The organism is Prevotella sp. P4-98, assembly GCF_002251405.1.
In the GTDB taxonomy this organism is placed as follows: domain Bacteria; phylum Bacteroidota; class Bacteroidia; order Bacteroidales; family Bacteroidaceae; genus Prevotella.
Genome location: NZ_NPJC01000020.1, coordinates 1 through 57,671, shown reverse-complemented (window position 1 = coordinate 57,671; position 57,671 = coordinate 1). Strand labels below are relative to the sequence as shown.

The following is a 57,671-nucleotide window of genomic DNA, read 5'->3' as shown; positions in this document are numbered from 1 at the left end:
AGTGCCCCATCTGTAAGGCTCCTGCATCTAAGTTTACCGAACTGAAAGACGATGCAGAAATGACTTATGCCACAGTTCATAAGATTGGAGATGGAAAACCCGAAGGTGTGAGCGAAGAGATGATTCAAGACCTGCGCAACCATTTCAATGGTGAGTGTGGAGAAGTGGGAATGTATCTTGCCATGTCTCGTCAGGCAGACCGTGAAGGCTATCCCGAAATTGCTGAGGCTTTCAAGCGTTATGCTTTCGAAGAGGCTGAGCATGCTGCTAAGTTTGCAGAGCTCCTTGGAGAGTGTGTTTGGGATACCAAGACCAATCTGGAGAAGCGTGCAGCTGCAGAGGCTGGAGCTTGTGAGGACAAGTTCCGTATTGCCAAGAATGCTAAGGTAGCTGGTTTTGACGCTATCCACGATACCGTACACGAAATGGCTAAAGATGAGGCTCGCCATGGTGCAGGCTTCGCAGGACTGCTGAAGAGATATTTTGGCAAATAAGATTTCCATCTGACTTGCCAAAAGTTCGGAAGATTCCATGGCAACAAATTATTTTTAGCTGTGGATAACAATAAACATAATGAATATCCGTTTTGTCTAATGATGAAACGGATATTTATTTTCTGTATAACCCTTGCTATGATGGTTGCTGCTTGCTCCGATGAAGAGAAGTATTCGACTACCAATACTGATGTGTTGACATTTTCCGTTGACACTCTGAAGATGGACACGGTGTTCAGTACTATTCCTTCATCTACCTATTCTTTTTGGGTCTATAACCGTTGTGACGCCTCTCTTCTTATAAATCGTGTCGCCCTTGAAAAGGGCACACAGGGATTTCGCGTCAATGTTGATGGCGAATATCTTGACGGGGAGCTAAATGGGGTAGAAGTCCGCAAGGGTGACTCCCTTTGTGTATTTGTAGAACTTACCGCACCCAAGTGTGGACAAACAGATGTGCAACCCATTGGCGACTGTCTGGTGTTCAACCTTTCCCATGGAAAGCAACAGAAGGTTCCTTTGCGGGCTCATCAGTGGGATGCTGACATTCACGACCAGTGGGATGTTAACGGAAATGTTACGCTGGATAGTCCGTGTCCTATCATTATACGGAAAGGATTGCATATTGCAACGGGAGCCAAGCTGACGCTTCGGTCTGCGCAACTTTTCTTTCATGATGGTGCTGGCATTGATGTGGAAGGCAGTCTTCAAGCTTCAGAATGCCTGTTTCGTGGTGACCGCCTCGATGCCATGTTTGATGATTTGCCCTACGACCGTGTTAGCGGACAATGGAAAGGTATTGTCTTGGCACCCAATGCCAAAGGTGAATGGACCGACTGTGTGATTCGCAATGCCACCGATGCGCTCCAGTTAGGTTCGAATGCGGAAGCCACACTCTTGCGCACATCTGTTCACAACAGCAGTGCATCAGGTATCTTTTCAGAAGGAGCACATCTCGCCTTGACTCATTGCCGGCTGACCAATGCTGGCGGATGCTGTTTAGAGGCAAAGGGTGGGAGTGTGACAGCTGACCATTGTACTTTTGCACAGTTCTATCCCTTCTCGGCTGATCGTGGTGAGGCCTTCCGAACCATCAAAGCTTCTGTAGCCTGCACCCATTCGCTGATGACAGGATACGATGATTTAGTATTTAGTGCAGAAGGTTCCGATCTTCATTTCTCCCATTGCATGATTCGTAGTGATCAACCTTTGATGGGCGATACCTTTACTGATATAGTATGGGAGGCGACGGATGACGAAAAAGGCGGAAAGTCACATTTCCGCCTTGTGGATGAAACTATTCAAAGTTATGATTTCTCGTTGTTGCCCACTTCGCCAGCCTATCAACTCGGCATTGGTGACATTCGTGAGAAAACAACAAGTTCAGAACCTTAATACCATTTTTCTCGTGTCGTGCGGCATCATGGTGTTTAGTATTCAGTAAATGATAACGGCATTAATGCTTTGATGCTGTCAAACACATAGATGTGTTTTTTACCATAAAGCAAAATTCTGACTGGGCGTTTGAAGCGAGTCTCTGTCTCGATGATGGCTTGCCGGCAAGTGCCACATGGACTGATTGGTTCTTCCAATAGTTCGTGGTTTTCTTTTCTTGCAGCAATGGCAAGTGTGGTGACGGCTTGATCGGGGAAGGCTGCCCCCGCAGCAAACAGCGCCGATCGTTCTGCACAGATGGTGACAGAGAAGGCGGCATTTTCTTGATTGCATCCTCTCACCGTCATGCCGTTCTCCAACCGTAGCGCAGCACCAACTGAGAAATGCGAATATGGTGAGTATGAATGCTCTGTCTGTTCTATCGCCATCTTGACGAGTTGCTGGTCCTCTTCAGGCAATTCGTCAATTTGAGCGAGTTGAATGTCAATATTCAAGGTTATCTTTTTCATAATGTATAGGATTTTGTTGCAAATATAATATTTTTTCTTTATTTTTGCAACAGAATTAGGAAAAATAACACACATGAGACGAATAAGCATTGGAGTGGCTCTCTTGTTGCTGTTGCCGTTTACGTCTGTGGCACAGATCAAGTGGAACACACGCTATCAGGAATATTTCGACCGCTACAAGGATCTCGCCATCGAACAGATGAAGAAACATCGCATTCCCGCCAGTATCACGCTGGCACAAGGAGTGTTGGAGTCGGGTGCAGGTTATAGTGAATTGGCTCGTAAGGGTAATAACCATTTTGGCATTAAGTGTCACGGTTGGACTGGTCGTACCACTTATCACGATGATGATGAGCGCAATGAATGTTTCCGTGCTTATGACAATGTTTATGACAGTTATGAGGACCATTCTGTCTTTTTGGTGAGTAGTCGCCGTTACAGTTCCTTGTTCCGACTCAACCTGAAAGACTACAAGGGTTGGGCCCATGGCTTAAAGTCGTGTGGCTATGCCACCAATCCGCGTTACGCCGCTCAGCTGATAGATATCATCCAGTTATACAAACTCTATCAGTACGACGAAGCACGCAAATACAACCGTTATAATGAGTATCAAACCCATCAGCCTACTTCATTGATGCATACTATTCATTCCTTTAATAAAAACTATTATGTTGTTGCTAAAAAAGGAGATACGTTTGCGTTGATTGGTAAGGAAGTTGGTGTTTCTGCGCGTAAGTTAGCATCTTTCAACGAACTTTATGTTGGTGCAGAATTAGAGGAAGGCACTTATGTGTGGTTGCAAAAGAAGCGTCGTAACGCACCGAAAGAATATAAAAACCGGGCGCACTATGTACGTCCGGGTGAGTCGATGTATTCCATTTCCCAGAAGTATGGAATCCGTCTGAAGTATCTCTATAAACTCAACCACCTTCCTGCCGATTACCAGTTGGAAGTGGGCGACCGCCTTTACCTGCGTTAGGCAGGTGGATGCGGCTTACGCCAGTAGTTGGTTGAGAAAGTCGTTTAGGTCTTTGTCCAGCCCTTCCATGAGTTCCTTGTCGATAATGACGGTGTCGTCATCTACCACGTAGAGTTCTGCAATATTCTCTCGTTCTTCGTCTTCCAGTACGAAAGAGTAGGGCTTGAGTATAGACATTTGGTTGACCATTTCTCGTTTGCTGGCAATGGTCTTGCGCAATGCTGCAGTCACCTCATCGTAGAAATTATCATCCTTGTTATCTATCCATTGTTCCACTACACAACGAGTGATTTCATTGTCGTCATCATCAAATGCCAACAGCTCGCCCGTCTCTTGATTGACGCGTAAGTGGATGTCTGTCAGTACGGTGGGTTCTTCAACTGGTGGAAATTTATCCGCCACTTTTCTGATTGCCCTTTCAATCTGTTGTAGGGTTTGCTCGTTTGCTTTCATAGTCATATTTATGTTATATGGTACAAAAGTAAGAAAAAGTACCGATAATTGCAAACGATTACGAAGAAAAATAAAAATATTTCTTCTGACGTGTTATATATTTCGCATTTTTATAGTATCTTTGCATTGTAAAGTCGAGATTGCAATTCAATGGAAAAAAGAATCCGTCACGAAGGTGTTGTGGAAAGTGTTGGTCCACACGCTGTAAAGGTGCGTATCATGCAGACTTCTGCGTGTGCAGCTTGTCAGGCAGCCTCTTTCTGCCATGCCTCTGAATCTAAGGAGAAAATGATAGAAGTGTTCACCTCTTCTGCTTCGTCCTTTGAAAAGGGTGATAGTGTAGTGGTGTGGGCCACTGCTGCTGTAGCATCGCGTGCGTTGTTATGGGCTTTTGCCATACCGTTTGTATTGATGGTGACTGTGCTGATTGTGTTGATGGAGACTGTTGGTCATGAGGGTATTGCAGCTGTAGCATCTTTGCTGTCGCTGTTGCCTTATTATGGTGTACTCTATCTGTTGCGCCATCGTATGCGCCGGCAGTTGACTTTCGGAATAGAAAAGCATTAAACTAAAACAAATATAAAAGCTATTATGAATTTTATGATGATTGCAGTGGCAGTATTGGGCGCTATCGGTTTGGTGGCGGCCTTGGTATTGTATGTCTGCTCGAAGAAATTCGCTGTCTATGAGGATCCTCGTATCTCGCAGGTTGCAGCATTGTTGCCCGGTGCTAACTGTGGTGGTTGCGGCTTTGCCGGATGTAGTGCCTTGGCCGATGCTCTGGTCAAAGGTGCTGATGCAGGAAGTCTCGACGGCATCAGCTGTCCCGTTGGTGGACAGGAAGTGATGGGCAAGGTGGCAGACCTTTTGGGAATGGCCATTGCCAATGGCGACCCTATGGTGGCAGTAGTTCGCTGTGGCGGTACTTGCGAGTTACGCCAGAAGGTTGTGTCCTATGACGGCCTTCGCAGTTGCGCGGCAATGAATGCCTGTGGAGCCGGTGAGACCGGTTGCGGCTTCGGCTGTCTCGGTTGTGGCGACTGTGTGTCTGCTTGCCAGTTTGACGCGATCCACATGAATCCCGAAACAGGTCTTCCAGAAGTGGATGAAGACCGCTGTACAGCTTGTGGAGCCTGTGCCAAGGCTTGTCCGCGCCACGTCATTGAGTTGCGCAAGAAAGGTGTCAAGGGCCGTCGCGTCTATGTGGAGTGTGTCAACAAAGACAAGGGTGCCGTTGCCATGAAGGCCTGTAAGGCTGCCTGCATAGGCTGTGGCAAGTGTGCCAAGGAGTGTCCGTTTGGCGCCATTACTGTAGAGAACAACGTATCGTATATTGATTATACCAAGTGTCGTCTGTGCCGCAAGTGCGTGGCAGTGTGTCCTACACACGCCATCAAGGCTGTTAATTTCCCTGCCCCCAAACCTAAGGCAGAGGTGCAGACTGAAGCTACTCTTTCGGCAGTGAAACCTGTCGCACAGCCAAAGGCCAGTACGACAACCAAACAAGAGGAGGAACAAGCATGAAAATCAGAACATTCAGTATAGGAGGAATACATCCAGAGGAAAACAAACTCAGCAACGATGCGACAACTCAGGTAGCAGCATTACCGGTTCAAGCTATTTTCCCACTCTCGCAACATATTGGTGCTCCTGCCAAACCTGTTGTTGCCAAAGGCGACAAGGTGAAGGTCGGCACGATGATTGCTGAAGCAGGCGGTTTCGTCTCAGCACCTATTTATTCATCGGTAAGCGGTACCGTGTTGAAAATTGACACTGCCGTAGATGCTACTGGTTACCGTAAACCTGCCATCATTATCAATGTAGATGGTGACGAGTGGGAGGAGAGTATCGACCGCTCTAACAAACTCGAAACCGTAGAGGAACATCCCGAACTCACCCCAGAAGAGATTGTCAATCGCATCAAGGTGGCTGGCGTCACTGGAATGGGTGGTGCAGGATTCCCTACCTTTATTAAGCTTTGTCCGCCTCCCACAGCCAAGGCTGAGTGTGTCATTATCAACGCAGTGGAGTGTGAACCATACATCACCGCAGACTATCGTCTTATGCTTGAGAAATCAGACGAGATTCTCGTTGGTCTCGAACTGCTCATGAAGGCTGCCAAGGTTACCCGTGGTTATATTGGTATTGAGACCAACAAGCCTCAGGCCATTGAACTCCTTGCTGATAAGTGTGCCAAGAAGTTTGGCGGTTCTGCCTATGAGGTAGAAGTAGTACCCTTGAAGCAGCGCTACCCACAGGGTGGTGAGAAACAGCTCGTTGATGCTGTTATCAACCGTCAGGTGCCCGCACCTCCTGCCATACCCGTCAATGTTGGCGCCATTGTGCAGAATGTAGGAACAGCCTTTGCTGTCTATGAGGCAGTGATGAAACACAAACCTCTGTTTGAACGCTACACAACCGTGACTGGTAAGAAGTTGCGTCAGCCAGGCAACTATCTGGTGCGTATGGGAACGCCTATGAAAGACCTCATTGCCGTGTGCGGTGGAATGCCAGAAGAAGATTCTAAGGTGCTCGCAGGCGGTCCTATGATGGGTAAAGCTCTGACCTCCACAGATGTTCCTGTGTGCAAGGGTACTAACTCGGTGACCATCCTCTCTGGTGAGGATGCTGTACGTAAAGAACCACAGCCCTGTATCCGATGCGCCAAGTGTGTGAGTGCTTGTCCGATGGGCCTCGAACCCTATCTGCTTGCCAAACTTTCTGCTGTGAGCAATTGGGAACGTTGCGAGTCCGAAGTCATTGTCAGCTGCATTGAATGTGGATCGTGCCAGTTTACCTGTCCCGCCCATCGTCCGCTGCTTGATAACATCCGCTTGGGTAAGCAGACCGTCATGGGAATCATCCGCAGCCGTCAGGCCAAGAAATAATCAAAAGACACATTATTTAAAATATAAATATCGAAAATACAATGGGAAAACTCATCGTTTCATTATCGCCCCATGCTCATGGAACTGATACCGTCGAGCGCAACATGTATGGCGTCATCATCGCCCTGTTGCCTGCTTTGGTGGCTTCGTTTTGGTTCTTCGGCATAGGATCGGTCATCGTGACTGCAACAAGTGTTGCAGCATGTGTACTCTTCGAGTGGGCCATAAACAAATACATGCTCCGTAATGAGCGCACCACCGTATGTGACGGTTCTGCCGTGCTCACCGGATTGCTCCTTGCCTTTAACCTTCCGTCCAACCTTCCGTTGTGGATCATCATTATCGGTGCCCTTTTCGCCATCGGTTTTGCCAAAATGCCATTCGGAGGACTGGGTAACAATCTGTTCAATCCTGCACTCGTAGGACGTGCAGCCCTGTTGGTAGCTTTCCCTGCGCAGATGACCACATGGCCTAAGGTAGGACAGACCTTTGCCTATCTCGATGCAGAGACCGGCGCCACACCGCTGTCTATCATGAAACAGGCTATCAAGAGTGGTGATGCTTCTGTGCTCGACCGTCTGCCAGACTCCTTGTCGCTCTTCCTCGGCAATCATCCTGACGGAGCAGGTGCCATGGGTGAAATCTGTGCCCTTGCCTTGCTGCTCGGACTGGCTTATATGCTGTGGAAGAAAATTATCACTTGGCACATTCCCGTGAGCATTATCGTCACGGTATTTGTTCTTGCCGGATTGATGCACGTGGTTAATCCTGTCTATGCCGATCCCGTTTCAGTAGTACTCAGTGGCGGTCTGATGCTTGGTGCCATCTTCATGGCTACCGACTATGTGACTTCGCCGATGACTCATCGCGGACAACTCATCTACGGTGTGGCAATCGGTGCACTAACCGTCATCATCCGTAACTGGGGCGCCTATCCTGAAGGTATGTCGTTTGCCATTCTTATCATGAATGCCTTCACACCCCTCATCAACAATTATGTTAAACCTAAACGTTTCGGGGAGGTAGCCAAATGAAGAAATTAGAATCATCATTGCTCAATATGACCCTCGTGCTCACAGCCGTTACGGTCATCATGGGAGGCATTCTCGCTGCTGTCAACGACATCACGAGTAAACCCATAGCACAACAGAAAGAGAAAGCCCTCGCTGACGGTATCAAGGCGGTCATGGGAATAGACAATTTTGTCGTTGCTGAAACCGATACCTTGTCTCAGACTGATAGCAAGGGAAAGGAACAGCTCTTTGTCATTTACACTATTGAAAACAACGGTCAACCCTATGGCGCTGCCATAGAGAGTACTACAGGTGGCTTCGGTGGCGACCTCAAGATACTGGTAGGCTTTGACGAGGCTGGCACTATCTTGGGCTATACACTCTTGGAACACGCTGAAACCCCAGGACTGGGCGCCAAGGCCGATAAGTGGTTCCAGAAGGGCGAAAAGGGTAACATCATTGGTAAGAACCCTATCACCCCGCTCACCGTATCGAAGGATGGTGGTGATGTGGATGCGATTACAGCTTCTACCATCACAAGTCGTGCCTTCCTCAAGGCTGTCAACAATGCCTATTCCGCTTATATGCAGAACAGTAAGAACATCCAGAATGGAGCCTCTGCCGATGCGCAGACCGGAGCCACTCAACAAACCAATGAAAAGTAATACGTTATGAGTTATCTGAGTATAATAAAAAATGGAATCGTGAAGGAAAACCCAACCTTCGTCTTGATGTTGGGTATGTGTCCTACACTCGCCACGACCACTTCCGCTATCAACGGTATGTCAATGGGACTGGCAACCATGGCGGTGCTCATCTGCACCAATTTTGTGATCAGTTGCATCAAGAAAGTCACCCCCGACATGGTGCGCATCCCTGTTTTCATTGTAGTGATTGCAGCGTTTGTTACCATTCTCCAAATGATTATCAAGGCCTATCTGCCTGAAATCGACGCCTCTCTCGGACTCTTCATTCCCTTGATTGTCGTCAACTGTATCATCCTCGGTAGAGCGGAAGCCTTTGCTGCAAAGAACTCGCCCGTAGCGTCGCTTTTTGATGGTATCGGCATCGGACTGGGCTTCACCATCGGTCTGACACTGCTTGGCGTTTGCCGTGAACTGTTAGGCTCTGGTTCCGTATTTGGTCTGCAACTCTTGCCCGAGACATACAATATCCTACTTTTCGTATTGCCTCCAGGAGCCTTCATCACTCTCGGTTTCCTTGTGGCTATTGTAAACAAACTAAAGAAGGCATAATGTTATGGAATATATATTGATATTTATCTCAGCCATTTTTGTGAACAACATCGTGTTGTCACAGTTTCTCGGCATCTGTCCGTTTCTTGGCGTTTCAAAGAAAGTAGATACCTCGCTCGGCATGTCTGCCGCAGTAGCCTTTGTGCTGACTCTCGCCACCATCGTTACTTGGCTTGTACAGCATTATGTGCTCGACGTCTTCGGTTTGGCTTATCTTCAGACCATAGCCTTCATCCTCGTCATTGCCGCTCTGGTGCAGATGGTGGAGATTATTCTCAAGAAGGTGTCGCCAGCGCTCTATCAGGCATTAGGTATTTTCCTGCCTCTTATCACCACCAACTGTGCAGTACTTGGTGTGGCAATCCTCGTCATTCAGAAAGACTTCTCCTTGCTCCAGTCGGTAGTCTATGCGTTCTCTACAGCCCTCGGTTTTGGCTTGGCATTGACCGTGTTTGCCGGAATGCGCGAGCAGATGGAACTCTCATCCATCCCCAAGGGTATGCGTGGCATGGCTATCGTCATGTTGTCAGCAGGTCTGTTGAGTCTTGCCTTCATGGGCTTCTCTGGAGTTGACGGTGGCTTGCGACTGTTGTTCGGTCTCGACTGATTTATCAGATTTTCATTATACTGGGAGGTGTGTCAAAGTCATTGTCACGCCTCCATTTTTTTCGCACCTTTTCATTCCTACATCGTTGGCCTTTCTCCTTTTCAGTTCCCATGTTCCTCCCATTTTGTCCCATCGTCGCCCGCCTGATTCTGGGATTTAATGCGGATTCACTGGTGACTTACTGAGGAGTTGCCCACGTCTGTGTGCGGACGGAATGTTCAGTGCGATGAGTGATTCTCTCTTGAATCGCAGTGCAAAGATAGTGCAAACCGAGTGGAATGTAAAAGAGAAACTCGTTTTTCTTTTCATTTCCGAGGTGCCGCCTATCTTGGACGCCAGTGCAAAGGTACAAAGAAAAGCAATAGGTTCACCCATTTGTCGCCAACTTGTGATAGAAATGTCCTACAGTATTACAGTTTTTGAAAAGCTAATTTTATTGTTCTAATTAGGCAAACCTTCCCAAAGATATTCATGGTTTTGTTCTTATAAAACTAAGGTAAGGGAATTCTACGAAATGTAATGTAATGAAAAGAGAAAGGTAAATATATTATACATGCAAAAGTATATTTGTGAGGCGTATGTGATTAAAAAAACGAAGGACGAAATCCATATCAATTTCATCCTTCGTTTCTCACCATGCCCCAAACTCTAACGAGTTTAACTTCGTTCCTTACGTTCGGAAGTTTCGGGTTTTAGTTTGGTTGTGTAATCATTTCATGAATACGAGATAGACTGCGGCTATGAGACAGAGGAAAGCCAGACAATGGTTCCAGTGGAGCTCTTGTCCTTGAAACATCACATTGGCAATCACAGCGAAGACAATCAGCGAGATACACTCTTGGATGACCTTCAACTGTACCAGCGAGAATGGCCCACCGTTACCCTCGAAACCAATGCGGTTGGCAGGTACCTGACAGCAATACTCGAAGAAGGCTATGACCCAAGAAAAAGCAATGACCCCGATGAGAGGCCAATTGCTACTTGTTCCAGTCTGCTGTAATCGCAGATGTCCATACCATGCGAAGGTCATGAAGATGTTGCTTAACAGCAACAGACATACGGTATATATTCCGTTCATTCGATTACTGCTTTTTCAGATATTCGTCCATGTGGGCTGCTGCACGACGTCCGTCACCCATGGCGAGGATGACTGTTGCGCCACCGCGCACGATGTCACCACCTGCGAAGATTTCCTCACGGGCAGACTGCATACCTTCATTGACAACGATCGTGTTCTTACGACCGAGTTCCAGTCCGGCAATGGATTTGGGAACCAATGGATTGGGAGATACACCTACTGCTACAATGACCTGATCGACATCAAGGGTGACAGTCTTTCCTTCTACAGCAACAGGAGAGCGGCGTCCTGAAGCATCTGGTTCGCCCAACTCCATCACTTGAAGAACGGCAGCCTTGACGGCTCCCTTGTCATCGGTCAGATACTCAATAGGATTGTGGAGGGTCAGGAAGTTGATACCTTCCTCCTTGGCGTGCTTCACCTCTTCCAGACGGGCAGGCATTTCCTGTTCGCTGCGGCGATAGACGAGGGTTACGTTTCCTCCCAGTCGTTTAGCGGTTCGGCAAGAGTCCATGGCGGTGTTTCCTCCACCTACCACCAATACATTCTTACCGAAGTTGATGGGAGTGTCGGTATTGGGGTTTGCAGCATCCATGAGGTTGACACGAGTCAGGTATTCGTTGCTCGACATGATGTTGATAGCGTTTTCTCCAGGAATGCCCATGAAGTTAGGCAGTCCAGCGCCCGATCCCACGAAGATTCCCTTGAAGCCCTCTGCTTCAAGTTGTTCTACGCTGATTGTCTTTCCCACGATGACGTCGGTCTGGAAATTGACGCCCATCTTCGAGAGGTTTTCTATCTCTACATCAACGATGCGGTTGGGGAGTCGGAATTCGGGAATACCATATTTGAGTACACCGCCAATCTCGTGTAGCGCCTCAAAGACATGGACCTCATAGCCTTTCTTAACCATATCGCCAGCAAAGGAGAGTCCGGCAGGACCTGATCCTACTACGGCAATCTTTATGCCGTTGGCGGGAGCAATTTCAGGAAGACTGCTATTGCCGCTCTCGCGCTCATAATCGGCCGCGAAGCGCTCCAGATAGCCGATGGCTACTGCAGGTTCGTTCATCTTCAGGTGGATACATTTGCTCTCACACTGTTTCTCCTGTGGACATACACGTCCGCAGACAGCAGGTAGGGCAGAGGTGTTTTTCAGCACCTTTGCAGCTGCAAGGAACTGTCCGCGCTCTATATTTTTAATGAACGAAGGGATGTTGATGTTTACAGGACAGCCTTCCACACAGGTGGGTTTTGCGCAGTCCAGACAGCGTTTGGCCTCGGTCATCGCCATGGTCTTGGTGAGGCCGATGTTGACCTCTTCGGTACGTGTTGTTGCACGATAGACAGGGTCGAGTTCTGGCATCTTCACGCGCTCAATCTGAGTACGCTCTTTGGGTTTCATGCTCTTGCGGAGTTCATCTCGCCATGGTGCATTGCGGTCGATAAGCACTTCCATGGGTTCGTCGGTAGGCTCTACGTCCATCTCCACGTCGGTGTTTTTCTTCTGCTTGTCGCATTTCTTGCATGCGTTGAGGTGTTCTTCAAAGTGTTGCAGCTCTTCCTGCTCAGCCTCTTTGAAAGTACCCATGCGCTTGAACATCTCATCCCAATCAACGAGTGCACCGTCAAATTCAGGTCCGTCGATGCAGACAAACTTGGTTTTACCACCGATGCTCAGGCGACAGGCACCACACATACCTGTACCATCCACCATGATGGTATTGAGTGACACCTCGCAAGGAATATTGTGCTTCTGTGCGGTGAGGTTTGAGAATTTCATCATGATAGGAGGTCCGATGGCAAACACCTTATCGATGTGTTCCTGTTCTACGAATTTCTCAATACCAATGGTCACCACGCCTTTCTCGCCATAGCTGCCATCGTCGGTCATGATGATCACTTCGTCGCTGCTTTCACGCACTTTGTCTTCCAGAATGATGAGGTCTTTAGAGCGGCCTGCCATGACTGACAATACGCGGTTTCCGGCAGCTTTGAGTGCCTGGATGATGGGCAGCATAGGAGCCACACCGAGTCCACCTCCAGCACAGACGACGGTGCCGTAGTTTTCGATGCGTGTGGGGTTGCCCAGTGGTCCTACCACGTCGGTAATATAGTCACCCTCATTGAGCATGCAAAGCTTTTTTGATGATAGACCTACTTGCTGTACGACGAGTGTGATGGTGCCTTTGGCAATGTCGGCACCGGCAATGGTCAACGGCATGCGCTCACCATTCTCACCGATACGCACGATGACAAAGTTGCCAGCCTTACGGCTTTTGGCAATCAGGGGAGCTTCTATCTCGAAGAGAAATACCTTCTCAGAGAATTGCTCTTTCCTTACGATTTTGTTCATGATGTTGGCTTGTATTGTTTTTGTTTAGTATGAGGCTTCTGTTTAGTCGATGATGTCGAAGCCAGTGTATGGTACGAGTGCCTTTGGAATGACAATGCCCTTCTCAGTCTGATTGTTTTCGAGAATGGCAGCCACGATACGTGGGAGTGCGAGAGCCGAACCGTTGAGAGTGTGGCAGAGCTCGATCTTCTTGTTGTCGGCACGACGATAGCGGCATTTCAGACGGTTGGCCTGATAGGTATCGAAATTGGAAACTGACGATACTTCGAGCCAGCGCCCCTGTGCTTCAGAATAAACCTCGAAATCATAGCAGATGGAAGAGGTGAATGACTGGTCGCCTCCGCAGAGCAAGAGGATGCGGTAGGGGAGTTCGAGTTTTTTGAGCAGTCCCTCTACGTGATCGAGCATTTCCTTATGACTCTGTTTTGAGTGTTCGGGCTTGTCGATGCGTACGAGTTCAATTTTTGAGAACTCATGCAGTCTGTTCAGTCCACGCACGTCTTTACCATATGATCCAGCCTCGCGACGGAAGCACTCAGTGTAGGCACAGTTTTTGATAGGAAGTTGCGACTCGTCGAGAATGACATCACGGTAGATATTGGTCACGGGCACTTCGGCAGTAGGGATGAGATAGAAATCATCTACCTCGCAGTGGTACATCTGTCCCTCTTTGTCGGGCAGCTGTCCAGTTCCGTATCCAGAAGCAGCGTTGACCACGGTAGGTGGCATGACTTCGGTGTATCCGCTCTTGCGTGCCTCGTCAAGGAAGAAGTTGATGAGGGCGCGCTGCAGGCGTGCACCTTTACCAATATAAACGGGAAATCCGGCACCGGTAATCTTCACACCGAGGTCAAAGTCGATGAGGTTGTATTTTTTGGCAAGTTCCCAGTGGGGCACTTTTGCTTCATCGTTTTTGGGGTTGGCAGTCCATGTTCCCACGGTATCTGTTCCGTCGCATTCCTTCTGATTGCTCTTTACCACATGGTTGTCTTCTGCGCCTTTTCCTTCGGGCACTTCATCGTAAGGGATGTTTGGTATCTGACAGAGCAGTTTTACCAGGGTTTCCTGTGCTTCACCCATCTGCTGTTCCAGTTGTTTAGAGGACTCTTTCATGGCAGCCACTTCTTTCTTGATAGCTTCCGCCTCTTCGCGTTTTCCTTCCTTCATCAGTTTGCCAATCTGTCCAGCCTGCTGTTTCTGTTCGCTTAGATTTTTGTCCAACTGCTGCTGGGTCTCACGGCGTTTCTTGTCCACGGCCAATACTTCTTCGATGGCCTCGCGTGCACCTTTGAACTGTTTCTTCTCCAGTCCGCTGATGACGTGTTCTGTTTCCTCGTTGATGAGTTTAAGTGTAAGCATAATTATGTGTGTTTATGAATTTTTTTCTTTTTTTTGCTATGCAAAGGTAACAAAAAGTTGCGAATTGGCGAAATGATTCCACCTATTTATTTACGCATTATTTACGCGTTGCATGATGATGGAAGCCCATTTGTCGCGGTTTTTCGCACCTGTCAATGTAAGCCCGAGTTCCTTTCCACGTGCTTCAAGCAACGGAATATCTTCGGTATAGAATCCGCTGAGAATGAGTTTAGCATCTTGCTTCATGATTTGACAAAAGCGAGGCATGTCGTTGAGTAGGATGTTGCGGTTGATATTGGCAAGTACCAAATCGTAGTCGGCAGTTTTGGAATCGAGTAGGGAGGCATCGCCACAGTAAACAGACAATTGACTGTCAACACGGTTGATAACGGCATTGTGGCAAGTGTTGTCGCTACTCCATTCATCTATGTCGTAGGCAGTTACATGGTTTGCTTTGAGTTTTAGTGCAACAATGCCGAGAATGCCCGTTCCGCATCCCGCATCCATGACGCGTAAGTCTTTCATGGGCATATCGAGCATCCATTCGCAAATCATCTGGGTAGTCTCGTGGGTGCCCGTGCCGAATGCCAGTCGTGCATCTATTTCCACACTGATGTCGGCAGGTTGGGTTGGCAGGTGTCGCCCATCGTGAATCGCCAGTCTGTTGTTGCCTACGATGATAGGTTCGAAGCCTTCCTGTTCCCATTGCTCGTTCCAGTCTTTGTCTTCTGCCTTGTTTATTGTGTAAATTATATTGGTTCCCATTATAGGGAAGTTGTTTACTATATCTTCGAGTGCTTGTCTATCGAGTAATGGTTGCTGTACGTAGCCCCGTATGCCGTGTTGCGTTTCTTCGAAGGATTCAAATCCTGCGTCGGCAGTAAGTGCTGCCAAAATGTCGCAAGCGTCTTGCGAGAGAGGCGATAATTGGAAATCTACTTCAAAATACTTCATCTTATTGCTTTATTTTTGTGCAAAATTACAAAAAATAGGGAAAAACCTACCCCTTCTTAGGGAAAATCCCTAAATTTGCATGATATTTGATAATAAATTTGCAATGTGAAATTATAAAAATGCAATGAGATATGAAGAAGATTATCTTAATGACAACGATTTTGGTGAGTCTCCCGATGCTCTCTATGGCACAGGATGACGATATGTATTTCGTTCCCACCAAGGAATCGAAAGCCAAAGAACTCAAATCCTACGGAATGCCCGCAGACACCTATTATTCTGGTAGTAAGAAATCATCGCGCGAGTACAATCGTCGTGCATGGTCTTCTGTTGCTCCCATTGATTCGGCAGGCAATGATATTATCAATTTCTCAGCAACAGAGGGTGTCTATCCTGATTCCGCATATTCAGAAGCCGACGACTACGCTTGTACGCGTAAGATGAGTCGTTTTGACGGTTATACGCCCAGTGAAGCCTATTGGGAAGGTTACCGCGACGGAAGATGGACAGGTGTGCGTCCGGGATGGTACGATGCTTGGTACGGTTCGTGGTACAGTCCTTGGCGTTCGTCATGGTATGACCCATGGTATGATCCCTGGTACTATAGTTCTTATTGGGGATGGTATTCACCTTATTATTATTCCACTTGGTACAGTCCTTGGCATTACGGCTATTACTGGGATCGTCCCTATTGGGGTTGGGGAGGAGGAGTCCATATCTCAGGTCCTGTGCATGCCGGCAGATCGTGGAGTCGCTCAGGCTATTCACATCATAAATACGCAGGCAACACCGACAGTAATGCCAACCGCCGGGGAGGTAGTCTGGCAGGCTATCGTGGTCAGCGTAATAGTAACATAGACTACGGCACCCGCGGTCAGCGTAACAATGCACGCGATTTGGGCGGATATCGTTCACGCTCTTACAACAGTAACAGCAACAGTTCTTACAGCCGTCCGTCTTACAGCAATGGCGGTTCGTCGTTTGGCGGAAGCAGCCGTTCTGGTGGTGGACGCTCAGTAGGAGGCGGTCATAACTATGGCGGACGCCGCTGATGCGTCATCGCTATTTGGTGAGAGATACAAATATTTTATCAACGAAAACAAAATACGACTATGAATATAAAAGCAATTACCGCTGTCATGCTGGCTTCTGCCGCAGCAGTTCAGATGCAGGCACAATCTGAGGTGCCAGCCGTTGGCGACTCGTATGATGCCGCAGCATTATCTACAGAAGACCTGAATGGTACAGCCCGTTATGTGGGTATGGGTGGAGCCATGGATGCGCTTGGCGCAGATATTTCCACAATCGGTACCAATCCTGCCGGTATCGGATTGTTTCGCAAGGGACAGGTGAGCACTTCGTTTGGCTTTGTCAATTTGCAGGATGCCGCCTCGTTTGCCAATGCCAACAAGACCAATGTGTCGTTTGACCAGATTGGTGTGGTGCTCAGCACCAGAACCGGTGTGAGCAGTTTCCTCAATTTTGGTTTCAACTATCACAAAAGCCGCAATTTCAATCAGATACTCACCGCTGCAGCCAAGTTGAATGGTTCGTCGCAGAGTTTGCAGACCACGCTCAAGGACATGAACGGACTGCTCAATAAGAATTCGTTGGCTTATTCGCAGCTTGACGATATTTATCTGGGTAATTTGCTGCTCCAAGAAGATCCTGATACGCATGAAAAATATGTTGTGGGTTATGGAGGCGATATGTACGACTTCAACCGTGCCACCTCAGGCTACATAGGCAACTACGACATCAATATCAGTGGTAATAAAAAAAACCGCCTCTATCTTGGTCTTACCATAGGTATTAGCGATGTTCACTATAAGGACTACAGCGAGTATTACGAGACTTTACAGCCAAACCAAGATCATATAGATGGTGTGCTCATCAGCGATCAGCACAATATTACGGGAACAGGTTTCAATATCAAGGCAGGTGCCATCTTCCGTCCCATTGAAGAGTCTCCCTTCCGCATCGGTCTCTCTGTAGCTACTCCCACCTTCTATAAGCTCACCACAGAGAACTACACCACTATTGGTTCCAATGTTGATAAGTCGGCAGCCAGTGAGGATTTCCGTTTCAATACGCCATGGAAGTTTGGCATAAGCCTCGGTCACACCATTGGTAATCAGATTGCCCTTGGAGCCGTTTATGAATATGCAGACTACGCTTCGTGTGACATGCGCACCATCGACGATGCCTATTACGACTACTACGATGGCTATCATGAGAATAGCAGTAGTGAGTTTTATATGAACCAGTTGACCAAGAAGAATCTCAAAGGTGTGAGCACTATCAAACTCGGAGGCGAGTTCCGTCCTGATAAGAGTTTCGCCATTCGTTTGGGTTATAACCACGTGACTCCGATGTTTAACAAAGGTGCTGTGCGCGACCAGACCATCGACTCTCCGGGTGTCTATTATGCTTCGACCACCGACTATACGAACTGGGGGGCAACCGACCGTATCACGGCAGGTGTAGGTTTCACCTTCGACAAGTTCCGTTTAGACTTGGCTTACCAGTATAGTCAGCGCAACGGCGATTTCTATCCCTTCATGAGTTATTATTCAGCCGATTATATTGATGCCGACAATGTGCGTCAGACCGAGGTCAATGAGTGTTCACCTGTTAGTGTGAGCGACAAGCGCCATCAGGTACTCTGCACCCTCTCATACAGTTTCTGACCAATCTTTATATTCTACATAAATTTGAGAGTTGCTCCCATCGAAAGTTAAGTTCGATGGAGAGCACTGAAAAACCTCTCAAATTCTTTTATGTCTAAAAATAATGCTCATGTGTAGGGCGCTTTGCTCGCATATGTGCATTATTTTTTTGTACCTTTATAGCATATTTAGAGAGATATGCTGGCCACAACAAGAAACATTCCAGTTTACCGATTATTCCGGTCTATATGGCAAGGTCGTTCCACAGAAGCACTTGCTTCGCCAAATTAATGACCTTGTAGACTTTTCATTTGTTTACAAAGAACTTGTTTCAAGCATCTGCACAGCTACCTCCACAGGGTTTGTCGGGAGCGTCACTATTTCTCTTCATTTCTTCAAGCAGGAATTTGGGCGTGAATCCCTTTTTGCTCTTCGCCACTTCTTCTGGTGTACCGGCAGAAAGCACCTCACCGCCTTTTCGTCCGCCCTCCGGCCCCATGTCGATGATGTAGTCCGCTTGGCGGATGACGTCGAGGTTGTGCTCTATGACGATAACGGTATTTCCACGATCTACCAGTTTCTGTAAAACATCCATAAGGATTCTGATGTCTTCAAAATGAAGTCCCGTGGTTGGCTCGTCAAGGATATAAAGGGTTTTGCCCGTATCTTTTTTCGACAGTTCTGTGGCAAGTTTTATGCGCTGGCTTTCACCTCCAGAGAGCGTTGTCGAAGGTTGTCCGAGTTTGATGTATCCCAATCCCACATCCTGTATGGTTTTGATCTTCCTCAAGATATCGGGCACATTTTCAAAGAATTCGACGGCCTGGTTGATGGTCATGTCTAAGACATCGGCAATAGATTTTCCCTTGAACCTCACTTCCAGCGTCTCCCTGTTGTATCGCTTGCCATGGCAGGTTTCACACGGTACTTGTATGTCGGGCAGAAAGTTCATTTCTATCGTTTTGTATCCGTTTCCACCACAGGTTTCACATCTTCCGCCTTTGACATTAAACGAGAAGCGTCCTGGCTTATAACCTCGAATCTGTGCTTCTGGCAGATTCACGAAGAGTGATCGTATGTCGGCAAAGACCCCCGTATATGTGGCTGGGTTTGATCGTGGAGTGCGTCCTATGGGACTCTGATCCACATTGACCACCTTGTCGATATGCTCCAGTCCTTCAATACTGTCGTAGGGCATGGGTTTTTGCAACGAACGGTAGAAATGCTGGGAGAGGATGGGGTAGAGCGTTTCGTTGATCATCGTTGATTTTCCCGAACCGCTGACTCCTGTGACGAGAATCAGGCATCCTAAAGGAAACGAAACATCGATGTTCTTGAGGTTGTTGCCTCGGCATCCTCGCAACGTCAGCAACTGGCCGTTGCCTTTTCTGTGGCGTCCTCTTTGCAACTGTTGCTCGCCTTTGAGGTATTGGGCGGTGATGGTATTGGTGTGCATCATCTCCTCAACGGTTCCCTGGAAGACCACCTCTCCACCTTTTCTTCCTGCTTTCGGCCCAATATCCACAATATAGTCGGCATTGAGCATCATGTCGCGATCGTGCTCCACTACGATGACCGTATTGCCGAGGTCGCGTAGCTCTTTCAGCGAACGGATGAGTCTGTCGTTGTCGCGCTGGTGCAGTCCGATGCTTGGCTCGTCAAGGATATAGAGCACATTGACCAACTGTGAACCGATTTGCGTGGCAAGACGTATGCGCTGGCTTTCACCTCCCGACAGCGTTGCTGCCTGTCTGTTGAGCGACAGGTAGTCAAGACCTACTTCAAGGAGGAAATCTATTCGTGTGCGAATCTCCTTGAGTATTTCTGTGGCAATCTGCCGTTGTTGGTCGTCCATGTGGTTTCCCACCTCGTTGAGCCATTCGCGCAGTTCTACCAAGTCCATATTGGCAAGCTGCGAAATGTTTTTATCCCAGATGCGATAGGAGAGTGCTTCCTGATTGAGCTTTTGTCCTTTACATTCCGGACATACACATTCGGCAAGAAACTGGTCCGCCCATTTCTGTCCGTTGCTGCTCTCGCCATTTTCCATCACATCATGCAGATATTTCACTACACCGTCGAAATCTACGAAGTAGTCACTTGACGTATGAACCAGTTCTTTGTCGATGCGCACCGTTTCCAACGAACCGTAGAGTATTTCGTTGAGCGCATCATCGGGGATGTCCTCAATTTTTGTTTTTAGCGTACAGTCGTATTTCTTGAGGATGGCATCGATTTGCCAGAATATCATTTGGTTTTTGTATTTTCCTAATGGCACGATGGCTCCCTCGTAAATGCTCATGTTGCGTTTAGGAATCACTTTACCGAGATCTATTTCATTGATGTATCCCAGACCTTTACAGCGAGGGCACGCACCTTGCGGTGAGTTAAACGAGAAGGTGTTGGGGGCGGGGTCGCTATAGGAGATTCCCGTTGTTGGACACATCAGCCGGCGTGAGAAATATTTGACTGCTCCCGTGTCGTGATTCATGACCATCAGCAGACCGTCTCCTTGTTTCATGGCGATGCGGATGCTCTTCTTGAGTCGTTCGTCATCGTTGCCTTTGACAGCCAACCGGTCGATGACCACTTCGATATCGTGGTTTTTATAGCGGTCCACCTTCATGCCCCGTGTGATTTCTTTCACTTCGCCATCCACTCTGATATGGAGATAGCCCTTTCGCCGCATACTTTCAAAGAGTTCGCGGTAGTGACCCTTTCTGCCTCTTACCACAGGAGCCATGATGAGGATTTTGCAGCCGCTATAGTCTGCTGCCACCATGTCGATGACCTTCTCTTCTGTGTATTTCACCATCTCCTCGCCAGTTGCGTAACTGTAGGCTTTGCCTGCTCTGGCGAAGAGCAGACGCAGGTAGTCGTAGATTTCTGTCGTTGTACCTACGGTAGAACGGGGATTCTTGTTGGTAGTCTTTTGTTCAATGCTGATAACGGGCGACAGACCTGTTATCTTATCCACGTCAGGTCGCTCCATGCCTCCCAGGAAGTTACGGGCATAGGCAGAGAAGGTTTCAATATAGCGGCGTTGTCCTTCGGCAAAGATGGTGTCGAAGGCCAATGACGATTTACCCGATCCGCTCAGTCCGGTGATCACGGTTAGGGAGTGGCGTGGAATCTCCACGTCTATGTTTTTTAAGTTATGGACGCGAGCGCCCCATACGTTGATTTTTTCGTCGTTGTTCATCTCATTTCAGTTGATTCGTTGAATTGTCGCAGCAAGGTCACGGCTTTCTTGATGTCGTAGTCGCGACCGTCGCCGCCTTTGGCCACCACACGCACAAAATAGACTCCGTCTTTCGCGGGATGTCCTCCGCTGCTACCGTCCCATCCTCCAGTGATCTCGCTCCATTCGTAGAGGCGTTGCCCTTTCCGATTGAAAATGGTGGCACGAAACGAAACGATGTTTTCATAGTTCGACTTCGCCTGATAGATGTCGTTGATGCCATCACCGTTTGGCGAGAAGGCATTGGGCATTTCCAAGCGGCTCTCCGTTGTTTCGCTGTTGTCCGTTTGTGCGCAGACGGGCAGTGAGAGAAGGAGAAAAAGTGACGTTGTCAGTGCTATTTTGAGTGTCATATACTAATATTTTTGCAAATTTACGGAAAAATGTAGATTTACCGCATCTTTTTTTGTAATTTTGTAGGCGAAAGACTAAAATATGATGGAAATGAAGAACGGAATATTACGTCAACTCCTCTTTCTTGGCCTCTTTGCCTTCATGGCAGAGACAGCCTGTGCGCAGCTTAATTCTTACCGCGAGCTCCATAAAGTGAAGCGTAAGGAAACCATTTTTGGTATTGCCAAAGACAATGGGCTCACCATTGAGGAACTCATCAAGGCAAACCCGGAGATGAATACGCCAGGCTATGAATTGAAGAAAGGCGAATATATCAAAATCCCCTGGCCGTCTAATCATCCCTCGGCAGGAAATTCAGCAGGGGCAACATCAGAAATCAAGATGCCCGCTAAGCCGCAAGTACAAGACTGTGACATGACGCAGCGTGAAATACGCATCGGCATCATGTTACCCTTGCACGATATTAACGGTGACGGCAAGCGCATGACAGAATATTATAGAGGTGTACTCATGGCTTGCGATAGTTTGAGAGCCAACGGTATCTCTACCGATGTGAGAGCATGGAATGTGGCTGAAGATTCAGACATCAACAAGTTCTTGCAGGATCCCCATGCTGCCGACCGCGATTTGATTATCGGTCCGCTCTATTCTAAAATGGTGAAGCCCATGAGTGATTTCGTGAAGAAGAATGATATCCGCCTGTTGATACCGTTCTCTATCAATGCGCCGGAACTCACTACCAACAGAAATATCTATCAGGTGTTTCAGTCGCAGGATTTGCAGAATGATTCCTATATCACTCATTTCCTGCAACGCTTCTCCGACTGCCATACCGTCATCATTGATTGCAACGATACCACCAGTAAGAAAGGTAATTTCACCTTCCCTCTTCGTCGTCGCCTCGAAGCCAAGCACATGACCTATAATGTGACCAATCTGAAATCGGGCGAAGAAATGTTTCGTAAATCGTTCAGTATGACCAAGCGTAATGTTGTTGTTCTGAACACGGGGCGTTCTCCACAGCTCGGTGTGGCTCTGGCACGCCTCAGCGGACTCAAGACCATATACCCGGAAATGCAGATCACGCTCTTTGGCTATACCGAATGGATGCTCTACACCCGTCATCAACTCGATAATTTCTACCGTTTCGACACCTATATCCCGGCAACGTTCTATATGAATCCCCTGTCGTCGAAGACCGATAGAATCAATCTCAAATACCGGTGGAATTTCCATGCCGATATGATGAACGCCCTTCCTCGGTTTGCCATTACGGGTTTCGACCACGCCTATTTCTTCATCAAGGGACTCCACCTCTACGGTAAGAAGTTTACCGGAGCATCGGGCATGGTAGGCTACACGCCTATTCAGACACCACTTCATTTCGAGCGTCTTGGAAACGGCGGACTGCAAAACAAGAGTACACTCTTTGTACACTTCACCACAGGACGTAAAACTGAAATCATCAAGTTCTAACACCATAGGAAGGACATGAAAAAACAGAAACTGACAATAAGCGCCACGCAGAAGTGCCGATACATACTCATACTCACAGGACTGGTCATCGCCACAAGACTGTCAGCACAGGTAGGCGACTATCGTAACGAGTTTGCCATCGGTGTAAACGGTGGCATGATGATGAGTAGCGTAGGCTTCTCACCTCGCGTTCCGCAGAAACAGCTCGCTGGTTTAAGCGGCGGTATCACCCTGCGTTACACGTGCGAGAAATATTTCAAAAGCATCTGTGCCGTTGTAGCAGAAGTCAACTACGTACAAACAGGATGGAAAGAAGATATCCTCGATGTCAACGACAACCCCTGCTTCTATGCTGACGATCCCGACCATCCGCTCTACTATGAGCGCAAGATGAACTATGTGCAGATTCCTGTCATGGCACGACTGGGGTGGGGACGTGAGCGCAATGGACTGCAAGGCTTTTTCCAGTTAGGTCCGCAGGTGGGTTTCTTCCTCAACGAGAAGACCAATACCAATCTTGTGAAAGGATACGAACCGACAGAACAGCGTGCTTCCTACATCACAGCACAAGACACGATGGCGGTGGAGAATAAGTTCGACTACGGTATCGCCGTAGGAGCCGGAATGGAATATTCACACCCCAAACTGGGACACTTCCTGCTCGAAGGCCGCTATTACTATGGACTCGGCAATATCTTTGGGAATACCAAGAGTGATTATTTCGGTAAATCCAATTTCGGACAGATCGTCGTCAAGTTAACCTATCTTTTCGACGTGTTTAAAACCAACAACTCTAAAATCAAATAAATATTTCTATGTTTAAAAACCATCCAAAAGGTCTGCTACTTGCAGCACTCAGCAACATGGGTGAGCGCTTCGGCTATTACATTATGAATGCCGTGCTCGTGCTCTTCCTCTGCTCTAAATTCGGCTTGTCTGACGAAACAAGCGGTGTGATTTACTCTTTCTTCTATGCCGGCATCTATGTGCTAAGCCTAGTGGGCGGTATCATTGCTGACCGTACACAAAACTACAAAGGCACCATCATGACTGGTCTTGTGGTGATGGCTCTGGGCTACGTCATCCTGTCTGTGCCTGTTATGGCAACCAGCAATAATGTGTCGTGGCTGCTGCCCCTGACCTGTTTGGCACTGTTCTTCATTGCCTTCGGTAACGGTCTGTTTAAAGGCAACCTTCAGGCGATCGTCGGTCAGATGTACGATAATTTTGAAGCGGAAGCTGCCAAAAAAGGCGAAGAAGCACTCCGCATCGCCAAAGGTCAGCGTGACTCTGGTTTCCAGATCTTCTATGTGTTCATCAACATTGGAGGACTCGTTGCACCTTTCGTAGCTCCCATGCTTCGCTCATGGTGGTTGCAGGTCAACAACCTCAGTTATGATGCTTCGCTGCCAGCCCTCTGCCACCAGTATATCAACAATGGTGCAGCGCTTTCGGCAGATGCCCTCAACAATCTGGGTGAGTTGGTGACCAAGGTGGGAGGACAGACAGGCGGAGACCTGACAGCGTTCTGCTCTCACTATCTGAATATCTTCAACACCGGTATCCACTATTCCTTCATTGCATCGGTAGTGGCCATGCTGATTTCGCTGGTCATCTTCATCTCTTCTCGTAACATCTTCCCCACACCAGGTAAGAAAGAAGCTGTTAAGGCAGAGGAATATACCGAAGAGGAAAAGCGTGAAATGGCAACAGAAATCAAGCAGCGCATGTTCGCCCTCTTTGCTGTGTTGGGTATCGCCGTATTCTTCTGGTTCTCATTCCACCAGAATGGTATGTCACTCAGTCTCTTCGCACGCGACTTTGTGGTTACCGACACCATAGCTCCTGAGATTTGGCAGGCAGTAAACCCATTCTTCGTTATTGCCCTCACACCGGCCATCATGTGGATTTTCGGAAGTCTGACACGTGCCGGACGCGCCATCTCTACCCCACGTAAGATAGCCTACGGTATGGGTATTGCCGGATTGGCTTATCTCTTCCTTGCCATCTATTCTATGATGCAGGGTTATCCCTCAGCCGAGGAATTCAAGATGATGGGCGATACCGCTAAGGCTACCATGAAGGCAGGACCTTGGGTTCTCATCGTCGTATATTTCTTCCTCACCGTAGCAGAACTGTTCATCTCACCATTGGGACTCTCGTTTGTTTCAAAGGTAGCTCCCAAACACCTGCAGGGTCTCTGTCAGGGCTTGTGGCTCGGTGCCACAGCCGTAGGCAACCTCCTCTTGTGGATTGGCCCGTTGATGTACAATAAGTGGCCCATATGGATGTGCTGGTCCGTATTCCTCGTGGTCTGCCTCATTTCCATGGGTGTCATGTTCGGCATGGTCAAATGGCTTGAACGCGTTACAAAATAAACATTTTATCATCACGGCGCATCCTCATCAGGGGTGCGCCTTTTTTCCTTTTCACGCCTATGTCTATAGGAGTCCTTGTCGTTACCGTGTGGCTCACACTGGTAGAACTCAATTGCGAAAATCTCTTCGATTACGAACACGACCCAGGGAAAAACGATACCGAGTGGGTAGAAGGTGGCGTACGCCGTTGGTCGCCTCAGCGCTATTGGCTGAAACAGCGCCATATTGCCCAGGAGATCATGTCGTGCAGTAACGATACCGCATCATGGGGACTCCCTAATCTCATCGCGTTGACAGAAGTGGAAAACGACCGCGTGCTCCATGACCTCACCCGTCGGTCATTACTTCGCAATGCAGGATATCATTACCTCATGACAGAGTCCGCCGACAGTCGTGGAATTGACGTGGCACTCTTATACCAGCCATTAGTCTTCCGTCCCCTCTGTTACGATTGTCTGACAGTAGAACCCATGGAAGGCATGCGTCCCACGCGCGACATCCTCTACGTCAAGGGGAAATACATCTCTGGCGACACCCTCCATATCTTTGTTGTCCATGCCCCCAGCAAGCTGAGTGGCGCTCGCTCGTCACAGTTATGGCGACAAAGCGTATTGCAACGCATCACTACCGAGGCAACCCGCATCCAAGTGCAGTCGCCAACAGCCAAAATCATCATCACAGGCGACTTCAACGATGTTGCAGACAGTCCTGTGCTCACAGCATTAGAAGCACACGGCTACCATAATATCAGCAAGGGAGTTAAGGGCAGACATGGCGTAGCGAAAGCCTCCTACCGTTATCTTGGCCATTGGCAAGGCATCGACCACATCTTCGTCAGCCCCTCGTTATTGCCCCATCTGGAATACTGTCATATCAATGACGCCCCCTTCCTTCTTGAACCAGACAAGAAGTATGGCGGTCACAAACCGTTTCGCACCTACAACGGATACCGTTTCCAAAATGGTTTCAGCGACCACCTCCCCCTTGTCGTCCGTTTCCAACTCCAACGCCATTAATGTCGCATTCCACCCGAATTTTATCACACACATTTGCACCATATCAAAATTATTTATTAATTTTGCAACATCTATTCATTAACACGAGCAGAATATGAAAAACAAATGGTTTATTTTAGTTTGTGCACTGTTGGCGATAGAAACCAGCGCCACAGCACAACTGCTGCGCACCAATGTTGCGCAGGGAGAGATTGAGGGTGTCAGCCGCAACGGCCACGCCCTGTATATGAACATTCCATACGCAGAGGCACCTATAGGCAACCTGCGCTGGAAGGCTCCCGTGCCGAAAAAACCGTGGACAGGAGTGTACAAGGCCGACAAGTGGGGCAACCGTCCCCCACAACCAACCGACCCCAACCAGAACGGCAACGAGATTCCAATGAGTGAGGACTGCCTGTACCTGAGCGTTGAGACACCCGCAAAGTCATCTGATGAGCGCCTGCCCGTGTTTGTGATGATTCACGGCGGTGGTTTCCTCACCGGATCGTACAGCGGCACGCAGGAGAGCTTTGTCCGTGAGGGCATCGTTTATGTCAGCATTGAGTACCGCCTTGGAGCACTCGGCTTCATGAGTCATCCGGAACTCAGCAAGGAGGCTGGTGGCCTCTCCGGTAACTACGGAATACTCGACCAGATAGAAGCCCTGCGATGGGTGCACAACAACATTGCGGCCTTTGGCGGCGACCCTGAGAAGGTGACCATTGCCGGCGAGTCTGCAGGAGCTATCTCCGTGAGCATCCTCTGTGCTTCGCCGTTAACCAAGGGACTGTTCCGCGCCGCCATCTGCGAGAGCGGAAGTTCGTTCTGGCCCGTCGGTGAGAAGCGCGACGGAAATGTCGCCGTGTGTACGGTGCGTAGTGCCGAGCAGGCCGGTATCGGTTTCCAAAAGCGCCTCGGCAAGAAGAACCTCAAGCAAATGCGCAAGGTGCCGTTCCAGCAGCTCGTTGACAAGTCCCAGCCGGATACATTCTGGCCTGTGGTTGACGGCCATGCCATCATAGACGACCAGTACAAGCTCTACGAGGCCGGACAATACAACGACGTTGACATCCTCATCGGCACCAACTCCGACGAAGGCTCCTTGTTCGCGTTCCCCATGCCCGTCGAAGCCTATCAGAAACGGGTCAAGGACATCTATGGCGACTGGGCCGACCGTCTGCTGGAGATATACCCCGCCACCAACGAACAGGAGGCCTGTTTCGCGCTGTCAGACATCTTCCGCGACGGTAGCTTTGCCTGGGGCACCTACGCCTGGGCCAACCTCCAGACCAAGACCGGCAAGGGACGTGTATATATGTACTACTTCGACCAAGACTCCGAAAACACCATTCTCCGCAGCAAAAGAGGCGGTGCCAGCCATGTTGCTGAGATGCCTTTCATCTACGGATTCAGCTTTAAGGGCGGTCGCATGACCGATACCGAGCGTCACATGCAGCAAATCATGTCGCGCTATTGGATTAACTTCACTAAGACAGGCAATCCCAACGGTGACTCGCTGCCCTATTGGACTACCTACAAACAGGACAAACCCACGGTGATGATCATCCATGAGGGATTCCACCTCGACCGCCTGCCCAACCAGCGCCAGATGGATTTCTTTGAAGCATTTTTCAAGAGTCGCAGGAAATAGAATATGATAATATACAAAGAACCTATCAAAAAGCAAAATGATGAAACATGGGGGCAGATTCCTGTCCCCATGTTCTTTTTTTGCGAAGCAACGAAAATCCACGGATCACACTGACGACACGGATCTTTCTTGCGTTGGTGCTCCGGAAAAGGTCACACAGAAATCAATCATCGGATTGTTTTCGTTAAGCCATGAGCAGAATAAAGCTCGCTTTAATTATGCCATGGCGAGAAAACAAAGGCGTATGCCAATTTAAACGGATATTAGACGGAAATAAAATCTTTAAATAAAAATCTCGACTGAAATGCGCTCGAGTTCCTCGCTTTTGGGAAGGACTTTATAACACTCCGTGTGGTCCGTGGATAATAAAAGAATACACTACTGTCTGCGGCGGAATTCGGAGCAAGTGATGGCTGTGGCAATGGCGACATTCAGACTCTCTGCGCGCTCGCTACCCTGATGGAAATTGGGGATGAGGATGCGACGGGTGATGCGTTGGCGTATCGCTTCGGAGATTCCGTTTCCTTCATTTCCCATCACGATAATGCCTTCACTTGTAAGGGATTGGTCATAGATGTTGTTGCCATCGAGCAATGTGCCATAGACTGGGAATGTTTCAGGAAGGCTGTCGAGAAATTGTGGGAGGTCAGTATAGACGATGGGTAAATGGGCGATGCTTCCCATGGTGGCTTGTACTACCTTGGGATTGTAAATGTCTGCGGTGTCGGGGGAACAATAGATGCAGTCGATGCCAAACCAATCGGCTATACGGATGATGGTTCCTACGTTGCCTGGGTCCTGGACACCATCAAGTGCCAGCGAGAGATGACCTTCTGGGGCTATGGGGGCGGTGTTTGCGGGGATTTCAAGTACGGCCAACACCTCTTGCGGATGTTGCAAGAAACTGATGCGCTGGAGTTCTTCGTTGGTAACGAGTTGTGTGTCGGCGGTCATCATCGTAGTGGCGAAAATCTGACGTGCCTTGAAACCGGCACGCAGGAGATCGCCTACCACTTTCGGACCTTCTGCAACGAAAAGTCCTTCACGACGGCGGTTCTTCTTGAGTTCGAGACTGTGAACCCATTTTATTTGGTTTTTGCTAATCATTGGTGCAAAGTTACGATGATGTGGGCGAAAAACCAAAACAAAACTGGATTTTCTCCCACATGACATGGATTATCTTGTTGGACATTCGCCTCATCCTATGATATCTTACCACAGAGTTTGGTATAGGGGCAATTGGAACAGCTTTTCCCATCGGGAGATGGCGTGAAGTCAACCTCAGGATTGAAGATCTCGTCGATCACAGTCTTTAGGTGACTATTGAAATCTTCCAGATAGGGAAGTATGTCGCTGATGGGTTCCTTACCAAAACAGAGGGTCGGGTCGTAATCGTCGGAAGCGGCATGCTGGATGAAGAGTAGGGCAGGACTTACCGGCAACTGGTGGGGATTGACGGATCTGTCGGTCGCCACGATATTGCCATAGAGCAGCGTCTGGAGATAATAGCCACGATGCGAGTCGTTGTCGGCAAAGATATCATCCACGTCTTTTGCCATCTTCATCTGGCTTCCTCCCGTCTTGTAGTCCACCACACGGATGCGCTCTTTGGCAGTATCGCAATCAACAGCATCGAGGCGGTCTATCGTACCGCCAATCGTAGTCGTAAACTGTCGGTCGCCCATCTTCACTTGCCAGTCGCACATCACCTGTCCTTCGAGTTTATAGACCTCAAAAGGAGCCTGTCGGTAGTCTAACTTCAGCAGTTGGCGCAAGTAATGGATAATCACCTCCCGATTGATGAGTTGCAGTCCGTTGAGCGCAGCACCGGCAGGTAATTGTTTGCGAAAAGCCGTGTCAACAGCCTGGGCGACGGCCGTCTTTGACTTCAGCAGCTGCCCAATCTGCGCCTTTTCAATCCGGCACCCATGTTGCGTCATCTGTTCATAAAGGTGTTGGGCAGCATCATGGAAGATAATACCGAAAAGGCGGTCGTCAATCTGCAGTTCATCATCATCGAGTTCGTAGAGGTTGGACACATACTGATAGAAGAACTGCAACGGGCAGGAACGGTAGCTGTTGATGGCTTTCGGAGTGAGCAGCGGCCTGTTGGTATTCGGGCGTTTGACAAATCTACGGTAGAGGATCTGCATGATTTCCGGTGTCTTGCTAATCGCCTGCGGTTGCATAATGGTCGGTTCCTGTTGCGCTTTGAGATAGTGATGCTGAATGGTCTGTGGAGCTTCAACCATGAGTTGGAGCATGAAACGACTCATCTCATGGGCATTGCCATCGTCAGTACCGTTGTTATACACCAAGGTGATATCGGTGGCACGCTGCAGAAGTCTGTGGAAGTAGTAAGCATAGATAGCCGTCTTGTGTTCGACGGTGGTCAGTCCGTACACCTTTCTGAGGCTGTGGGGAATGAATGAGCTGTCGTTGACGCCTTTAGGCATATTGCCTTCGTTGCACGACAGGAGTATGATGTGGTCGAAATCGAGGTTGCGCGATTCGAGTATTCCCATGACCTGTATGCCTTCTGCCGGTTCTCCATGAAATGGAATGGATGTGGACTGTATCAACTGTCGGAGCAAGCGTTGCAGGGTGACGCTATCAATATTCAGGTCACCATCAGCAGCCAATCCCTTCATACGGTTTACTAACGTATAGGCGCGGAATATGGATTCCGATCGTAATGCCATGGCATTAGGGTCGGCATCAGTGGTCTGACTCATGTCGGTGGCAATGGTGCGGATGATGGTGCATAGCCAATCGAGGATGGCATGGATATGGGAGTCGCTCTGCTGTTGGCAACTATCGAGCAGTTCGTCGGTAATCCATTTGTTGTAAGGATGTTGACGGATTGTCTTATAGTAAAACTTTGGCTTGTTTGAGGTTTGCCATGCCACCAATAGAGTGAGGAGTGAAGCGATGGGCGTTTGCGCCAAGGGGTAGCCCGTGGTGATATTGACCTTTCCGATATTGTCGGGAATGGAATGGATCACCATGGGCAGGAGGTTCTCGTTGCAGAGGAGGATCGCCGTGCGTTTCCCACCATTTTTCCGCTGTTCATCAGCGAGCCAATCGGCAATATAATGTGCTTGAATATTTTCTGTTGGCGCAGCAACAAACCGGATCTGTTTGTCGTTTGCAAACTGTCGATAGATCTCTTCCCGTGAGTGATCGAGTTCGTTGGGAAAGGAAGAGAGGTATTGAGAGATAAAGAATCCAGCCTCATGTCCTTTCATATAATAGTCATCGAAATCCCAATAGAATTTAGCCTTACCTTGCTGTTGCAGATGTCGGAAGAGCGCCTGCTCCACCTTGTTGAGGAGATTGAAGCCCACGAAAATATAGGTATCGTAGTTCAGGGTGATGGATCTCTTCTCCACCACATCCCGATACAACATACCCTCGTATGCCAGTTGTTGGTCAGCGAGTTTCTGCCGGAAGCGATGATAGATATCGGCAAAGTGTTGCCAGAGTTTCAGGAACCGCTGTTTGAGTTCTGAATGATCGTCATCGTTGAAATTGCTGAAAAAGCGCTTAATGACCGCACGTTGTTCGTCGGTCAGATAACTGATGTCGTCGAGTTCGTGAAGGTCACGGATATTGGCAAAGACATGATCGGCATCAGCCCTGTTTTTGTCGATATCATCGAAATCGGCAAGGAGGAGCTGTCCCCAGCCGTAGAAGTGGTCTAAGGTTTCATCAATTCCCGTCACCTCAACAAACGTCTTATGGATATCGCTCACCAGTTTGATGGGATCGGCAACGCTCCATTCCGATTGCGACCGGAAGAGTTCGCTAATGGTGAGGTAGGCCGGACTCCAGATGGGGCGGTCAGCCAATCGGGCGAGGTGCTCGTTGATGAACAACGAGGCACGCTTGTTGGGGAAAACAATAGCCGTCCGTGAGAGGTCTGTACCTTGTTTGCTGATAATATCTTCTGCTACAAATTCAAGAAATGTCTTCATACCGTTTCAATTTTATTAGTATAAACATACCAGAGGAAACCCTCTACCTGTGAATGTCCCATCTGCCGGATCAGTTCCATGTATTCCTTTACCTGGGTTTGGTGTTCAGGTTTGGGGCGTCCAAACTTGAAATCGACCACGACAAAACGTTCGCCGTCGCTCATCACGCGATCAGGCCGCCGTTCCACGACATGGCCGTTGTCATCGGTAGAAAGAATGGTACATTCATTATAAAGCGTCCAAGATGGCGAGAACCATGCCTTGACGCGACTGTCCTGTAAACGCTTGCGCAGCATGTCTTTGAGGCGTGCCGTAGTAATCTCCTGGTCGTAGATGATACCTTCCTGTTCCAGTTCCAACAGGGCACTCTCTATATCGTCAACGGTACGAATGGTAGAGAACACATGGTGGAGCACATTACCCATCTTGATGTATGATTGGGCAGTAAGCGTCTCTTCATCGTTTTCATCAGCCACAAACTCCATGCTTTTGTTGCTCTGGCGGAACTGAGTGTTCTGCCGGAACGTCTTCATAGAAACCTCAAGAGGTGTTGGAATCTGCAGGAACACGTTGTTGCTACGCTTCTGCGTCTTCTGCGTGTGTGTTGCAGGCGTGCCGTAGGTAAAGACAACGTTCGTCTCCTCATCTTCTATGCCCTCGATGGTACTTCCGGCAAGATGATCGGCAATCTGCGGCAACACCTTCATGATTTGGGAAGAACGCGTCTTGGCCGATTGGCGCTTTCCAATGACGAAAAGACTCTTGGAAGCTCTGGTAAAAGCGACATAGAGGATATTGAGGTTATCGACTGTCAGCTGAAGGTGTTCCTCTTCATAATCGGAAGCATAGATGCTTTCACGCATTCTCTTGCTGTAGTCAATCAAGGCAACTGGAAGTTGGTTGAAGGGTTCCACCTGAGGGTGACACCACAGCGTATCGTCCATTTCCATTTTCCAACTGCAGTAGGGGATGATGACATGGTCGTACTCCAGTCCTTTACTCTTATGGATGGTGAGAATGCGTATTCCCTCCACCTGGTCGCTCTGGATGGTCTTTTTATGTGCGTCCTGATTCCAATAGTCTATGAAGGCTTCAATACCCGTACTGTTGTCCATGGCGAAATCGCTAAGGATGTCGAAAAACTTACAGACGTATGCACTTTGGCTTGTTACACGATGTAACGAGAAGACATCGTAGATTCGTTCTGCCAGTTCTAACAATGGCAACTGAACCAGATCCTCCATCCCGTTGACAAAGGGTTCGGGCAACATCTCATCGAGGTCTTTGGTGGCAAGGAGGCAGTCTCTTTGCGTCCAGCTCACATCGTCGAGAATGAGTTGATGGTAATTCTTCACCAGTTGTGCTTTGACGAGTTTGTCGTTGGGGTGGGCCAACAGCCACAAGGCATCAACAATCAGATTGACAGGTGCAGCATAGTCCAGTCTGAATGCCTCATCGCTCACCACGTTGACATCAGGCAACTCACCCGTGATATAATTGGCAATACCACCAATCACCGTATTGGTGCGCGTGAGGATGGCGATGTCCGACTGCCGTACCCCCTCATCAAGCAGTTGACTGATACGGGACGTCAGGAGTTCCAGCGTATGCTGGCTATAGTCCTCGGTAGGCAGGAGCTGTATTTCCACATACCCTTGATCCGGCTTGGCGTCGGGTACTTGTTGGCAAACATCATGGTAAGCATGTTCGAGAGATGCCGCACCATTGATATCCTCCTCCGTCAAGTCGGCGTATTCCTGCTTTGCCAAGGTGGTAAAGAAAGTATTGTTGAAATCGATGATATTGCGCTGCGACCGATAATTGGTTTGCAGCGATTCCACCTGCATCATGTTGCTAGGAAACTGCCGTTCGATATCGTTGAGCAGTCGCCAGTCGCCAGACCGCCAACGATAGATGCTCTGTTTCACATCGCCCACAATCAGGTCGCGCGACTCCCCATGGCTCATACATTCCTGTAGGAGAATTTTGAAATTCTCCCATTGTATCGTCGAGGTGTCTTGAAATTCGTCGATCATGACATGTCGCAGTTGTGCACCAATCTTCTCAAAGACGAACGGCGTATCGGACTCGCCGATCAGTTCATGGAGCAGATGTTGCGTATCGCTCAGGAGAAAGGTGTTAGACTCTTCGTTGATCTGTTTGACGGTCTGCTCAATACTATGCAACAGGCGCAGGTTGTTGAGGTGGCTCAACGTCAGTCGTGATGAGTTGATGATTTTCCATTTACTCTCACGGTTCTCTATGACGAAACGGAGAAGAGGAATCAGCTTGGACTCGGCAAGGGCGATAATCTCTTGGCGTCGCGGGTGTTTCTTAGAAGCCCAGTTGTCGGCACTCTCCAAGCATGCCAAGGCACGTTTGCCGATGATGTCCTCCTCGTATTTACCATTACCGATGCTGACAAACAAACCAGCTACGCCCGATTTTCCATAGGGGAGATCAGCCATGGTGAGATTGTTGTCTTCAAGGGTTTCGAAAAACGATTCACTGGTTTGCCTGAAACATTTTTCAGCATCTTGCGCAACGTCGCGCAACTGTTTGACGTATGATTCTATAAACCCATCGCGCTGCATCACTTCTTCAAGGATTTCACGGTGCTTCTTGTAGTCATCGTGGAAGATGGTACATCCGAAATACTTGATATCATGGAGTAGTGTATTGTTGCGCGTGTCGCTATTGGTCCATCCTTTGTCGTCTTTGATATTTTCCATGATATAGCCCAAGAGCCATTGCAGCATAGGGTCGCTGCTCTTGAGGTTTTCCAACATCATATCTACCGCGAGCGATTCCACCTGAACACCATTGATTCCCACCTGCAGATTGGCAGTAAGGTTCAGTTCGCGTGCAAGGTTGCGCAATACACTTTGGAAAAAGGCATCAATGGTCTGTACGCGAAACTGATGATAGTTATGGATGAGCAGATGCAAGGCAATGCCAGCACGTTGTCTGACGACAGCAGCATCAAGACCTGTTTCTGCCTCCACCTTTGCAGCATAGCTTTGCGAGTCGGGCAGTTCATTCCAAATGCCATAGAGTTGGCTGAGAATACGTTGTTTCATCTCTTCCGTAGCCTTATTGGTAAAGGTCACGGCAAGAATCTGATGATAGTTCTGCGGATTAGCCACCAGCAGTTTGATGTATTCGGTGGCAAGTGTAAAGGTCTTACCACTTCCGGCACTCGCCTTATAGACGGTCAGCGGACGAATAGGGGATGTTGGATTTGTTACCATTTTCTGAAAAGTTCAAAGGTGAATTTACAACCAATTTCCTGATATTGCGTCTTGAGGAAACTGGCAAAGAGTCCGATGGACACGAAACGCGTGGTGAAGCCGTAGCCGATCTCGGTATAGGGCCGTGTGTGTTCTATCGACAAGGTGCTGAGGTAGATACGCTCGGTTTCTATGTAACGGCCTATCCATGGCATCCAAGACAGCATCAGTAACGGCGATTCATAGGACACATGACCACGAAGATAATAATCCGAGGCATTATACCAGTTACGTGACAACAACTGAAACTGTCCAGTCCAATCGTCATCCCAACCGTTGGGCAAGTTCTCATCTCTGAAATTGGCATAATCCACGAAATAACTTGTCTTCTGGTTGGTATAGAAGCCTCCTCCAAATCTTACATTAAGAAGGCGCATGCAGTCCATTCGCTTCTGGTAGGTCGCATCAAACTCCCACCGTTCGTATTCCAGGTTAGACCGTAGTACATTACGGATGCTGCGCTCGTAATTGGCTGTGAGGATGGGACCTTTCTTCCAGGGCGTGAACTGTAACGTCAGCAAAGGAGAGAAACTTCGATACGTCACAGGATGTCCAGCCTCTTGCATCATTTTCTTGTTGACCGCAGTACGTTGGTGGTAAATCAAACCGGCCGTCACCTCAAACCAGTCTGTTATACCTATATTATTGACCATCTTGAGGTTGTTGTCGTTGAAATATTGCAGCTCGCCCAGCTGTTCGTCAGTAGCCGCCTGCAATCTGTTGTTGATCTTATCAATAACGCTGGAGTTGATAATTCTATTACCGTTAGCCCATATCACCTCTGCATATCCATCTCTTTTCGGATTGTACGTCATGCGGAGTGGGGCAGTAAAGTAGAACTGCTTGATTTTGAAATTATAACCCAGGCGTGGTGTGAAAGTGAGGTATCGATGAGCATTCCAAGCGTATTGCATGCTGATTTTCATTTTATACGCCAAACCCCGACTCTGACTATAGCTCAAATACAACGGGTTGAAGAGAGGCGACGCCTTGATACTTGCACCTCCAGCATTCAGGCTCATGCTGCTGATGAGTTGATCGCCAATCACATCAACAGCCCATTCCTTCCATTTGCTGCGCTTGATAGTATCTTGACCTATACTGTCTGTTTTCGACCTCATCGAATGGTAATGGGCGTAGATCTCATTCTCCAGTTTACCAAGCGGTGTGGTGCGCAAGGTGTCCATCATCTTTCTGTCAGCCTGAATGTGGATGGTGTCAGCTACCTCCTTTGGAGCATTGTAGGTTGCTATGAAGCGAGCATCAATACTATTGCCAATAAATCCCAGATGTGCCTCGGTAGAGCACCATTGAGGTAAGCGTAATTCCCGTTCGTCGGTGTTGGGAATCACCTGCACGCGGAAAGCAATCATATCGTATTCGCCTTTGAAAGAGGCTAGATGGATTCGTCCTGTTCGTTGATCTACAATGGCATTACCTGTAACCAATTGTGTATTGTTCAGACGGGGGCGGAAGTCGATACGAAACATGTTATTAGAAACATGATGTGTTGTAAAGCGGTAGAAATGTCTGTTGCTGCGATGAAATGGCGACAAAAGACGCTGGTCGTAGATGGTCTTGCCATAAAGGTCGGGGGTGAGATATTCCAAGGTGGTGGGCATCACGCTCCGATTGCGAGGGATAGTACCACTCACCACCTGTCGCTTCATCTTGAAATGGCCGTCCTTGTCAATATTCAGTTTGCCATACACTTCTCCGATGTACCTCCGTTCTCCCTTCGCTACAACATACATGCTTGGCACAAGAAACAGAATAGGGTTGCGGCGTCTGGCATCTATCACATACCGCATATATGAGTTTGAAGTGGAATCGGAATAAAACACGGGTAATTTTCGCCCATACTCCCATACACGCTGAATTAATAACGAGTCTGTTGGCTGACTCGCATAAACAAAGATGCTGGACATGAAAATCATCATGCCCAGCATCATTATTCTGGCGGATGGGTGTTTCATGCCTCAAAATTACGGAAAAATTCCAAGGCATCCAAACTTTATCCCAAATATTTCATCAATATCTTAGCGTTGCCCGATTCGCGCAACTTGGTGATGCTCTTTTCGCGAATCTGACGGACACGCTCGCGAGTGAGTCCCAACTGGTCGCCGATTTCCTCAAGACCCTTTTCGTGGCAACCAATTCCGAAGCATTGGCTGATAATGGTAATCTCACGATCTTTCAGCACTTTCTTCAATACGGCATTGAGCTCCTGAGCCATTGACTCGTGATCTACATGACGGTCGGTACGTGAATCATCACCACCTGCCATAACGTCAAGCATACAGTTGTCTTCACCCTCTTGGAATGGGGCGTCGATACTAACATGGTGACCATCAGCCATCAAACTCTGACCAATCTTCTCTTCGTCGAGATTGGTAGCGTCGCTCAACTCAGCAACAGAAGGATGGCGCTGATGTTCCTGTTCGAATTTGTTGATCTCGTGGGTAATCTTGTTCAGACTTCCAACCTGGTTCAGAGGCAAACGCACGATACGGCTTTGCTCTGCAATAGCCTGAAGAATAGACTGGCGAATCCACCATACTGCATAGGAAATGAATTTAAAGCCGCGTGTCTCATCAAATTTCTGAGCAGCCTTAATCAATCCAATGTTTCCTTCGTCAATCAAATCAGTCAAGGTCAGACCCTGGTGCTGGTATTGTTTGGCCACGGAAACCACGAAACGCAGATTGGCTGTGACAAGTTTGTCTTTTGCACGCTCACCCTCAGGACCACCTTTGCGGATCTTTTGTGCAAGTTCGATTTCTTCGTCAACACTAATCAGCGGGGCACGTCCGATTTCTACAAGATACTTATCAAGTGCTTCACTCGAACGATTCGTGATACTTTTCTGAATTTTAAGCTGTCTCATCCTTTTTAAATCTTCTTCTTTTTAACTTAACCTCTTGAAAATCAATAAAGTACATAAAATGTACTCAAAAATCTCTGCAAATTTACTAAAAAAATCAATACGCTGCACGTTTTTAACAACTTTTTTATATTAAAAAATATTAAAGTATGATCTTCGACCAGTATGCACTTGGAGGATACAAGAAATCTTACCATATCGTCTGTGTGCGCCGTAGATATTGATTGACCTGTTAGCGACAAGAAACTATTATTGTTTCTTCTCCTTTTTTTCCTTTTTTGCCTTTGTCGCCTTTTTCTTTCTGATGCCGAACAAATCGCGCAGGTTACTAAAATCTTTCTTGATGATCAGGCCGAGTCCCTGGGTGTTAAGACTTGATTTTGTGAAATAGCGGTCATTGGTCTGATTATACACTTTCAAGGCAAGGTTTCCGTTGGGCACCAACAGATAGCGCACATCAAAGTCACCAATAAATGTTGTGTTGGCGGTATTGGCTTTGTCACGGTAACCAAATTGTCCGTTGAGGAGTAATCGGTTGTTGAACATCCTACCGCTGACAATACCCTCGTATTCCGCATTGTTCCATCCTTCGTCGCCCGTGGAAATATTAGCGCCAAAACTCCAATCGTTACTTTTGATGACTGATTTAAGCAAGGTGTTGATTTGACTGCTCAGCGTACCCGACAACAAACCTTGCATGGCCAGCGACGTTTGGTTTTGTTGTGTTTCCCCCGCTTCCGCATTATTCGCACCCTGTGGGTAGAATCGACCGAAGCCAAGGAGGTAGAGCACCTGTTGGTTCATTTCTTCTTGTCCGTTAATAATCGATCGAACCATCTGTTTTTCGTCTGTATTGACATTCGGCATGTCAAGATCGAAATCCACTATGGGGTTTGACGGTTGTCCCGTGATATTCATCAGGCAGTTGACTTTAACCGTATTCGAGAAACTCTTGCCGACGTTGAGGTCGCTCAACGATACGCCATTTACTGCATGCAAGGCCTGTAGGTTCAGCGTAGCTTCATAAGGGTCACCTGCAAAGACGATAGTACCTCCGGGTTGGAAGGTAAAGTCTTTCTTGATAATTTCCTGTATGGTCACACCGTAGGTTCCATGTTCAACATGGTATGTTCCAAACATCTGAAAACCGCCTTTGTTAAACCATGTGGCACGCAGGATGCCGTTTCCGTTGAGCGTGATATAATCGTTTGTCTGGTTATCCATCAGCAAGCGTAGTGTAGCATTCGGCGTACAGTTGATAAGGAAGTTGATGCGCATATCAGAACGGTCCTCCAACGGATTGTCTGTCGTGACTTCCTGTGATGTTTGGTTGAGTTTTGTGTCATTATCTCGATGTGTCACCCAACTGATAAACTCCTGATTGCCGATGGCATCGGGTTGCGCTACATTATAGGTAAAAGACGAACCCTTTTCCGGCGTGATATTCAGGTCGATGGTCGTTTCATTGGGACGTCCGTGAATACCCACGCGACCAGTACCATAGACTGTACCATAGAACGTGTCGTCTCTGAAGTCGTTGAAATCATAAGCCAAGAGATGGTTGGCATCGACATAGAGGTCGTAGGTGAGGTTGGTGAGGTGCTTGTGGTGTATGCCACCCGTCATCAGTCCTCTTTGGTTGTTTTTGTCATAGATGTAGCATGAAGCAAAGGAAATTTCGTCAGGGACAAGATTAATCGTATCGTTTTTAAGATAATACGTACATCCTGTCGGTTTCACATGTGCTTCACCATTGACAACCAGTTGACCTTCTATGTTAATAGTACTCAGCGGTCCAAACAGTCGTACGGCGCCCAGAGCCGATCCGTCGATGTGAGAGATGAAGCTCTTAGTGAACGAATGCATAAATTCTATTCTGGTGTTCTCAGCCCTGATGCCGAGGTCTATAAAACTCTTCACAGGAGAAACATAACCTTCAATATAGGTTTTAGAGTCGCGACCATTTGAGATCTGTCCGTCATCGGCAATGGCATGAATATCGATTTGCTGGTCTTGTTCGTTCCATACTACATTGGCATTTAGCGTACCCATGCGACCATGTTCAAACTCAAAACCGTCAACGGCCAGTTGTGCCGATGCTTTAGGTTTTTTGCTGAAGATGGCATGAGCCAAAACCTGTCCTGTAGCATGACCATTGAAATCTACGGCATGGAAATTCACCAGTTCGAGGATGTATTCTATGTCAATATCGTTGAGGTTCACCACAATACCGTCATCCTCTGAGGGTGAAGCTGTTCCGTCGATGACGAGGTGTTGGCTATCGTGTTTGATCGTGAAATTCTTGATGCTAACATGCTTAGGAGCATAGTATATCGAGCTCGGTTCAACATTCCACCATGTATTATGTATGTTGATGCGCGATGGATTGATCTGAACATTGGCCGCATGTTGTCCGTTTTCCGTCTTATGGAAGATTGTTGTGGCATTAAGCGTTCCTTCCATATTTTTTTCAACCTTATGATTGTTCCAATGGAGGGAGGTGTTCAACTGATTATGGTGTGCATCGGCTTGGAGTTTAAGATCGATGCGGTCGTCATTATCCATCATCTTTGCCACACCCAACTGGCAGACTAAAGTATCGCCAGGCGTATGGATATTGGCATAGGCGTCACGGTAGCAATTGCCGTTAAAGTAAAATTCAGCAGCGCTTCCTTTCAGGTTGATAGTGTGTGTGTTATCATTCACAAAACCATCTATCGTGACAGGTTTGCGGATAGCCATAGGCACCTTCAGCAAGCGTTGCAACCAGTCGCCTCTTGTGATGTGCAGATGAACCGAGAAATCATTATTGGCAGCTGATTGCCGTTTATTCTTATACGCTGTTGTATTGCCATTTGACTGACTGTAATCAAACTTGGTTCCCTGACCATTTGTGGGCAAGCCGGGAAGGGTAGGCAGTTGGTTGGCGAGGAAATCGGTAAAGCTCTTTGTCAGGGTCTTATAGTCAAACTTTCCCATGATTTCAGCCTGTGCGAAGTCACTACGGATGCGCATGAAATGGGTGTCGCCTTCATATCCTGTCATGATATGCAACTGATCAAACTCATAACTGTCTGTTGACGACAGCATCGAGAAATTGTCAATTTTCACCGAACCCGTTGAATTGTCTATCCTACTGCCTCTGATATCAGATGATATATCGGCAAAGAATCTGGCGTCACCCCATTTGTCGGAGAGGTTGATGGCTTTAGGAGAGAAGTTGAGTATCGATGCTTTGATCTGAATGTTTCGTTCGTTATGGTTCATCTGACACAGTCCAGAGATGTCCAGTCCGATATTAGGATCGTCGATAGAGAGGTTTCCGCCAACTTCTTTACTGTCGTAACGTGCGTCAATCTTGATATTGCGAAATGGGTATTCGTTATAGATAAACTGCCCTATATTTCCCTTGGCTTGTACCAGAAAATGTTGACGGTCCAGCGAACCATTCACGGCAATATCTGCTGATACTTGTCCGAAATGAGCATCGTCGAGCAGCTGTTGCAGATTGATGCTCTCTGTTTTGATGTCTGCCTGGAAGGATTGGTCAGCTTCTTTGTCGAAATTCAGTTTCAGACTTCCCACATCCGTACGGATTTGTTGTTGTACTTTGATGACATCCAACGCTGTACCTGTTGCAAGACCATGCATTTGTATATCCCCCATTCTTACCAGAGGGGCGGGTGGGGTAAAGCGTGTGCCTTTCAGGTTTTCTGATATAAAACCAATGGTTTGAGCCGACAACGATAGATTGTTGACATGCGCAAGCCATTGGGGTTTTTCTGTAATATTCTTTACCCATCCGTTGCAATCGATGTCAATATCTCCCGATGTGGATTCTACCAAGAGCTGTTCAATGTCTAAGTCATCCTTCTCGCCTTTGAATTTCGACCTAAACGAGATGGTGCCTTTGAACTGCTTGAGGGAAGGTACAAAAGCACTCAGGTCACTTAGCGCGATATGTGATGGTTTTATTTCACCATGATACCTTAACGCTTCCAAATCTATCTTTTTGCCTTTTATACGGTAGTCGGCTTCCATTTCTCCCAAAGCCAACTGGGTGTCAGGCAGTTTTAAGTCAAGACTTTTGAGCTTGCAACGGTTACGTCCACATTCCAATTGAAATGCCAGTCGCTTAACATCCAGTCCGCCCTGTTCTTTCATGGAAATGTTTTTGGCAATGACATTCAGCGAGTCGTTTGTGAGCGTTTTAATTAGAATATGTGAACTGAGGTCCGTCACTTTGATATGATTCACATCAAACTGCCCGTATCTTCTTGCTATCCAGTTTTTATCGTAGCTGACGGAAGTACGTCGCATGATGAGCGAGCCCAACCTTAAATCGAGTTTGCTATCACTTTTCGATTCTTTGGAAGCAAGTGAGTCGAGCACAAACTGGAAATTGGGTTTGTCTTCAGGTCTGTTTTGGTAGAGACTGATTTTTCCTCCGAAAATCTGTGCGGTTGAAATATCAATCTTTCCCGATGTAATGAGGGAGATGAGGTTGATTCTCACGCTCATACGATTGGCGACTAATAGCTGTTTTCCCGACTGGTCATCCATAGAGATTTTATCGACAACGAGTCTGTTAAGCCATCCGGGATTGACACTACCGATCTTGACATTTGTTCCCAACTTATCGCCTATGGCAACAGCAATTCTCTCTCCAGTATATTGTTGTATGCTGGGGATGGAGAACGTAAGGATTGTCAGCAGATAGACAGCAATGACCGCCCATATCGTGATTTTAAGGATATATTTCAGTATCTTCACTGGCAATATGTTCTTACTACTGGTCAAAAACTGACAAATAGAGATTGCAAAATGTTTTCATTTAACATGTTTGAGCCACAAAATTACATTAAAAAGTTGTGAATATTAAATATTTTGCGAATTATTTATGCTTATTAGACCTATTTTTACTAATTTTGCAGTCATTATTAAAGCAACTATTCTCAAAAAGATAAACAAATGACAGATGTAATCAAGTTACGAAAAGGCTTGGACATTCACCTTCAAGGAAAAGCGGAAGGAAAAGTCATCCAGTTGAAATCAAACGGTCAGTATGGTATTGTCCCTGAAGATTTCGTGGGTGTCGTTCCTAAAGTGGTAGTACGCGAAGGCGATCATGTCAAGGCTGGGGATGCTTTGTTTGTAAACAAGCAGTATCCTGAAGTTAAATTCGCCTCACCCGTTAGCGGTACTGTACGCGAAGTGGTGCGTGGTGAACGTAGAAAAGTGCTTTGCATCCGCGTGGAGGCAGACAAAGAGCAAGTATCGGTTGATTTCGGCATCAAGGATCCGTCGAAGATGGACGGAAAGGCTGTGGTAGAGGCTTTGCTTGAAGCAGGTCTCTTTGGTTATATCGACCAGTTGCCTTATGCTGTTTCAACCAATCCTACCGTTATGCCTAAGGCTATCTTCATTTCTACGCTTCGCGACAAACCCCTGTCGTGTGACTTTGAAGTAGAAGTGAAGGGGGAAGAGGAGGAGTTTCAGTTGGGACTTACAGCCCTTTCACGTATTGCCACTACACATGTGGGTTGCGGTAAGAACGCTTCGTTTATCGACAAATACAAAGATATCGAGACTCATGTCTTCGACGGTCCTTGTCCTGCCGGTAATGTGGGTGTGCAGGTCAACCACATCGATCCAGTCAACAAGGGTGAGGTGGTATGGACTGTAGATCCTACCGTCGTACTTTTCATCGGTCGTCTGTTGAAGACCGGCCGTGTTGATTTACATCGTTTGGTTGCCCTTTGTGGTAGCGAGGTAAAGAATCCTGCCTATGTTCGTATGAATGTGGGTGAAGAACTTTCCACACTCCTTTCCAACAGTTACGATTCCGACCATCATGTGCGTATTATCAATGGTAATGTGCTAACTGGATGTCCCACCACAAAAGAGGGATTCCTAGGTGCGCATAGTAGTGAGATTACCGTCATTCCAGAAGGTGATAATGCCGACGAGCTGGCAGGTTGGATCATGCCTCGTTTCGGACAGTTCAGTACCAGTCGCAGCTATTTCTCATGGCTCTGTCCTAAAAAGAAATATGCTCTCGATGCACGTGTAAAGGGTGGTGAGCGTCACATGATTATGAGTGGTGAATACGATCGCGTGCTTCCTATGGATATCTACGGGGAATTTCTGATTAAGGCGATTATTGCTGGCGATATTGACCGTCAAGAGCAATTGGGCATTTATGAGGTAAGTCCTGAAGATTTTGCATTGGCTGAGTTTGTTGATTCTTCCAAGCTCGAACTGCAACGTATTGTTCGTGAAGGCTTAAATATTTTACGTAAAGAAAACACATAACAATATTAATATGAGTGCATTAAGAAATTATCTCAATAAAGTTAAGCCTCATTTCGAACCCGATGGAAAGCTCCATGCCTTCCGTAGCGTGTTCGATGGATTTGAGACTTTCCTCTATGTGCCAAACACCACAGCACGCACGGGTGTGAACATCCATGATGCCATCGATTCTAAGCGCATCATGAGTATGGTGGTCATCGCCTTGTTGCCAGCTTTACTGTTTGGTATGTATAATGTGGGTTATCAAAACTATCTCGCCGCAGGAACCTTGGCAACAGCCAGTTTCCTTGAAATCTTTGTATATGGTGCCCTTGTGGTCCTTCCAAAGATTCTGGTGAGCTATATCGTCGGACTCGGTATAGAATTTGCCTGGGCACAATGGAAAGGTGAAGAAATCCAAGAAGGCTATCTCGTTAGCGGTATCCTCATCCCATTAATCATCCCTGTAGGCTGTCCCTTGTGGATGTTGGCGTTGGCATGTGCCTTTGCTGTTATCTTCTGCAAAGAGATTTTCGGAGGAACGGGTATGAACCTGTTCAACCCTGCTATTTCTGCCCGTATGTTCCTGTTCTTTGCTTATCCGTCAAAGATGACAGGTGGTCAGGTGTGGATTGCACGTGACAGTATCTTCGGACTGGGTAACACTCTGCCTGACACCTTTACTGCAGCAACTCCGCTCGGTCAGATTGGCCAGGGGGTAACTCCAGATGCTTCACTCCTTGATATGGCATTAGGTTTCATTCCCGGTAGTATCGGCGAAACATCTGTTGTCGCCATCGCTATTGGTGCGGTAATCCTACTGTGGGCTGGTATCGCTTCATGGAGAACCATGGTGAGTGTATTTGTAGGAGGTGGCCTGATGGCATTACTCTTCCAGTCGCTCGGCATGACCCAGATGATGTGGTACGAACAGTTCCTGTTGGGTGGTTTCGCCTTTGGTGCTGTCTTCATGGCCACCGACCCTGTCACCTCATGTCGTACTGAAGGAGGTAAATACATCTATGGTTTCCTGATAGGAGCCATGGCTGTCATCATCCGTGTGATGAATGCCGGTTATCCGGAAGGTATGATGCTCGCCATCTTCTTCGGTAATATGATTGCTCCCACCATCGACCATTTCATCGTGGAGCGCAATGTCAGCAAGCGCATGAAACGTGCTAAGTAAAATCATTAAAGAGAAAACAAATGAGCAAATTAAATACAAACTCAAACACGTACATTATTATATATAGTACTGTGCTTGTTGTCATCGTGGCTTTTGTGCTGGCCTTTGTATTCAAGGCACTCAAACCCATGCAGGATGCTAATGTTGAGCTCGATGTGAAGAAACAGATTCTATATTCGCTCAACATCCGTAACCTTGATGGTGCAGAGGCAGAAGCCCGCTACAATGAGGTAGTGAAGGATGAGAAAGAAGACAACGGTCAGATATTCTACCAATGTGAAGTTGATGGCGAACCCATCCTCGTGGTCAGCATGAAAGGCATGGGACTGTGGGGCGGCATCAGTGGATATATTGCCCTTCACGGACAACCCACTACCGTTTATGGCGTTTATTTCAATCACGAAAGTGAAACAGCTGGTCTGGGAGCCGAAATCAAAGACTCTAAGGCTTGGCAGGAGAAATTCATCGGCAAGCGTGTCTTTGCCGACGAGAAAGGCCATGACGTAGCCCTCTCTATCGTGAAGAAGGTAGAAGACAGTTCCTGTCAGGTTGACGCGGTGACTGGTGCTACCTTGACCTCTGATGGTGTTGACGCCATGTTGAAAAAAGATTTGTTGGATGCTTGCAAGCGTGCAGACAAGCTCTTCGGAAAGCAGTCTGTCACTCTTCCAAGTGATTCTGTTGAAGTAAAAGAGTAACAGCCATGTCATTATTCAGTAAACAAAACAAAGAGGTATTGACAAACCCCATCAGCCTTGACAACCCTATTCTCGGTCAGGTGCTTGGTATCTGTTCGGCTTTGGCCGTCACCTCACAACTCAAACCGGCCATTGTGATGGGTTTGGCCGTGACGGTAATTACCGCGTTTGCCAATGTGATTATTTCTATCATTCGCAACACCATTCCTACACGTATCCGTATCGTCGTGCAACTGGTAGTGGTGGCTGCCCTCGTGACAATCGTGTCACAGGTGCTTAAAGCATTTGCCTATGATGTTAGTGTAGAACTTAGCGTCTATGTCGGTCTGATTATCACCAACTGTATCCTCATGGGTCGCCTTGAGGCATTTGCCATGATGAACAAGCCCTGGCCTTCATTCCTTGACGGTGTGGGCAACGGATTGGGTTATGCCCTCATCCTTGTCATCGTGGGTGGTGTGCGTGAACTTCTTGGACGTGGTACTTTACTGGGTTTTCAGATCGTTCCACAGGCACTTTACGATGCTGGTTATGTCAACAACGGAATGATGACCATGCCTGCCATGGCTCTTATCCTTGTGGGCTGTGTTATCTGGATTCATCGTGCTTACTTTATAAAGGAGAAATAAGATATGGAACATGCAATAAGTTTATTCTTCCGGTCGATATTCGTAGATAATATGATATTCGCCTTCTTCCTCGGCATGTGTTCGTACCTTGCCGTGTCGAAGACTGTCAAAACATCTCTTGGTCTCGGACTTGCTGTTACCTTTGTACTTGTAGTTACCGTACCTGTCAACTATCTGTTGCAGACCTGCGTACTTGGTCCCAACTGTCTTGCCGAAGGTGTTGACCTGAGCTATCTGTCCTTCATCCTCTTCATTGCCGTCATTGCCGGTATTGTGCAGTTGGTAGAAATGGCTGTAGAACGCTTCAGTCCATCACTCTATTCTGCGCTGGGTATTTTCCTTCCGCTGATTGCGGTCAATTGTGCCATCATGGGTGCTTCGCTCTTCATGCAACAGCGTATTCTGCTCGATGCCACCAATTCACAAGCCATCACCAGCGTAGGTGATGCTGTGGTCTATGGACTTGGTTCTGGTATCGGTTGGACCTTGGCAATTGTTGCCTTGGGTGCTATCCGCGAGAAGATGCAATACAGCGACGTGCCTCGTCCCCTTCAGGGTCTCGGTATCGTCTTCATTACCGTAGGCCTGATGGCTATGGCGATGATGTGTTTCAGTGGACTCAATATTTAACTTTAGCAGACAAGTAACATTATGACAGAATTTATAGCATACAGTATAGGGGTGTTCCTCTTGGTAATCCTCCTGCTGGTAATTATTCTGCTTGTGGCCAAGAAATTCTTGAGTCCAAGCGGTAATGTCAACATTACTATTAATGGCGACCGTACCATTAACGTGCCACAAGGCAACAACCTGATGGCTACGCTCAACGAGAATGGTATCTTCCTGCCTTCTGCCTGTGGCGGTAAAGCCTCTTGCGGACAATGTAAGGTACAGGTTCTGGAAGGTGGTGGTGAGATTCTCGATAGCGAGAAACCTCATTTCACCCGAAAGGAAATCAAAAACCATTGGCGTCTGGGATGTCAATGTAAGGTGAAGGGTGACCTTAACATCCATGTTGACGAGAGCATCCTTGGTGTGAAGGAATATGAGTGCACCGTGATTTCAAATAAGAACGTTGCTACGTTTATCAAGGAATTTAAAGTGCAACTGCCTAAGGGTGCCCATATGGACTTCCTTCCAGGTTCTTACGCTCAAATCAAGATTCCTGCATTCGACTGCATCGACTACGACAAGGATTTCGACAAGGCGCTTATTGGTGATGAATATCTGCCGGCTTGGCAGAAGTTTGGTCTCTTCCCCTTGAAGTGTAAGAACCCCGAACCCACCATCCGTGCCTATTCTATGGCGAACTATCCTGCAGAAGGTGATGTCTTCATGTTGACCGTACGTATTGCAACTCCTCCATTCAAACCAGATCGCAGTGGATTTATGGATGTGAATCCAGGTATTGCTTCGTCTTACATCTTCTCTCTTAAACCAGGCGACAAGGTTATCATGAGTGGTCCTTTCGGCGATTTCCATCCACATTTCGACAGCAAGAAGGAAATGATATGGGTTGGCGGTGGTGCAGGTATGGCTCCGTTGCGTGCACAGATCATGCACATGACCAAAACATTGCACACTACCGATCGCGAGATGCATTATTTCTATGGCGCACGTGCACTCAACGAGGTGTTCTACCTCGACGATTTCCATGGACTGGAAAAGGAATTCCCCAACTTCCATTTCCATCTGGCTCTCGACCGCCCAGACCCAGCAGCCGATGCTGCTGGCGTGAAATACACCGCAGGATTCGTTCATCAGGTCATGTACAATACCTACCTGAAGGACCACGAGGCACCAGAGGATATTGAATACTACATGTGTGGTCCTGGTCCCATGTCGAAAGCCGTAGTGGCTATGCTCGATTCTCTGGGTGTAGAGTCTGAGAGCATCATGTACGATAACTTTGGTGGATAATGCAACAGACTGTTGCAGACATCTACTGTATAATCATCAATATCCGCAATGAGTATTCTCCATTGCGGATATTTTTTAGAATATGAAAATTAATATTTCGATGAGGTATTATTTGAGTTGAACACCTGGTCTCAGTCTTGAAATATGATATTATGTATGAATGACTGCTTTGAACCCGAAGACATCCCGAAGGCATCCCGAAGGTTTGAAAACTTGATATAATGTTCCCATGCTGTAAGAAAGGTGATTATATGAATCAACTCATGCATCATTCTGCACCATTCATCATCCACCTATTTCAATATAAAAGTTAGGGTAGGGTAACAGGTTGCAGTTTAATAGTTTTTTCACCACAATTACTTTCGTTTTGTTTGTCTTGTGTCGTATTTATCTTTGTTTTATTAGATTTTTAGATAAAAAAGTGATGGTTTATTTGGAGAATTAAACAAAAATGTGTAACTTTGCGGTCAAAATAGAAAACGATATGAATAGTATGAATCTACTTAGCGGTATTATTATTATCCGACTGCGCCAAACGGTTGGAAGTGGTAAGACGTGTATGTAGTTGAAATATGAAAATACAAAGGTGCCTTTCTCGCTTCCAACAGTGTGAAAGGCACTTTTTATTAAGAATTGAAAGAAATTAAACAACAAGAAAGAATATGAGTGACAGATTATTTATCTTCGACACAACCCTCCGCGATGGCGAGCAGGTTCCAGGATGTCAGTTGAACACCGTTGAAAAAATACAGGTGGCAAAAGCTCTTGAACAACTTGGAGTTGATGTGATTGAAGCAGGATTCCCCGTTAGCAGTCCAGGCGACTTCAATAGTGTGATTGAAATATCGAAAGCCGTGACATGGCCTACCATCTGTGCCCTAACACGTGCTGTGCAGAAAGATATTGATGTAGCTGCAGATGCATTGAAATATGCGAAACACAAGCGTATCCATACTGGTATTGGTACATCGGACTCGCACATTAAATACAAATTTAATTCCACACGAGAAGAAATTATCGAACGTGGTGTGGCTGCTGTGAAATATGCAAAGAAATATGTAGATGACGTAGAGTTCTACTGTGAAGATGCAGGACGCACCGAAAATGAATATCTGGCTCGCGTGGTAGAAGCTGTCATTAAAGCAGGTGCTACCGTGGTCAATATCCCAGACACGACGGGTTACTGTCTGCCTCAGGAGTATTTCGAGAAAATTAAGTACCTGAAAGAACATGTTGACGGTATTGACCGTGCTATTATCTCTACACATTGCCACAACGACTTAGGCATGGCAACAGCCAACACGCTTAGCGGTGTGTTGGGTGGTGCTCGACAGGTAGAGGTGACCATCAATGGAATTGGTGAACGAGCCGGAAATACTTCGCTCGAAGAAATTGCCATGATTCTGAAATGTCATAAAGGTCTGGATATCGAAACCAATATCAATACCACAAAGATCTATCCCACCAGTCGCATGGTATCGAGCTTGATGAACATGCCCGTACAACCCAACAAGGCCATTGTGGGTCGTAATGCTTTTGCTCATTCTAGCGGAATCCATCAGGATGGTGTGCTAAAAAACGTGCAGACCTATGAAATCATCAATCCCAAGGATGTGGGTATCGACGACAATGCTATCGTGCTGACCGCACGAAGTGGACGCGCAGCGTTGAAGCATCGTCTGAACGTGAATGGTGTGGAGGTTGATGAGCAGAAACTCGATAAAATTTATGAAAAGTTCCTGATTCTGGCCGATCAGAAGAAGGAGGTCAACGATGCCGATGTGCTCATGTTGGCTGGTGCCGATACCGCAGAGGCCCATGCTGTGAAACTCGATTTCTTGCAGGTAACCACAGGAAAGGGCGTCAAGAGTGTTGCCTCTATTGGACTTGACATCAGCAATCAGAAATTTGAAGCTGCTGCATCAGGCAACGGTCCTGTTGACGCTGCTATCAAGGCGCTGAAGAAAATCATTATGAAACAGATGACCTTGAAGGAGTTTACCATCCAGGCCATCTCAAAGGGATCCGATGATGTGGGCAAGGTTCACATGCAGGTGGAATATGAAGGAAGTATTTATTATGGATTCGGTGCCAACACTGATATCGTAACCGCTTCGGTTGAAGCATATATTGACTGTATAAACAAGTTTAAGAAGAAATGAACACACTTTTCGACAAAATTTGGGACAAACACGTAGTTCAGCAACTGCCTGATGGTCCAACACAACTTTATATCGACAGACTCTACTGCCATGAGGTGACCTCGCCACAGGCTTTTGACGGCATGCGTGCAAGAGGATTGAAATGTTTCCGTCCAGACCATATATATTGTATGCCAGACCATAACACACCAACACACGATCAGGATAAACCCATAGAAGATCCTGTTTCTGCAAAACAGGTAAGCACGTTGGCGCAGAATGCGAAGGAATTTGGTTTGACCCACTATGCCATGATGTCGAAAGACAATGGTATCATCCACGTTGTAGGTCCTGAGAAGGGACTCTCTCTGCCCGGAATGACTATTGTATGTGGAGACTCTCATACCTCTACACATGGTGCAATGGGAGCGGTAGCTTTCGGTATTGGAACATCGGAAGTGGAGATGGTAATGGCATCGGAATGTATTCTTCAGCAGAAACCTAAGTCTATGCGCATCAGTATTAATGGAAAACTGCAGAAAGGGGTAACCGCAAAAGATGTGGCACTCTATCTCATGAGCCAGCTTACTACTTCTGGTGCTACAGGTTATTTTGTAGAATATGCGGGAGATGTAGTAAAAAACCTCTCTATGGAAGGCCGACTGACACTCTGCAACCTGTCGATAGAGATGGGCGCACGTGGTGGATTTGTTGCACCTGACGAAACAACCTTCGAATACATCAAAGGTCGTGAGTTTGCACCTAAGGGTGAAGCATGGGACAAAGCTGTGGCTTATTGGAAAACGCTAAAAAGCGGTGATGACGCTGTTTTCGACAAGGAACTCGTATTCGACGCAAAAGATATAGAACCGCGCATTACCTATGGTACAAACCCAGGAATGGGAATCGGAATTACCGAAGCCATACCACAAGGTGAAGGCGCTGGATTCCAGAAATCACTCGATTATATGGGATTCAAAGCAGGAGAGAAACTCCTTGGCAAGGAAATAGACTATGTATTCCTTGGAGCTTGTACTAATGGTCGCATAGAAGACTTCAGAGCTTTCGCATCTATCGCCAAAGGACGTAAGAAATGTGAAAGGGTAGTGGCATGGCTCGTGCCAGGAAGTTGGGCCGTAGATCAGCAAATTCGCGAAGAAGGTATCGATAAGATTCTTGAAGAGGCAGGATTTGAAATCAGACAACCTGGATGTTCTGCCTGTCTGGCCATGAACGATGATAAAGTGCCTGCAGGAAAATACAGCGTATCTACATCAAACCGCAACTTTGAAGGACGACAGGGACCAGGTAGCCGTACCATACTCTGCTCACCATTGGTAGCAGCAGCTGCTGCCGTAACCGGTAAAATAACAGACCCTAGAGAGTTGCTTTAATCACGCATATCCAACATATTGAAAATGAAACAGAAATTCAACATCATAACATCTACCTGTGTGCCACTTCCTTTGGAAAATGTGGACACAGACCAAATTATTCCAGCACGCTTCCTCAAAGCCACTACCAGAGAAGAAAGTTTCTTTGGCGACAACCTTTTTCGCGACTGGAGGTATAACGCAGACGGAACGTTAAATAAAGATTTTGTGCTCAACAATCCTACCTACAGCGGATGCATACTCGTGGCAGGAAAAAACTTCGGTTCAGGTTCTAGTCGTGAACATGCTGCATGGGCCATCGCTGGATACGGATTCAGAGTGGTCATCAGCTCCTTTTTTGCTGACATCCACAAAAACAATGAGCTCAATAACTTCGTTCTCCCTGTAGTAGTCAGCGAAGACTTCTTGGCAGAACTCTTTGACAGCATTAAAAACAATCCCAAAACTGAAGTTGAGGTCAATTTGCCAGAACAAACCGTCACCAATAAGGCGACAGGACGACAGGAAACCTTTGATATTAACGGATATAAAAAACATTGTCTTGTCAATGGACTCGATGATATCGATTTTCTGATTCAAAACAAGGACAAAATCGAACAATGGGAACAGCAGAACGCATAAATGCCAATACAAGACAACTGCCAGTCATAGAAATCATGGACTCCACCCTAAGAGATGGAGAACAGACCAATGGCGTTTCATTCGTTCCTCATGAGAAACTTATGATAGCAAGAATGTTGCTGCATGGAGTTAATGTGGATCGTATTGAAGTGGCATCGGCTCGCGTATCAGAAGGCGAAAAAGAGGCGGTCAGCATGATTTGCAGATATGCAAGAAATATCGGTATGCTCGAACGTGTTGAAGTGTTAGGTTTTGTAGATGGCGGACTTTCTATTGACTGGATTAACGACTGTGGAGGAAAGGTCATCAACCTTTTAGCAAAAGGTTCGCTGAAACATTGCACACACCAACTGCGAAAATCTCCAGAAGAGCATCTTGAAGATATCAAGGCATCGCTGAAATATGCAGAAGAAAAAGGCATTGCTGTAAATCTCTATCTTGAAGACTGGTCAAATGGTATGAAAGATTCACCAGAGTATGTCTATCAGATCATGGACGCGCTCTGCAATAGTGGAATAAAAAGATTCCTGTTGCCTGATACATTGGGTGTGATGAATCCGCTTCAAGTCATTGAGTATTTCAGAAAGATGATAAAGAGATACCCACAATGCCATTTCGATTTCCATGCACATAATGACTACGATCTTGCAGTATCAAACTCGTTGGCTGCTGTACTCAGCGGGGCAAAGGGACTTCATGTTACCGTCAACGGACTCGGTGAGAGATGCGGAAACGCACCATTAGCAAGCGTACAGGCGATACTCAAAGACCAATTTCATGCCAGAACAAATATCAACGAAGAACAGCTCAACGGCATTAGTAGATTGGTGGAAGGATATAGCGGTATTGCTGTTGCTCCAAACCAACCCATCGTGGGAGAAAACGTCTTCACACAAGTGGCTGGAGTACATGCTGACGGTGACTCGAAAGACAAGCTCTACTATAATGATCTCGTACCAGAGAGATTCGGACGAAAAAGGGAATATGCGCTGGGAAAAAACAGCGGAAAGGCTAATATTGCCAGAAACCTCGAAGAACTGGGACTTGAACTCACACCAGAACAAACCAAGCGTGTGACACAACGTATTACAGAGCTTGGAGACAAAAAAGAGATTGTCACACAGGAAGACTTGCCGTACATCGTATCTGACGTACTGAAACACGATGCTCCGGAAGATAAGGTAAAACTCGTAAGCTATGTTGTATCTACAGCATACGGACTAAAACCAGGAGCCAATGTAAAAGTGGAAATCAATGGTAAACAATATGAAGCCGGTGCCACAGGAGACGGTCAGTACGATGCGTTTGTCAAGGCACTCAGATATATCTATAAGAAATATCTAGGCAGAACATTTCCATTGTTGGCTAACTATGCGGTTACGATACCGCCTGGAGGACGAACGGATGCACTCGTACAGACCGTCATTACATGGCAACATGGACAAGGTGTGTTAAGAACCAGAGGACTTGATGCCGACCAAACTGAAGCTGCTATTAAGGCAACCTTTAAAATGTTGAACATCATAGAAAACGAACAATAAAAACAATATCACAATGAAACTCAAAATCGCTGTATTACCCGGTGACGGTATCGGACCGGAAATTATGAAACAAGGTGTTGCGGTCATGGATGTCATTGCCGACAAATTCGGACATGAATTCACTTATCAAGAAGCACTCTGCGGAGCACATGCCATTGATGCTGTAGGCAATCCATATCCCGATGAAACACACGAAGTATGTATGAATGCTGACGCTGTGCTCTTTGCTGCAGTAGGCGACCTGAGATTTGATAACGACCCCACAGCAAAAGTGCGCCCAGAACAGGGACTCTTGGCTATGCGTAAAAAACTCGGACTCTTTGCCAATGTACGACCTGTTGCCACCTTCGATTGTCTGCTTCATAAAAGCCCACTAAAAGACGAATTACTTAAAGGTGCAGATTTCGTAGTTATCAGAGAGCTCACAGGAGGTATGTATTTCGGAGAGAAATATCAGGATAATGACAAGGCTTACGATACCGACATCTATACAAGACCTGAAATTGAGAGAATACTCAAAGTAGCTTTCGAAACAGCACAGAAACGTAGAAAGCACCTCACCGTTGTAGATAAAGCCAATGTGCTGGCAAGTTCACGACTCTGGAGACAGATTGCTAAGGAAATGGAACCCCAGTATCCTGATGTCAACACCGACTATATGTTTATCGATAACGCTTCAATGCGTGTGCTGACAGAACCACGCTTCTTCGATGTTGTCGTTACAGAAAATACATTTGGCGATATCCTTACAGATGAGACCAGTTGTATCACAGGATCTATGGGATTACAGCCATCTTCATCACTCGGTGAACATACACCACTCTTCGAACCTGTGCACGGCTCATGGCCACAGGCTGCAGGTAAAAACCTCGCCAATCCATTAGCAGAAATCCTATCGGCTGCAATGTTGCTTGAACATTTCGGACTCAACAAAGAAGGCGCATTGATACGAGAGGCTGTCAACGCATCGTTAGACGCCAATGTAAGAACCCCAGAAATTCAAGTTGAAGGTGGCAAGGCTTACGGAACAAAAGAAGTGGGAGCATGGATTGTAGATTATATCAAAAAAGCTTGATTATTACTCTATTGATGATTTGTTCGTCTGTGACTTTCTCACAGACGAACAATCAGCAATGGCGTGATTCACTCAATTCGCTAAACCGAAAGATTGAACTTTCTCCATATAATACCGATTTACACTTAAGAAAAGCTGCAGTCAATCTCGAACTGCAACAATGGGAATATGCCGTTGATGAATATACACTCATACTTCGGTACGAATCAAAAAACTTATCGGCTCTATATTATCGCGCATACGCGTACATGCATCTCAGACGCTATGATTTGGCAAAAAACGATTACGAAACCGTTCTTGCCAGCGTTCCTACTAATAAAGAAGCAAGACTTGGACTTGCTTATATGTTCCAGTCATCTGGAAGAAGAAAAGAGGCACTGGAACAACTAAATATTGTGGTAGAACAGCATCCGGAGGATCCGGAAGTGTATGTGGCACGAGCTTCTTATGAAGCAGAACTGAAACTATATGAAATAGCATTATACGACTGGGAAGAAGCGATTAAAAGAAAGCCTGCCAACATAGACTATGCGTTGTCGTATATTGACTTACTCATCATATCTGGCAAAAACAATCGAGCCAAAACTGAACTAGACAAATTGTCGGGTAGGGGAGTCGCAACTTCATTGCTCCATCCTTTCTATAATAGACTTAAAAAAGCAAAAAACAAGTAAGTTCACATTTTATAAATAAAACAATACAGGAACTCTACTCCATGGGTTCATGTTTTTTTTTGTAGTCGCTCTTCTTCAACGGAATACTTGAATATTTATCGTTAGAATTATAAACCATTTGGGCAACAATATACCATCCCCCCACGTATCAGGGTAAAAGTGCATACGTTTGCAGCTTCATAAGGTTCGTAACCTTTAACCTCCACAGCCTTTAAAAAGTAGAAATCCCAAACCTCGTGAGAAGAGATTTGGGATTCTATTGTTTGTTTGGAGTATTTTTTTTTCTTGTTCGGCGTTATGCTTCGGGGATTACTGAAACAACGCTCTTGTCACGCTTTCCTTTGTGGAACTGAACAGTTCCGTCAACGAGAGCGAACAAAGTATCGTCCTTACCCATACCAACATTGTTGCCGGGGTTGTGCTTAGAGCCACGCTGGCGAACAATAATGTTGCCTGCAACAACCTTCTGGCCACCGAAAATCTTAATGCCGAGTCGCTGTGATGCAGACTCACGGCCGTTCTTAGAACTACCTACACCTTTTTTATGTGCCATTTCTTGTTCCTCCTACGTTTAAGCGATTACTGATTTAACTTCTACTTGAGTGAACTGCTGACGGTGACCGTTCTTTTTGCGAGAGTCCTTACGACGCTTCATCTTGAAAACGATAACCTTCTCACCCTTAACAAGGGGATTGATCACTTCACATACTACTTTAGCACCGCTTACGGTGGGTGCACCTACCTGTACTGAACCTTCTTTGTCGACAAGCAGTACCTTGTCAAACTCAACAGTCTTGCCGGCTTCAGCCTCTTTCATGTGGTTCACGAAGAGCTTTTTGCCTTCTTCGGCTTTGAACTGCTGACCGTTAATTTCTACAATTGCGTACATTATTTAAATGTTATAAACGGGTTTTTCCGACTGGCGCACAACACCGTGTTGTGACTTTACCGAGCCAAAACGGACTAAATCGGGCGCAAAGTTACGAATTTTTTATGAGACAACCAAATTTATAATAAAAAAAATAAAGCGATGACCCTCACAGGCAATCGCTTCAATCTTCAATAGGTATTAGCTCTCTTTTAAGGTAAAAAGATTGTTTTCAGGATAACTGATGCAAAGGTAATATATTTTTTTTAAAATCAAAAACATTTCTAAAGAATTTTTCAGAAGTATCACATTGTGTGCCCACACAATATATAAAAAAACTATTATATATAACTTTCAAACGATAAATCTATGCT

Annotated in this window: 45 protein-coding genes and 1 pseudogene (1 of these 46 running past the window's edge); 30 read left to right on the top strand and 16 right to left on the bottom strand. The window is 47.0% G+C overall.

Translation table 11 applies throughout. The features are described 5' to 3' along the window. Together CIK96_RS03470 and CIK96_RS03465 are read left to right on the top strand one after the other, a co-directional pair. A protein-coding gene (locus tag CIK96_RS03470) for an NADH peroxidase (RefSeq protein WP_094390401.1) crosses the window boundary here: on the top strand, positions 1-494 show its 3' portion. Its footprint begins 64 nt before the window's first position; 494 of the gene's 558 nt are visible here — the last part of the coding sequence; the start codon falls outside the window, past its left edge; the stop codon is at positions 492-494. A gap of 138 nt (positions 495-632) precedes the next feature. Next, complete coding sequence (locus CIK96_RS03465) at positions 633-1,889, top strand: right-handed parallel beta-helix repeat-containing protein (RefSeq protein ID WP_144007475.1); 1,257 nt, start codon at positions 633-635, stop codon at positions 1,887-1,889. 35 nt (positions 1,890-1,924) lie between these two features. Here the strand turns inward: CIK96_RS03465 and CIK96_RS03460 are convergent, their stop codons facing one another. Next, complete coding sequence (locus tag CIK96_RS03460; RefSeq protein WP_094390403.1) at positions 1,925-2,398, bottom strand: cytidine deaminase; 474 nt, start codon at positions 2,396-2,398, stop codon at positions 1,925-1,927. 73 nt (positions 2,399-2,471) lie between these two features. On the opposite strand from CIK96_RS03460, the gene CIK96_RS03455 reads away from it, so the two are divergent. Then, complete coding sequence (locus CIK96_RS03455; protein WP_094390404.1) at positions 2,472-3,377, top strand: glucosaminidase domain-containing protein; 906 nt, start codon at positions 2,472-2,474, stop codon at positions 3,375-3,377. Between the two features lie 15 nt (positions 3,378-3,392). Here the strand turns inward: CIK96_RS03455 and CIK96_RS03450 are convergent, their stop codons facing one another. Further along, positions 3,393-3,830, bottom strand: coding sequence for a hypothetical protein (locus CIK96_RS03450; protein ID WP_094390405.1), 438 nt, complete (start codon positions 3,828-3,830; stop codon positions 3,393-3,395). A gap of 150 nt (positions 3,831-3,980) precedes the next feature. Here CIK96_RS03450 and CIK96_RS03445 point away from each other — a divergent pair, with 150 nt between their 5' ends. From CIK96_RS03445 to rsxA, 7 genes are read left to right on the top strand one after another with little or no spacing between them, the layout of a single operon-like run. After that, entirely contained in the window at positions 3,981-4,397 is a 417-nt protein-coding gene (locus CIK96_RS03445; RefSeq protein WP_094439651.1) for a SoxR reducing system RseC family protein, read from the top strand. 24 nt (positions 4,398-4,421) lie between these two features. After that, positions 4,422-5,354 (top strand): Fe-S cluster domain-containing protein, encoded by a 933-nt coding sequence (locus CIK96_RS03440; RefSeq protein ID WP_094439649.1) that lies wholly within the window; start codon positions 4,422-4,424, stop codon positions 5,352-5,354. Beyond that, positions 5,351-6,718: an electron transport complex subunit RsxC gene (gene rsxC, locus CIK96_RS03435; RefSeq protein WP_094439647.1), complete on the top strand. Its 1,368-nt coding sequence runs from the start codon at positions 5,351-5,353 to the stop codon at positions 6,716-6,718. The genes CIK96_RS03440 and rsxC overlap by 4 nt, the downstream gene beginning before the upstream one ends. A gap of 41 nt (positions 6,719-6,759) precedes the next feature. Next, on the top strand, positions 6,760-7,752 hold the full coding sequence (locus tag CIK96_RS03430; RefSeq protein ID WP_094390409.1) for an RnfABCDGE type electron transport complex subunit D: 993 nt from the start codon (positions 6,760-6,762) through the stop codon (positions 7,750-7,752). Further along, the gene (locus CIK96_RS03425) at positions 7,749-8,396 is read left to right on the top strand and encodes an RnfABCDGE type electron transport complex subunit G (protein WP_094439645.1); all 648 of its coding nucleotides are present in this window, start codon (positions 7,749-7,751) and stop codon (positions 8,394-8,396) included. Before CIK96_RS03430 ends, CIK96_RS03425 begins: the two co-directional genes overlap by 4 nt. Positions 8,397-8,402: 6 nt before the next feature. After that, positions 8,403-8,987, top strand: a complete 585-nt coding sequence (rsxE, locus tag CIK96_RS03420; protein WP_094390411.1) for an electron transport complex subunit RsxE — start codon at positions 8,403-8,405, stop codon at positions 8,985-8,987. Between the two features lie 4 nt (positions 8,988-8,991). Then, entirely contained in the window at positions 8,992-9,594 is a 603-nt protein-coding gene (gene rsxA, locus CIK96_RS03415) for an electron transport complex subunit RsxA (protein ID WP_094390412.1), read from the top strand. Positions 9,595-10,303: 709 nt separating this feature from the next. Here the strand turns inward: rsxA and CIK96_RS03405 are convergent. The 4 genes from CIK96_RS03405 to prmA all read right to left on the bottom strand — a co-directional run bounded on the left by CIK96_RS03405 (position 10,304) and on the right by prmA (position 15,341). Then, positions 10,304-10,672, bottom strand: a complete 369-nt coding sequence (locus CIK96_RS03405; RefSeq protein ID WP_094390414.1) for a DMT family protein — start codon at positions 10,670-10,672, stop codon at positions 10,304-10,306. 4 nt (positions 10,673-10,676) lie between these two features. Beyond that, the gene (locus tag CIK96_RS03400; RefSeq protein WP_094433996.1) at positions 10,677-13,028 is read right to left on the bottom strand and encodes a bifunctional dihydroorotate dehydrogenase B NAD binding subunit/NADPH-dependent glutamate synthase; all 2,352 of its coding nucleotides are present in this window, start codon (positions 13,026-13,028) and stop codon (positions 10,677-10,679) included. A 42-nt stretch (positions 13,029-13,070) separates the two neighbouring features. After that, positions 13,071-14,387, bottom strand: coding sequence for a serine--tRNA ligase (gene serS, locus CIK96_RS03395; RefSeq protein ID WP_094439641.1), 1,317 nt, complete (start codon positions 14,385-14,387; stop codon positions 13,071-13,073). 90 nt (positions 14,388-14,477) lie between these two features. After that, positions 14,478-15,341 (bottom strand): 50S ribosomal protein L11 methyltransferase, encoded by an 864-nt coding sequence (prmA, locus tag CIK96_RS03390; RefSeq protein ID WP_094439639.1) that lies wholly within the window; start codon positions 15,339-15,341, stop codon positions 14,478-14,480. A 131-nt stretch (positions 15,342-15,472) separates the two neighbouring features. Here prmA and CIK96_RS03385 point away from each other — a divergent pair, with 131 nt between their 5' ends. The 3 genes and pseudogenes from CIK96_RS03385 to CIK96_RS13670 all read left to right on the top strand — a co-directional run. Further along, positions 15,473-16,393 (top strand): hypothetical protein, encoded by a 921-nt coding sequence (locus CIK96_RS03385; RefSeq protein WP_254047069.1) that lies wholly within the window; start codon positions 15,473-15,475, stop codon positions 16,391-16,393. Positions 16,394-16,453: 60 nt separating this feature from the next. Next, positions 16,454-18,031, top strand: coding sequence for an OmpP1/FadL family transporter (locus tag CIK96_RS03380; RefSeq protein ID WP_094439637.1), 1,578 nt, complete (start codon positions 16,454-16,456; stop codon positions 18,029-18,031). A gap of 133 nt (positions 18,032-18,164) precedes the next feature. Then, positions 18,165-18,353, top strand: a pseudogene (locus CIK96_RS13670) (hypothetical protein); the annotation flags it as partial. On the opposite strand, the gene uvrA reads toward CIK96_RS13670, so the two are convergent. Together uvrA and CIK96_RS03370 are read right to left on the bottom strand one after the other, a co-directional pair. Then, entirely contained in the window at positions 18,342-21,212 is a 2,871-nt protein-coding gene (uvrA, locus tag CIK96_RS03375) for an excinuclease ABC subunit UvrA (RefSeq protein ID WP_094439635.1), read from the bottom strand. The pseudogene CIK96_RS13670 and the gene uvrA overlap by 12 nt on opposite strands. Continuing rightward, the gene (locus CIK96_RS03370; protein ID WP_094439633.1) at positions 21,209-21,604 is read right to left on the bottom strand and encodes a gliding motility-associated C-terminal domain-containing protein; all 396 of its coding nucleotides are present in this window, start codon (positions 21,602-21,604) and stop codon (positions 21,209-21,211) included. The genes uvrA and CIK96_RS03370 overlap by 4 nt, the downstream gene beginning before the upstream one ends. A gap of 91 nt (positions 21,605-21,695) precedes the next feature. Between CIK96_RS03370 and CIK96_RS03365 the strand changes: the two genes are divergently transcribed. From CIK96_RS03365 to CIK96_RS03345, 5 genes are all read left to right on the top strand, one after another. Next, a complete protein-coding gene (locus CIK96_RS03365) occupies positions 21,696-23,081 on the top strand; it encodes a LysM domain-containing protein (protein ID WP_094390433.1) in 1,386 nt (461 codons plus the stop codon). A gap of 15 nt (positions 23,082-23,096) precedes the next feature. Further along, complete coding sequence (locus CIK96_RS03360) at positions 23,097-23,888, top strand: porin family protein (RefSeq protein WP_094390421.1); 792 nt, start codon at positions 23,097-23,099, stop codon at positions 23,886-23,888. An 8-nt stretch (positions 23,889-23,896) separates the two neighbouring features. After that, a complete protein-coding gene (locus tag CIK96_RS03355) occupies positions 23,897-25,459 on the top strand; it encodes a peptide MFS transporter (RefSeq protein WP_094433990.1) in 1,563 nt (520 codons plus the stop codon). A 59-nt stretch (positions 25,460-25,518) separates the two neighbouring features. After that, entirely contained in the window at positions 25,519-26,475 is a 957-nt protein-coding gene (locus CIK96_RS03350; protein WP_094439631.1) for an endonuclease/exonuclease/phosphatase family protein, read from the top strand. Positions 26,476-26,569: 94 nt separating this feature from the next. Continuing rightward, positions 26,570-28,105, top strand: coding sequence for a carboxylesterase/lipase family protein (locus CIK96_RS03345; RefSeq protein ID WP_094439629.1), 1,536 nt, complete (start codon positions 26,570-26,572; stop codon positions 28,103-28,105). A gap of 378 nt (positions 28,106-28,483) precedes the next feature. Here the strand turns inward: CIK96_RS03345 and CIK96_RS03340 are convergent, their stop codons facing one another. The 6 genes from CIK96_RS03340 to CIK96_RS03315 all read right to left on the bottom strand — a co-directional run bounded on the left by CIK96_RS03340 (position 28,484) and on the right by CIK96_RS03315 (position 43,029). After that, the gene (locus CIK96_RS03340) at positions 28,484-29,212 is read right to left on the bottom strand and encodes an RNA methyltransferase (RefSeq protein WP_094436227.1); all 729 of its coding nucleotides are present in this window, start codon (positions 29,210-29,212) and stop codon (positions 28,484-28,486) included. A 95-nt stretch (positions 29,213-29,307) separates the two neighbouring features. Then, positions 29,308-32,082, bottom strand: coding sequence for a PD-(D/E)XK nuclease family protein (locus CIK96_RS03335; RefSeq protein WP_094439627.1), 2,775 nt, complete (start codon positions 32,080-32,082; stop codon positions 29,308-29,310). Further along, complete coding sequence (locus CIK96_RS03330) at positions 32,079-35,333, bottom strand: exodeoxyribonuclease V subunit beta (protein ID WP_094439625.1); 3,255 nt, start codon at positions 35,331-35,333, stop codon at positions 32,079-32,081. The genes CIK96_RS03335 and CIK96_RS03330 overlap by 4 nt, the downstream gene beginning before the upstream one ends. Then, positions 35,327-37,348, bottom strand: a complete 2,022-nt coding sequence (locus CIK96_RS03325) for a DUF5686 family protein (RefSeq protein ID WP_144007474.1) — start codon at positions 37,346-37,348, stop codon at positions 35,327-35,329. The genes CIK96_RS03330 and CIK96_RS03325 overlap by 7 nt, the downstream gene beginning before the upstream one ends. Positions 37,349-37,386: 38 nt before the next feature. Then, positions 37,387-38,259: an RNA polymerase sigma factor RpoD/SigA gene (locus tag CIK96_RS03320; protein ID WP_094390217.1), complete on the bottom strand. Its 873-nt coding sequence runs from the start codon at positions 38,257-38,259 to the stop codon at positions 37,387-37,389. A 246-nt stretch (positions 38,260-38,505) separates the two neighbouring features. Then, the gene (locus tag CIK96_RS03315; RefSeq protein ID WP_144007473.1) at positions 38,506-43,029 is read right to left on the bottom strand and encodes a translocation/assembly module TamB domain-containing protein; all 4,524 of its coding nucleotides are present in this window, start codon (positions 43,027-43,029) and stop codon (positions 38,506-38,508) included. Positions 43,030-43,227: 198 nt separating this feature from the next. Here CIK96_RS03315 and CIK96_RS03310 point away from each other — a divergent pair, with 198 nt between their 5' ends. From CIK96_RS03310 to CIK96_RS03255, 12 genes are all read left to right on the top strand, one after another. Continuing rightward, a complete protein-coding gene (locus tag CIK96_RS03310; protein WP_094439618.1) occupies positions 43,228-44,571 on the top strand; it encodes a Na(+)-translocating NADH-quinone reductase subunit A in 1,344 nt (447 codons plus the stop codon). 10 nt (positions 44,572-44,581) lie between these two features. Further along, positions 44,582-45,736 carry an NADH:ubiquinone reductase (Na(+)-transporting) subunit B gene (locus tag CIK96_RS03305; protein WP_094439616.1) on the top strand — a complete coding sequence of 385 codons (1,155 nt, stop codon included), beginning with the start codon at positions 44,582-44,584 and terminating at the stop codon, positions 45,734-45,736. Positions 45,737-45,756: 20 nt separating this feature from the next. Then, the gene (locus CIK96_RS03300) at positions 45,757-46,434 is read left to right on the top strand and encodes an FMN-binding protein (protein ID WP_094439613.1); all 678 of its coding nucleotides are present in this window, start codon (positions 45,757-45,759) and stop codon (positions 46,432-46,434) included. 5 nt (positions 46,435-46,439) lie between these two features. After that, complete coding sequence (locus tag CIK96_RS03295; RefSeq protein ID WP_094390222.1) at positions 46,440-47,063, top strand: NADH:ubiquinone reductase (Na(+)-transporting) subunit D; 624 nt, start codon at positions 46,440-46,442, stop codon at positions 47,061-47,063. Positions 47,064-47,066: 3 nt separating this feature from the next. Next, entirely contained in the window at positions 47,067-47,693 is a 627-nt protein-coding gene (gene nqrE / locus CIK96_RS03290; protein ID WP_094390223.1) for an NADH:ubiquinone reductase (Na(+)-transporting) subunit E, read from the top strand. Between the two features lie 21 nt (positions 47,694-47,714). Continuing rightward, a complete protein-coding gene (gene nqrF / locus CIK96_RS03285) occupies positions 47,715-48,983 on the top strand; it encodes an NADH:ubiquinone reductase (Na(+)-transporting) subunit F (RefSeq protein WP_173815126.1) in 1,269 nt (422 codons plus the stop codon). Between the two features lie 662 nt (positions 48,984-49,645). Then, positions 49,646-51,145, top strand: a complete 1,500-nt coding sequence (locus tag CIK96_RS03280; protein ID WP_094439611.1) for a 2-isopropylmalate synthase — start codon at positions 49,646-49,648, stop codon at positions 51,143-51,145. Then, positions 51,142-52,518, top strand: coding sequence for a 3-isopropylmalate dehydratase large subunit (gene leuC, locus CIK96_RS03275; protein ID WP_094390226.1), 1,377 nt, complete (start codon positions 51,142-51,144; stop codon positions 52,516-52,518). Before CIK96_RS03280 ends, leuC begins: the two co-directional genes overlap by 4 nt. Positions 52,519-52,542: 24 nt before the next feature. After that, positions 52,543-53,139 (top strand): 3-isopropylmalate dehydratase small subunit, encoded by a 597-nt coding sequence (leuD, locus tag CIK96_RS03270; protein WP_094439609.1) that lies wholly within the window; start codon positions 52,543-52,545, stop codon positions 53,137-53,139. Further along, positions 53,118-54,680: an alpha-isopropylmalate synthase regulatory domain-containing protein gene (locus CIK96_RS03265; RefSeq protein ID WP_094390228.1), complete on the top strand. Its 1,563-nt coding sequence runs from the start codon at positions 53,118-53,120 to the stop codon at positions 54,678-54,680. Before leuD ends, CIK96_RS03265 begins: the two co-directional genes overlap by 22 nt. Positions 54,681-54,693: 13 nt before the next feature. After that, positions 54,694-55,755 carry a 3-isopropylmalate dehydrogenase gene (leuB, locus tag CIK96_RS03260; protein WP_094390229.1) on the top strand — a complete coding sequence of 354 codons (1,062 nt, stop codon included), beginning with the start codon at positions 54,694-54,696 and terminating at the stop codon, positions 55,753-55,755. Then, entirely contained in the window at positions 55,725-56,429 is a 705-nt protein-coding gene (locus CIK96_RS03255; protein WP_144007209.1) for a tetratricopeptide repeat protein, read from the top strand. Before leuB ends, CIK96_RS03255 begins: the two co-directional genes overlap by 31 nt. A 295-nt stretch (positions 56,430-56,724) precedes the next feature. Here the strand turns inward: CIK96_RS03255 and rpmA are convergent, their stop codons facing one another. Together rpmA and rplU are read right to left on the bottom strand one after the other, a co-directional pair. Next, positions 56,725-56,982 carry a 50S ribosomal protein L27 gene (rpmA, locus tag CIK96_RS03250; protein ID WP_094390231.1) on the bottom strand — a complete coding sequence of 86 codons (258 nt, stop codon included), beginning with the start codon at positions 56,980-56,982 and terminating at the stop codon, positions 56,725-56,727. Between the two features lie 18 nt (positions 56,983-57,000). Then, entirely contained in the window at positions 57,001-57,318 is a 318-nt protein-coding gene (rplU, locus tag CIK96_RS03245) for a 50S ribosomal protein L21 (RefSeq protein WP_094390232.1), read from the bottom strand. Positions 57,319-57,671: the final 353 nt, after the last annotated feature.

Coding starts and splice junctions, on each gene's coding strand:
- nqrE (WP_094390223.1), top strand. CDS start 47,067: ATGGAACATGCAATAAGTTTATTCTTCCGGTCGATATTCGTAGATAAT.
- CIK96_RS03460 (WP_094390403.1), bottom strand. CDS start 2,398: ATGAAAAAGATAACCTTGAATATTGACATTCAACTCGCTCAAATTGAC.
- CIK96_RS03400 (WP_094433996.1), bottom strand. CDS start 13,028: ATGAACAAAATCGTAAGGAAAGAGCAATTCTCTGAGAAGGTATTTCTC.
- CIK96_RS03320 (WP_094390217.1), bottom strand. CDS start 38,259: ATGAGACAGCTTAAAATTCAGAAAAGTATCACGAATCGTTCGAGTGAA.
- CIK96_RS03300 (WP_094439613.1), top strand. CDS start 45,757: ATGAGCAAATTAAATACAAACTCAAACACGTACATTATTATATATAGT.
- uvrA (WP_094439635.1), bottom strand. CDS start 21,212: ATGAACAACGACGAAAAAATCAACGTATGGGGCGCTCGCGTCCATAAC.
- CIK96_RS03385 (WP_254047069.1), top strand. CDS start 15,473: ATGAAGAAGATTATCTTAATGACAACGATTTTGGTGAGTCTCCCGATG.
- serS (WP_094439641.1), bottom strand. CDS start 14,387: ATGCTTACACTTAAACTCATCAACGAGGAAACAGAACACGTCATCAGC.
- CIK96_RS03305 (WP_094439616.1), top strand. CDS start 44,582: ATGAGTGCATTAAGAAATTATCTCAATAAAGTTAAGCCTCATTTCGAA.
- CIK96_RS03445 (WP_094439651.1), top strand. CDS start 3,981: ATGGAAAAAAGAATCCGTCACGAAGGTGTTGTGGAAAGTGTTGGTCCA.
- prmA (WP_094439639.1), bottom strand. CDS start 15,341: ATGAAGTATTTTGAAGTAGATTTCCAATTATCGCCTCTCTCGCAAGAC.
- CIK96_RS03265 (WP_094390228.1), top strand. CDS start 53,118: ATGGGAACAGCAGAACGCATAAATGCCAATACAAGACAACTGCCAGTC.
- CIK96_RS03350 (WP_094439631.1), top strand. CDS start 25,519: ATGTCTATAGGAGTCCTTGTCGTTACCGTGTGGCTCACACTGGTAGAA.
- rsxC (WP_094439647.1), top strand. CDS start 5,351: ATGAAAATCAGAACATTCAGTATAGGAGGAATACATCCAGAGGAAAAC.
- CIK96_RS03365 (WP_094390433.1), top strand. CDS start 21,696: ATGAAGAACGGAATATTACGTCAACTCCTCTTTCTTGGCCTCTTTGCC.
- rsxA (WP_094390412.1), top strand. CDS start 8,992: ATGGAATATATATTGATATTTATCTCAGCCATTTTTGTGAACAACATC.
- CIK96_RS03425 (WP_094439645.1), top strand. CDS start 7,749: ATGAAGAAATTAGAATCATCATTGCTCAATATGACCCTCGTGCTCACA.
- CIK96_RS03380 (WP_094439637.1), top strand. CDS start 16,454: ATGAATATAAAAGCAATTACCGCTGTCATGCTGGCTTCTGCCGCAGCA.
- CIK96_RS03340 (WP_094436227.1), bottom strand. CDS start 29,212: ATGATTAGCAAAAACCAAATAAAATGGGTTCACAGTCTCGAACTCAAG.
- CIK96_RS03455 (WP_094390404.1), top strand. CDS start 2,472: ATGAGACGAATAAGCATTGGAGTGGCTCTCTTGTTGCTGTTGCCGTTT.
- CIK96_RS03440 (WP_094439649.1), top strand. CDS start 4,422: ATGAATTTTATGATGATTGCAGTGGCAGTATTGGGCGCTATCGGTTTG.
- CIK96_RS03345 (WP_094439629.1), top strand. CDS start 26,570: ATGAAAAACAAATGGTTTATTTTAGTTTGTGCACTGTTGGCGATAGAA.
- CIK96_RS03310 (WP_094439618.1), top strand. CDS start 43,228: ATGACAGATGTAATCAAGTTACGAAAAGGCTTGGACATTCACCTTCAA.
- nqrF (WP_173815126.1), top strand. CDS start 47,715: ATGACAGAATTTATAGCATACAGTATAGGGGTGTTCCTCTTGGTAATC.
- CIK96_RS03430 (WP_094390409.1), top strand. CDS start 6,760: ATGGGAAAACTCATCGTTTCATTATCGCCCCATGCTCATGGAACTGAT.
- CIK96_RS03280 (WP_094439611.1), top strand. CDS start 49,646: ATGAGTGACAGATTATTTATCTTCGACACAACCCTCCGCGATGGCGAG.
- rsxE (WP_094390411.1), top strand. CDS start 8,403: ATGAGTTATCTGAGTATAATAAAAAATGGAATCGTGAAGGAAAACCCA.
- CIK96_RS03335 (WP_094439627.1), bottom strand. CDS start 32,082: ATGAAGACATTTCTTGAATTTGTAGCAGAAGATATTATCAGCAAACAA.
- leuD (WP_094439609.1), top strand. CDS start 52,543: ATGAAACAGAAATTCAACATCATAACATCTACCTGTGTGCCACTTCCT.
- CIK96_RS03370 (WP_094439633.1), bottom strand. CDS start 21,604: ATGACACTCAAAATAGCACTGACAACGTCACTTTTTCTCCTTCTCTCA.
- leuC (WP_094390226.1), top strand. CDS start 51,142: ATGAACACACTTTTCGACAAAATTTGGGACAAACACGTAGTTCAGCAA.
- CIK96_RS03355 (WP_094433990.1), top strand. CDS start 23,897: ATGTTTAAAAACCATCCAAAAGGTCTGCTACTTGCAGCACTCAGCAAC.
- CIK96_RS03325 (WP_144007474.1), bottom strand. CDS start 37,348: ATGAAACACCCATCCGCCAGAATAATGATGCTGGGCATGATGATTTTC.
- CIK96_RS03465 (WP_144007475.1), top strand. CDS start 633: ATGATGGTTGCTGCTTGCTCCGATGAAGAGAAGTATTCGACTACCAAT.
- CIK96_RS03405 (WP_094390414.1), bottom strand. CDS start 10,672: ATGAACGGAATATATACCGTATGTCTGTTGCTGTTAAGCAACATCTTC.
- CIK96_RS03330 (WP_094439625.1), bottom strand. CDS start 35,333: ATGGTAACAAATCCAACATCCCCTATTCGTCCGCTGACCGTCTATAAG.
- CIK96_RS03255 (WP_144007209.1), top strand. CDS start 55,725: ATGGATTGTAGATTATATCAAAAAAGCTTGATTATTACTCTATTGATG.
- leuB (WP_094390229.1), top strand. CDS start 54,694: ATGAAACTCAAAATCGCTGTATTACCCGGTGACGGTATCGGACCGGAA.
- rplU (WP_094390232.1), bottom strand. CDS start 57,318: ATGTACGCAATTGTAGAAATTAACGGTCAGCAGTTCAAAGCCGAAGAA.
- CIK96_RS03360 (WP_094390421.1), top strand. CDS start 23,097: ATGAAAAAACAGAAACTGACAATAAGCGCCACGCAGAAGTGCCGATAC.
- CIK96_RS03295 (WP_094390222.1), top strand. CDS start 46,440: ATGTCATTATTCAGTAAACAAAACAAAGAGGTATTGACAAACCCCATC.
- CIK96_RS03450 (WP_094390405.1), bottom strand. CDS start 3,830: ATGAAAGCAAACGAGCAAACCCTACAACAGATTGAAAGGGCAATCAGA.
- rpmA (WP_094390231.1), bottom strand. CDS start 56,982: ATGGCACATAAAAAAGGTGTAGGTAGTTCTAAGAACGGCCGTGAGTCT.